We start from the raw sequence: 57,671 nt of genomic DNA, 5'->3' as shown, positions 1-57,671 counted from the left end.
GCGCATGCCGATGCGGAACGACCGAGTTCCGGCATCGATAGTTGAAAAGCGTCTAAGCGCGGCCCGCCGCGTACACCGGCTCGCCCAGGTTCAGCATCAGCCGGTTGGCCCAGGCAAAGATCGCCACCGCATGGATGGCGTCGAGGATCTCCAGGTCGCCGAGCCCCGCCGCGCGCGCCGCCTGGAGCTGCTGCGCGCCCAGGCTGGCCGGCTCGCGCGTGAGCGCGATCGACAGCTGCACGATGGCGCGCTCGCGCACCGTGGTGCCGGCGGTGTGCGGGTCGGTGAAGACCTGCGCGATCACGTCGTTGCGCCGCGCCAGCTGCTCGAAGCGCTGCGCGTGCACCGAGGCGCAGTACACGCAGCCGTTCACGCGCGAGACCACCGCGCTCGCCAGCTCGCGCTCGGCGCGCGACAGCCCGCCCGGCGCGTACATGATGGCGTTGAACACCGTGGCGCGCTCCTGCAGGATGCGCGGCTGGTGCACCAGCAGCAGGTAGTAGTCGGAGGTGCGCGCCTTCGGGTGGCTGGTGTCCAGCACGCGCACCTGTTCGGGCGTGGCCTGGGCCAGGTCGATCACCGGGAGCCAGGCCTTCCAGCCCAGCGTTTCGCTGGTGTAGCCGGCAATGCGCAGCGGCTCGCCCGGCGGCGGCAGGTTGGCCGGGTGCACGAAGGGCGCGGCCGGGTCTTGCACCGCCGGCGCCGCGCCGTCGCTGCCGAGCGCGGCCAGCGCCTGCAGGCCCGCGACCACGCGCACCTGGTAGGCCACGAAGGCGATCAGCTGCGCCAGCGCCACCACCTCGGGCGTCGACAGGCCGGCGGCGGGCAGCTTCAGCAGCGCCTCGCGGTCGCCCTCCACGGGCCGGTCGGTCAGCGTGCGCGTGAACGCGAGCACGGCCTGCAGGCGCGCATCGCCGGCCAGCGCTTCCACCGGCGCGCCGTCGGCGGCGGCCTGCTGCTCCATGCTCAGGGGGCTCAGGGGCGCCAGCGCGTCGAGCCGCGCGCGGTAGTGCGCCTGCAGCGCGGTGCTGCCGGCGCTGCGCGCAATGGCCAGCGCGGCCAGCAGGCGCTCGGCCAGCGGCGGGCCCGACAAGGCCGCGTCGAACAGCGCTTCGTAGCTGCCTTGCGTGGCGGCCACCACCTTGTCGCGCTGGTGGCGCACCGCATGGGCGGCGCTGCCGGCGGCCAGCGGCACGCTGGCATCGACGAGGTCGAAGGAAAGGGTGGAATCAGTCATTGGGGTGTGTCTCCGGAAGGTGCGTTGCGCGCGGCCACGGCCTGCTGCAGGAAGCGCAGCACGCCCTGCCACGAAGCCTCGTCGGCATGCGCGTTGTTCGCGGGCGTGCCGCCCGAGGTGCTGCGCCGGCCCGACACCGGGTGCGCATAGCCGAGCTGCGTGGTCGGCACGTAGGGGAACAGGATGGAATGGCCCGCGCCCTCGAAGTCGAGGTGCGCCACCGCATGCGGGTGCGCGAACTGCGCCAGGCGCTCGGTCACCATGCGGCTGTAGAGGCTGGACGGCCACGAGCCGTCGTCGGTGGCCGACAGCAGCATCACCGGGCCGCGGATGCGCTCGACCCGGATGCGCGCGCGCTCCACGGCCTCGGGGTCTTGCAGCGCCGTCAACAGCGCATCGGCATGGCGGCGCGGCTCGGGGCCTTCGTCCCACGGCGCCCAGGTGGCGGTGCGGTTGCGCTCCCACACATGGGGCAGCGGCTGCCCGCGAAAAAGCCAGGCCGGGCCTTCGCGCCCCAGCGCCGGGTCGCACGCGTTCTGCGCGCAATGCACCACCGCGCCGGGCACGTAGCCGACCACGGCCGACACCGATTCGGGAAACAGCGTGCCCAGCAGCAGCACCAGCTCGCCGCCGCGCGACTGGCCGCTGAGCGCGACGAAGCCCTGCGCCGGCTTCACCGTGCGGTGCAGCCAGGCGAGCGCGGTCTCGAAGTATTCGAGCGGCGTGTTCGAGATGTAGTCCGACAGGCCCGGCGCCTTGAAGTACGCGAGCGCGAAGGCCGCGTAGCCGTGCGAGGCATACAGCGCCGCGCGCGGCTCGTTGATGCCGCCGCCCGAGCCGTTGAGGATCAACACGGCCGGGTGCGGCCCCGGCCCCGCCGGCAGGTACAGCGTGCCGACCAGGCCTTCTTCGCGCACCTCGCGGCGCGTGACGCCTTCCGCGGCCAGGCGCTGCACGAAGCCGCCCTGCAGTTCGCCTGCTTCGCCCACTTTGCCGCCGCGGCGCACCGTGATGTCGGTGCGCAGCGCGGCGCCCGGCTCGGCGCCGAACTGCTCGCGGGCGCCTTGCGTGTCCGGCACCTGCGACCACACCAGCCCCATCGGCGACACGCCTTCGTAGCTGCCTACGTAACTGCCCTCGTAGCTACCCGAGAGCGGCGCGTCGCGTTGCAGGTCGACCGTGCCCTGCGCATCGGCCACGAAGCGCGCCGACGCGCGCCACGGCACGCCCGCGCCGCGCACGGTGCAACTGGCGATCTCGACCTGCTCGCCCGGCGCCAGCCCGTTCACCGCGATGCGGCGCGGCACGTCGATCAGCGCGTCCTGCGGCGTGATGCTCAGCATGCGCGCGCCCTCACTTGAGCCGGGTGACCTGCATGGCCGTCGTGCGGTCGCTCAGGAGCGGCTCGACCTTCAGGCCCTTCTTCGCGGCCCAGATGTTCTGGTAGTGGTACAGCGGGATCTGGCCGACGTCGTCGGTCACCAGCTTGGCGGCGTGGCGAAAGATGGTTTCGCGGCGCTTGGCGTCGAACTCGACCGTGGCGGCGTCCAGCGCCTTGTCGACCGACTCGTTGCTGTAGCGGCCCCAGTTGTTGGAGCCGCGGCCGCGCTTGGCGTCGGGCGTGGTCAGGGTCTGCAGCAGGCCGTAGCCGGCCTCGCCCGTGCCGTTGCCCCAGGCGATCACGCTGACGGCGAAGTCGTTCTTGTTGGCGCGGCTCGAGTACACGGCCCACGGCACCACCTCGACCTTGGTCTTCACGCCGATGCGGCTCCAGAACTGCGCCACGGCCTGCACCGTCTCGGGCGCCTGCGGGTAGCGGTCGCCCGGCACGTGGATCGCGATCTGGAAGCCCTGCGGAAAGCCGGCCTCGGCCAGCAGCTTCTTCGCCTGCTCGGGGTTGTAGGCGATGTCCTTGACGTCGGGGTTGTAGCCGAAGCTGCCCTTGGGCATCCACTGGTTGGCCTCGGTGACGGTGCCCTGCAGCACGCGGTCGACGATGGCCTTGCGGTTGATGGCGAGCGACAGCGCCTGGCGCACCTTCAGGTCGAGCAGCGGGTTCTTCTCCAGCGGCTTGCCGGCGTTGTCGGTAATGAACTCGTTGGCCCCGGGCTTGAAGCTGGGCTGCAGCAGCAGCACGCGCAGGCCGGGGTAGGTGTACACGCTGACCTTCGGGTCCTTGCGCAGCTTCTCGACATCGGTCACGGCCACCTTGTCGATCACGTCCACGTCGCCGGCCAGCAGCGCCGCGGTGCGCGCCGCGCCGTTGTTGATGAAGCGGTAGTTCACCTTCTCCCACGCGGGCTTGGGGCCGTAGTAGCCGGGGTTGCGCTCGAACACGGTGCGGTCGCCCGGCACGTACGAGACGAACTTGTACGGGCCGGTGCCGACCACCGCGCGGCCCGCGTTGTAGTCCTCGGTCTTCGACTTCTCGCCCACGTGCTTGCTCACGATGTAGATCGATGCGATCTCCAGCGGCAGCATCGGGTTGGGCGTGTTGGTCTTGATGATGACCGTGGCCGCGTCCTTGGCCGTGGCCGACTCGACCGTGCGCAGCGCGCCCGAGTACGAGGCCACGCTGCCCGGCACGTTGCGCGCGCGCTGGAAGGAATACACGATGTCCTCGGCCGTGAACGGCGTGCCGTCCTGCCACTTGATGTCGGTGCGCAGCTTGAATTCCCAGGTCTTGTCGTCCAGCGTCTTCCAGCTCGCGGCAAGCGCGGGCTCCAGCTTGCCGCCGTCGCGCGAGTTGACGATGGAGTCCCAGAAATGCAGCGCCAGCGAGCGGTCGCCCGCGTGGTTGTTGAGCTGCGGGTCGACCGAGGAGACCGGGTCGGCGAAGCCGATGGACAGGGTCTGGGCCGATGCGGCGACGCCCGTGGCGAGCAGCGCGGCGGCAACGATGGGGAGCAGGCGGTTCATGAAAAATCCTTGGGTGAAAGCAGTGATCGGGTCGGCAACGAGCGAAGAAAAACGGTGGGCGCGCGGCATCAGCCGGCGTCGTACAGGTGGCACGCGGTTTCGTGCCGGATCGCGATGCCGCGCAGCCGCGGCGCCTCGGTGCGGCAGCGTGGCATCGCCTGCGGGCATCGCGGATGAAAGTGGCAGCCCGAGGGCGGCGCGATGGGGCTCGGAATTTCGCCGCGAATGGCGCTGAAGGCGGTGCGCCGCGCGTCGATGCTCGGAATTTCGGCCAGCAGCGCCTGCGTGTACGGATGCGCCGGCCGCGCGAACAGCTCGGCCACCGGCGCGCTCTCGACCACGCGGCCCAGGTACATCACGACCACGCGGTCGCACAGGTGCTCGATCACGCCCAGGTCGTGGCTGATGAACAGGTAGGCCAGGCCGAGTTGCTCGCGCAGGTCCATGAAGAGGTTGAGGATCTGCGCCTGGATCGACACGTCCAGCGCGGCCACCGCCTCGTCGCACACCAGCATCGACGGCTGCACGGCCAGCGCGCGCGCGATGCCGATGCGCTGGCGCTGCCCGCCGCTGAACTGGTGCGGGTAGCGGTGGCGCAGCGCGGGGTCCAGCCCGGCGCGCTGCAGCTGGGCGCACACGTAGTCGTCCTGCCCCGCGGCATCGGTGAGCCCGTGCAGCAGCGCGGCCTCGCCCACGATGCGCGAGACGCGCAGGCGCGGGTTCAGGCTGGCGTACGGGTCCTGGAACACCATCTGGATGCGCAGGCGCGCCGCGAGCTGCTCCGGCGCCGACAGGCTCGCCACCGGCTTGCCGCCGACGCGCACCTCGCCCTCGGTCGGCGCGAGCAGGCCCGCCGCGATGCGGCCCAGCGTCGACTTGCCGCAGCCCGATTCGCCGACCAGCCCGACCACCTCGCCGGGGCGCACCGACAGGTCGACGCCGTCGACCGCGTGAGTGACCACAGGCGCTTTGCTCAGCCCGATGCTGCGCAGCGTGCGGCCCACCGCGCCGGGTGGTGGCGTGGCGCCGAAGCGCTGCGCGACCTGGCGCAGGTCGACCAGCGGCAGGTCGTGTTCCTGCGCCGGCGCGCGCGTTGCAGCGGGAACCACGGCGGGAATCGCGACGGACACCGCTGGCATCGCTGGCACCAGCTTGCCGCGCTGCGGATGAAAGCAGCGCACCTCGTGCCAGGGCGCATCGGCGCGCGGACGCGACACCTCGGGGCGCTGGCCGCAGGGCGCGTCCGCGTGCGGGCAGCGCGGCGCGAAGGCGCAGCCGGCGGGCATGTCGAGCAGGCTGGGCGTCATGCCCTGGATCTGCCGCAGCCGCGCGCCGCGTTCGTTGGCGCTCGGCAGGCTGTCGATCAGCCCGCGCGTGTACGGGTGCTGCGGGTGGTCGAGCACGTCGGCCACGGTGCCGTGCTCCACGATGCGGCCCGCGTACATCACCGCGATCTCGTCGGCCAGGCTCGCCACCACCGACAGGTCGTGGCTGATCCAGATGAGCGAGGTGCCCGTCTCGCGCACCAGCTTCTGCACTTCGGAAAGGATCTGCGCCTGGATCGTCACGTCCAGCGCCGTGGTCGGCTCGTCCGCGATGATCAGGTCGGGCCCGTGCAGCATCGCGATGGCGATGGCCACGCGCTGGCGCATGCCGCCCGACAGTTGGTGCGGGTAGGCGCGCAGCCGCTCCTCGGGGCTGGGGATGCCCATGCGCCCCAGCGTGTCGCGCGCATGGCGGCGCGCCTCTTCGGTGGACACGCGCTTGTGCGCCCGCACCGCCTCGATCATCTGCGTGTCCACGCGCAGCACCGGGTTCAGCGTGGCCATCGGGTCCTGGAAGATCATGGCGATGCGGTTGCCGCGCAGCTCGCGCCGCTCGGTGGCCGGTAGCTGCGTGAGCTCGCGGCCCTGGAACAGCACCTGCCCGCCCTCGACCCGCCCGGGCGCGTCGACCAGGCCCATGATGGAAAAGCCGGTCACCGACTTGCCCGAGCCCGATTCGCCCACCAGCCCCAGCACCTTGCCGCGCCCGAGCGTGAACGACACGCCGTCGACCACCGGCAGCACGCCGGCGCGCGTGTGGAAGCGCGTTTGCAGGTTGCGCACTTCGAGTGTCGGCACCTCGAGTGCCGGCATAGACAAGTCCTGCACGGGAACGGCGCTCATTTCTGCAACCTCGGGTTCAGCACGTCGCGCAGCTGGTCGCCCACCAGGTTGATCGCGACGATGGCGGCCAGCAAGGCGACGCCGGGAAAAAAGCTGATCCAGTACTCGTTGGACAGCAGGTACTGGTAGCCGTTGGAAATGAGCAGCCCCAGCGAGGGCTCGGTGATGGGCACGCCCAGCCCCAGGAACGACAGCGTGGCCTCCAGCGTGATGGCGCGCGCGATCTGCAGCGCGCCAATCACCAGCAGCGGCGGCAGGCAGTTCGGCAGGATGTGGCCTGTCACGATGCGCCAGCGCGCAATGCCCTGGCCTCGCGCCGCGTCCACGTACTCGCGCCGCGCCTCCACCAGCGCCTGGCCGCGCGCGGTGCGTGCGTAGTAGGCCCATTCGAGCAGCACCAGCGTGAGCATCACGTTGCCCACGCCCTTGCCCACGTAGGCCAGGATCATCAGCGCCATGAGGATGGTGGGGAACGACAGCAGCAGGTCGACCAGCCGCATCAGCAGCGCATCAACCTTGCCGCCCGCATAGGCGGCCACCAGGCCCACCAGCGTGCCCACCACCGCGGCGATGAGCGCCGAGCCCACGCCCACCGTCAGGCTGATGCGCAGCCCGTAGACGATGGCCGAGTACAGGTCGCGGCCCTGGCCGTCGGTGCCCAGCCAGTAGGTGTAGCCGCCCTCGCTGCTGTGCGAGCCCGGCGGCAGGCGCGCGTCGAGCACGTCGAGCTGCAGCAGGTCGTACGGGTTCTGCGGCGTGATCCACGGCGCGAGCAGCGCGGCCAGCACCACCAGCGCGAGCACCACCAGCCCGCCGATGGCGATGCGCGAGTGCAAAAAATCGGCGGCCACGCGCCACCAGATCGAGCGTTCGTCGTAGCTTTTTGCCGCGCTCATTTCGCAGCCTCCAGCCGCACGCGCGGGTCGAGCAATTTGTAGAGCAGGTCGACCACGAGGTTCAGCGTGACGAAGATCACCACCACCACCATCAGGTACGCGACCACCACCGGCCGGTCGAGCGAGTTGATGCTGTCCAGGATGAGCTTGCCCGCGCCCGGCCACGCGAAGATGCTCTCGGTGACCACCGCGTAAGCGATGGTCGCGCCCAGCTCCAGTCCCAGCACCGTGACCAGCGGGATCATGGTGTTGCGCAGCACGTGCACCAGCACCACGCGCGTGGGCGTGAGGCCCTTGGCGCGCGCGAACTTCACGTAGTCCTGCGGCAGCACCTCGCGCACGCCGGCCCGTGTGAGCCGCAGCACCAGCGATATCTTGAACAGCGCCAGGTTGAACGCCGGCAGCAGCAGGTGCTGCCAGCCGTCGAGCGTGAGCCACGACCACTGCACGCCGAACAGCTCGCGCGTGGCGCCGCGCCCGCTGGCGGGCAGCCAGCCGAGCTGCACGCTGAACACCATGATGAGCATCAGCGCCACCCAGAAGGCCGGCAGCGAGAAGCCCACGATGCTGGTCGCCATGAGCGTGCGCGACACCGGGTGCTCGGGCTTCATGCCCGCGAACAGCCCCAGCGGCACGCCCACCACGATGGCCATCAGCAGCGCCGCGAAGGCCAGCTCCATGGTCGCCGGCAGGCGCTGCAGGATGAGGCGCACCGCGTCTTCCTGGTAGACGAAGCTGCGCCCCAGGCTGCCGTGCAGGGCGCCATCGACGAAGGCCAGGTACTGGCGCCACAGCGGCTGGTCGAGCCCCAGGCGCGCAATGGCGGCCAGGCGCTCCTGCTGGTTCATGTCCTCGCCGATCAGGATGTCGATCGGGTTGCCGATGGCGTGCAGCCCGATGAAGACGATGACCGTCATCGCGATCACCACGCCCAGCGCCTGCAGCAGGCGGCGCAGCAGCCAGCCGGTCATGGGGCTGCCTCGCGGCCGGCCACTTCAATGGCTCCTGTGGCTCCTGTGGCTTCGGTGGCTCCGATGGCTTCAGCTTCGTCGGTGTAGGGCGGCAACACCGAAGGCGTCCACTCATCGCCGTCGAGCTCCGGCTCGGCATAGCGCTGCATCGCGGCGAAGTGCAGGTCGGCGTCTTCGCTCAGCAGGCTTGCCGCCAGGCCGCGCGCCAGGCGCTGGGCGCCGTCGGTGATCTGCGGAATGTCCCCCGCCGCGGCGCCGTGCGACAGCGAGGCCGCATAGTTGAAGCAGTGCACTCGCTCGAGCCCCGGGCAGGCGCCGGGCGTCTTCGGCTGGAACTCGAACAGCGGGCCGAGGTCCGGCGACTCGTCGAGCTCGCTGTCGGCCATGCCCTCGGGCGGCGTGAAGCGGTCGCGCCACACGCGCACCTGCGAGGAGAACGCGGCGAACTCGGGCCGCAGCGCCCAGTCGGTGCGAAAGCCGGTGCTGAAGACGACGAAGTCCACCGCCAGCGGGCCCTTGGCCGTGTCCAGCCGCAGCGCGCCGTCGGCCCGCCGGGCGGCGCCGAGCACGGGCGTGCCGAGCTGGAAGTGCGCGTTCGCGTGGCGCGACACGCGCAGCGTGCTGCCGTGCGGCGGCGGCACCTGCTGCACGTTGATGTAGTGGCGCACCCGCCATTTCCACTCGTCCGGCAGCTGCCAGAAACCATGGACCATGCCCGGGTTGCCCGCGCCCTTGCCCTTGTTGATGCGCGGCAGGTCGGCGCGGCGGATCAGCAGGTCGACGCGCGCGGCGCCGGCCTCGAGCGCGGTGGCGGCGGCGTCCATCGCCGAGGCGCCGCCGCCGACCACGGCCACGCGCTGGCCGCGCAGGCGCTCGGCGTTCCAGCGCTCCGACGAATGGGCCCAGCGCTCGCGCGGCAGCGACGCCGCCCACTCGGGCACCCAGGCGCCGCCCAGGCCGTCGCGGCCCGTCGCGAGCACCACGTGGCGCGCCTGCACGCTGTAGGGCGCTGCTTCCGAGGCCAGGTCGATCAGGTCGATCTGCACCACACCGTCGGCGCGCGGCAGCACCGCCCTCACCTCCTGTTCGTTGCGCACGTCGAGGGCCAGCACCTGGCGGTACCAGCGCAGGTAGTCGGCCCACTGCAGGCGCGGGATCTTGTCGAGCGCGTTCCAGGCCTGGAGGCCCCACTGCGCCTCGAACCAGGCGCGAAAGGTCAGCGCCGGCAGGCCCAGCGCGGGGCCGGTGAGCTCCTTGGGAGAGCGCAGCGTTTCCATGCGCGCGGTCGTGGCCCAGGGGCCTTCGAAGCCGGCGGGCGAGCGGTCGTAGATGCGCGCGCGCACGCCCAGGTGCGTGAGCGTGGCCAGCAGCGCCAGGCCGGCCATGCCGCCCCCGACGATGGCGACGTCGAGCAGCGCATCGCCTTGTGTCGCGCCCTGTGCAGTGTTCTGCGGAACCCATGGCCTGGCGGGCAGGCCGAGCCACGCCAGGTCTTGCCGCAGGCGCGCCTCGAGGGCGGCCAAACCGATGGGCGCGGGGGTAGAGGAGGTGTGGGCGTTCATCGCAAGGGGCTTTTTCAGGTGGGGCTTTCGTCGCCGTACAGCGTGCGCAGCAGCTCGGCATGCGCCGAGGGGTCGTGCTGCACGAAGTTCGGCAGCGCGCGGGCGGCGGCCAGCAGCGCGTCGATCAGCGCGCGCACCGGCGCCGTCACCGGCTTGGCCTGCGGCGTGACCACGCCGAAGACGAAAGGAATGTTCGTGTCGATGGGCCGCACGGCCAGCCCGTCGAGCGGCGCGCCGTAGGCGCTCAACGGCTCCAGCACCGCCACGCCGAGGCCGGCGCGCGCCAGCGCCTGCGCGTTGACCGACGAGTTGGTCTCTATCAGCGCCTCCCTGCTCGCCGGGCTGTGGCCGGCGCGCGCCAGCGTCGCGTCGATGCGATGGCGCAGGCGAAACGGATTGCTCATGGTGATGAGGCGGCGCTGCGCCAGCGCCTGCAGCGGCACCACCGCGTGCGCGGCCAGCGGGTCGTCGCTGCGCAGCACCGCCACGCAGGGCATCTCGCCGATCCAGTGCACGTCGAGCCCACGGTGCTCCAGCGGCAGGCTGCTCGCGCCGAGCTGCACCGCGCCGCTGAGCACGGCATGCACCACCTGCTCGGGCGAGGCGCTGCGCAGCTGGATGGGCGTGGCGCCGGTCTGCGCCTCCACCCGCTGCAGCGCCTGCGGCAGCAGCCCCAGCGCCAGCGCCGAGGTGGCGGCCAGCAACAGCGGCTGCGCGTTGCCGCGCGCGATTTCGGCCGCGCGCAGGTGAATCTGCTGCAGGCTGCCCAGCGCGCGGTCGACGTCTTCATAGAGCAGAAAGCCCTGCTCGGTGGGCGTCACGCGCGGGCCGTGGCGGGTGAACAGCGCATAGCCGATTTCGGCCTCCAGCTCCTGCACCAGGCGGGAAACCGCCGGCTGGGAGCGCTCGAGCAGGCGCGCAGCGCCGGTGACGCTGCCGGTCGACATGACCGCGGCGAAGGCCTCAAGCTGCCGGAGTTCCATCGGGTTCAGTATCCATTTTCATGATCATGAGGCCATGATCATGCAAACTACAAATACTTCCTGCTCATTAGCTTAGGCAAATAGGCTTCTAAAGCGCGCTCCCGGGCCTGTTTCGAGGGGAAAACTCGACTGGAAAGCGGATGTTTTCAGGCGCCCGGGGAAGGCGCCTTGCCTTCGCCCGTGACGGGCCTGGGCTCCACCGCTTCGGCCCCACCAGCGTTCGCGCCGCGCAGCCGCACGGCCACCAGCACGCCCACCGACAGCAGCACCGCCGCGCAGATGCCGGCCGTCAGGCGCAGGCCGTGCATCAGCGCCTCGCGTGCCGTGTCGAGCAACTGCGCGCCCGCGCCGCCCGTGAGTTGCCCGGCCAGCGCCACCGCGCCGCCCAGGGTGCTGCGCGCGGCCTCCACCTCCACAGCGGACAGGCCCGCACCGGATGGCGCGGCATCGGCCATGGTCGCGCGGTAGATCGCCGCGCCAACGCTCCCCAGGATCGCGATGCCCAGCGCGCCGCCGAACTCCGAACTGGTCTCCGAAATGGCCGAGGCCACGCCCGCGCGCTCGGGGGGCGCGCTGCCGACCACCAGGTCGGTCGCCAGCGTGAACACCGGCGCGAGGCCGAGCGAAGACACCACCGCGCTCGCCACCATCCAGGCCAGCCCGTCCTGCGCTGGCAGCACCACCAGCATGCCGAAGCCCAGCGCCGCCACCGCCAGCCCGCCGCCCATCACGAAGGCCGGCCGCATGCGCCGCACCAGCGCCGGCACCACCATCGAGCCGACGATGAAGGCGCCCGCGCTCGGCATGCTCCACAGGCCCGCGTGCAGCGGCGACAGGCCCAGCACCAGCTGCAGGTACTGGGCGTTGTACAGAAACATGCCGAACATCACGAAGCACGACAGCATGTAGGCGCCCAGCGAAACGCTGAAGGCGGGCAGCGCGAACAGGCGCAGGTCGATCATCGGGTCGGCCAGCCGCTTCTGGCGGCGCGCGAACACCCAGCCCAGCAGCGCGCCGAAGGCGATCGACAGCAGCGGGAGCGTGTGCACCCCGTGCTCCGCGATCTGCTTCACGCCGTAGATCACCGCCAGCACCGCGCCCAGCGACAGGGCCACGCTGGCCAGGTCGAGCCGGGCCGCGTCGGGGTCGCGGTACTCGGGCAGCAGCAGCGGCCCGAGCACCAGCAGCAGCGCCATCACCGGCACGCCGATGAGAAACACCGAGCCCCACGCGAAGTACTGCAGCAGCACGCCGCCCAGCACCGGGCCGATGACGGCGCCGGCCGAGAAGCTCGATATCCACACCCCGATGGCCACCGTGCGCTGCGCCGGGTCGAGGAACATGTTGCGAATGAGCGAGAGCGTCGACGGCGCCAGCGTGGCGCCCGCCACGCCCAGCAGCGCGCGCGTGGCGATGAGCATGTTGGCGCTGGTGGACAACGCCGCGAGCACCGAGGCCACGCCGAACGCGGCCGCGCCGATCAGCAGCAGCCGGCGCCGGCCGATGCGGTCGCCCAGCGTGCCCATGGTGACCAGCAGGCCGGCCACGAAGAAGCCGTAGATATCGACGATCCACAGCAGCTGCGAGGCGGTGGGCTTGAGGTCTTCGCTGATCGACGGGATCGCGAGGTTCAGGACCGTGAGGTCCATCGAATAGAGCATGCAGGGCAGCGCGATGACGGCCAGGCCGGTCCATTCGCGTGCGGTGGCGCGGGCGGGAGAAGCATCAGGGTGCGGGGTCGGTTGGATGTGCATGTCACGGGGCAGGAAGGACGCGTCGGCGCGCCGGTGCCACGGATCATGCAGAGGCGGGCCATACCGCTGTCCCGCAAAGGGTTTCCACGCGGCCGGAGCGTTCGCCGCCCCGGCCGCGCTGGATGGCCCCGCGCCTGCCTAGTTGCCCGAGAAGCTCATCGGCACGGTCTTCACCGAACCGTCGGCCTGCGGCACGCTGACGTTGACCTTCAGTTCGCCCTTGAAGTCCGCCGGCGGCTGGCCGCTGAACTTGCCGGTGGCGGGGTCCAGCTTCAGCCAGGCCGGCAGCGGCTTGCCGTCGGCGGTCTTTGCCGCCACGGTCTTGCCCGCGGGCAGCGTGGCCGGCATCGGCACGCTGGCGCTGATCTGCCGCGTCGCCGGGTTGGCGGTGCCCTGCGTCACGGTCACGCCCTGGCCGCCGGCCAGCGTGGTCTTCTGGCTGGTGTTGCTCGACTCGGTCTCCACGCCGACCGAAGCCACGCCGCTGCCCTTTTTCTGCGTCAGTTGCGCGGGTGTCTTCGGCGGGGCCGAGGTGGGCGGCGCGCTCGGGGCGCCGGCCGGGGCAGGCGCCGTTGCCGGAGCGGGGGCAGGGGTCGGCGTCGTGGTCGGCGTCGATGTTGTCGTCGAAGGCGACGGCGCCGTCGCCGGCGTCTTCGCGCCCGTCTTCTTCTCGGGCGTCAGGCTCGAACCCGAGCCCGATGCCGACACCGCCACGCCCAGCGAGCTGGAGCTGCTCCGGGCTTCGGTCTGCGTCACCGTGCCGCCCGCCGTCACGCCGATGGCGCCGGTCGCCGCAACCTGCGTGCCTTCGAGCGAGGTGTTCCTGCCCGAGGACAGCGAGATGTTGCCGCCGTTGCTCTGGATGCTGGCACCGGTCGCGATGTCGCTGTTCGCCTTGCCGTAGCCCACGCCCACCGATGCCTCGCCGCTGCGCTCGTCCATGGTCTGGCCGCCGGTCTTCTTGCCGGTGGCGGCGTTGGTGGTACCGCCCACGTTGTCCTTCTTGCCGCCCGAGGCGGCCGCGCTCACGTCGACGCTGAGCGATTCGCTGCTCGACGTGCTGCGCGCGGCATTGAACGCGAGGTTGCCGCCGGCCTGCACCGCGATGTCGCTGTTGCTCGCGATCTGCGTGCCGGTGAAGGTGGCGTCGCCGCCGCTCTTCAGCGTCAGGGGGCCGCTGCCGCTGCGCACGCTGCCGGCCACGTCGTCGCTGCCGCTGCTGGTCGACTTGGCGTAGTTCACCGCGGCGCTGCCGCTGCCGCCCTTCAGGCCGGCCGACACGGCCACGTCGACGCCCACGTCCTGGCTGCTGGCGCTGGCCGTGTTCTTCGCGGCGGCGAAGTCGAGCTTGCCGCCGGCGCTCACGCTGGCCGCGCCGCCGGCCGCGAGGTTGGTGCCCTCGAAGCGCGTGTCGCCGGTGGTGGCCACCGCGAGGTTGCCGCCGGCCGAGATGCCACCGACCACCGCCGTGCTGCTGCTGCCGCTGCTGGTACCGCCGGCGTAGTTGACGCCCACCGCCGCGCTCTTGTTCACCAGGTCCACGCTGACGCTGCCGCCCGCGCTGGTGCTGTTGCTGCTGCCGCTGGCGGTGTTCCTGGCCGCCGTGTAGTCCAGCGAACTGGCGCCGATCGTCACGTCCTTTCCGGCCGCGATGTTGCTGCCTTCCAGGGTGGTCGCGCCGCTCGACTGGCTGTTCACGCTGCCGCCCACCTTGATGTTGGACACCACCGCGTTGCTGCTGGCCGACTTGCTTGCGCTGTCGTCGTGCTGATAGCTGGCGCGAATGCCGGCGCCCGCGTCGCTCGAGGTGCCGCCCGGCTTGCCGGCGCCCGGGCCGGCGCTGGCGCTCGCGCTGGCTTCGGCCGAGGCCTCGGCGTACACGCCGACCTTGGCGGTGTCCGTCGCGCTCTTCGCCGAGCTGTAGGTCGTGTTGGCCGCGGCCAGGCTGGTGATGGTCTTGGCCGACTGGTCGAGGTTGCCGCCGGCCTCGATCTGCGTGCCCACGTCCGTGATGTTGTTCGTCGCGGTGCGCGTGAGGTTGCCGCCGGCCGAGATGCTGGAGGTCTGCGCCGTGGTGGAGCCGTCGACCGTGCTGCCGCGCGTGTTCGAGCCGTAGAGCCCGATTTCGCCCGAGGCCTGCGCCTTGGCCGACACGCCCGCCTTCGCGCCGAGGCCGGCCGAGGCGCCGCCCTCCACGCCGGCCTCGGCCTTGCCGCTGGCATAGAGGCCGGCGCTGGTGACGCTGCTTTGGGTGGTGGTCTCGTGGCGGTCGTCGACCGCCTTGAACGTCATGTTGCCGGCGTCGAGCTTCATGTCGCCGCCCGACGCGAGCTTGGAGCCTTCGACGTTCAGCGTGTCGCTCGCCTTCACGGCAAGGTTGCCGCCCGCGCTGATGGACGAGCCCTGGTTGCGCGTGTCCAGCGTGGTGGCGGTGGTGTCGCTCTTCTGCACCAGGTCGAGACGGTTGTCGCTCGACGCGGACACGCCCGCCGATGCGCTCGCATTGGCGTTCGGAATTCCCTTGCCGGCGGCCGCGCTGGCGCTGGCCTCGGCCTGCGCCTTGACGGTGTTGTCGGTGCTGGCCATGAGGCCGACGCGGGTCGTGCTGACGTTGGTGCTGGAGGTCGACTTGTCCTCGGCCGCGAGCAGGTTCACGTTCTTCGCGTTCACGCTCGCGTTGCCGCCCGCGCTCACGCTCGAGCCTTGCAGCGTCACGTCCTTGCTCGCGTTGACGGCAAGGTCGCCGCCGAAGTTCAGTGCGGAGCCGACGTACTGGAGGTCGGTGGTCTGCGTCTTGGTGGTGGTTGCGGAGCTGAAGGCCAGCCCCGCCGCGCCACGGCCCGAGGCCTGGGCGCTAGCCTGCGCCGAGGCGGAGGCCGAGGCACCGTTGTGGTCGCTCTTCGAGGTCGCCGCCGCGCTCGCGCCCGCGCTGGTCGCGCTGCTGCTCGACGCGCCCACCTGCATGAAGCCGCTCTGCTTGGTGGTGGTATTGGTCTCGTCGTAATTGCGCCCGGCCAGCACGTTCACGTTGGTGGCGTTCAGCGTGCCGCTGCCCTTCACGTCCACGCTGGAGCCCTGCACCGTGATGTCCTTGCCGGCTGTCATCGATGCATTGCCGCCCACCTGCAGCGTGCTGCCCACGTTGCGCACCGAGTTCGAGTCGGTGGTGACGGTGGTGGAGCCGTACAGCGAGTTGTTCATGCCGAAGCCACTGGCCTGGCTCTCGGTGTGCGTGGCGGTGCTGTTCTCGCGCGCCAGGATGTTCAGGTCGCCGCCGGCCTTCAGGTCGGCATTGCCGGCGGCCTTGGTGTCGGTGCCGGCCAGCGTGATGTCCTTGCCCGCGTCGATGGACAGGTTGCCCCCGCTGCTCAGGCCCGACTTCACCTGCGTGACGGTGGTCGTGGTGGTGGTCGTGGTGCCGGTGCCGCCGTCCTGCTTGAAGACGCCGCGGGTGGTGTCCGCTCGCTTGTCCTGAATGGTGTCGAAGCTCACGTTGCCGCCTGCTTTCAGGCTCGCATCGCCGCCCGCCGCCACGTTGGCGCCGGTGTTGGCGATGTCTTTCGCCGCGGCTAGCGACAGCGTGCCCGTCGACTGGATCGAGGCGGTCTTGCCGATGTCGGTCACATAGCGCAGGTCGCCGCCGGAGCCGCTCGCGGTCGTCTGGTTGACGATGCTGCCCTGCGTGGACGAAATGGCCACGTTGCCGCCCTTGATGGTGCCCGAGGTGTTGGTCACGTCGCCGACCGACACCACGTTGAGCGCCTGGTTGCCGGCAAGGGTGCCACCGGTGTTGGTCAGCGAGCTCAGGCTGAGGTTGGCCGTGTCCGCGGTAATGACGGCGCCCTGCGTGAGGCCGGAGCGCGTCTGCGGCGACAGGTAGACCACGGGCGCAAGCACCACCTGGCCGTTGATCTCGGTCTGCACCATCCACACGATATCGTGCTTGAGGCCGGCTTGCTGCTCGGGCGTGAGCGCCTGGCCGTAGACCAGGCCCAGCGCCTTGCTTTCGCCGGCGGCCGAGTCCATGAGGTTCTTTACCTGCGTGGCGGCATCCCTGGCACCGGCGAGCAGCGAATTGCCGGTCTGCGCCACCAGCTGCTGCTTGATCAGGTAAGCCTCGTAGCTGGCATCGCCGAGCCGGCGCACCAGCGTGTCGGCGTCGTAGCCCAGCAGCTTGGACAGGTAGTCGGAGCCCACGGTCGACGAACCGATCTGGTAGCGCGGGTTGCTTTCCACCAGGTAGTTGGCGCCCGGCTCGCGGGCCAGCACGTACAGGCCGTTCGGGTTGGTGGGCAGGGGAATGTCGATGCCGCCGAAAGCCGTGCCCTTCACGCCGTTGGCCGCGTTCACCGCGACGAAGGAGATGGCCGGGCGGCCGTTCAGCGTGGTGACGGGGGTCACGGTGCCGGTGGTGGCGCCGGTGGTGCCGGTGGTCGCGCCTTCGACATTGCCCTTGGTGGCGTCCGCGCCGTCCCGCGGCTTGACGGTGGCGTTCTTGGCGGGTCCTTTGACGATGTCCTGCGTGGCCGCCGTGGAGCCGTTGTTGGTCAGCGCGAAGTTGGTGCCGCTCAGCGCGCGCGCGAACACGCCCGCGCCGATGTTGCTGATCTCGGAGAGCTTGTCGGTGGTGGTGTCGTCCTCGACGCGGCGCTTGTAGTAAGTGTCGCCGCCCGCGGCGACGTACTTGGTGTGCTCGGTCCAGGTGCGCGTGTAGGTGGTTCGCTGCAGCGCCAGGTCGTCGTTGTCAAACTTGGCGCCGGTGCCCGTGCCGGTCAGCGTGACCGTGTCGCCGGAGATCACGCCGCCCAGGTTCTTGCCCACATTGAAATTCAGCTTGACCGCGCCCGCGCCGGTGATCTGCGGCTTCACCTTCGGGGTGCCCCCAAAGTAGAACTGGTCCGTGTACCAGGTCTGCGAGTAGTACCAGTACTCGTGCTGGTCGTAGCAGTCGCCGTCGAAGGGGTTGTGGCAGAGGTAGTGCTTGCCGTCGTGGCCGGTTTCGGTCTTGACGGGGGTCGAGGCCGGACCGTCCCTGCGCGTGTCGCCGCCCGGCACCTCGTTGCGCAGGGTCTGCGCGGAGATCGTGATGGAGCCGTTGCTGTCGATGGTGCTGTTGTTCACCAGCGTGTTGGCGCGCAGCTCGACCGACGTGCCCGCGCTGATGGTGCCCTGGTAGGCGTCGAGCGACGCGGCGTTGGTCAGCGTGCCCGATTCGGCCGATGCCGTGAGCGCACGGCCCGCGTACAGCGCGCCCTTGTTCATCAGGTCGCCCGTGGTGGCGGTCACGCTCAGGTCGTGCAATGCGGAGATGCCGCCCGTGAGGCCGTTGGTGACGGACGGCGCACTCACCGTCAGGTCGTTGCCCGAGAACAGCAGCCCATTGTTGGTCAGCGCGTTGGTCGTGGAGATGCGGGTCTGCCAGGGCGCGTCGACCGGCGCGTTCGTGTCGGTGGAGCCCAGCACGGCCGCGTTGGCGCCGGCCAGCGTGAGCGTGCCCAGCGTGAGCGTCATGTCGCGGTCGGACGACAACGTGGCCCTGTCGGCCAGCGCGATGGTGCCCAGCGCGGCCGTGAGCCGCTGCCCGACCACCGTACCGGCGGCGCCGATGTTCAGCGTGCTGCCCGCGCCGCCGTTCACGGCGAGCGTGCCGCTGCGGCTTTGCATGAGGCCGTCGACGGTGGCGGTGTAGTTCTTGCCGTTGCGGCCTTGCAGCGTGAGGTCGCGTTCCGCGATGACACTGCCCTTGCCCGCCAGCCCGCCGGTGCCCACGCCGAGCGTGAGCGCGCCCGCCGATTGCAGCTTGCCGTCGTTCGCCACGGTGGTGGCCGCGACCGTGCCGGCGCCGCCCGCGGCGCTTGCCACGCTCAGCACGCCGGTGGCGGTGTTGGTGAGCGTGCCGGCGACCGACACCGTGCTGTCGGCGCGCGTGCCGCCCTGGACGGTGCCGCTGTTGTCGATGCTGCCGACATCCACGGCCAGCCCGTCCCCGAGCATCTTGCCGCCCTTGGCGTTGGTGAGCGTCGTGCCCGTGCCCTGCACCACGAGCTGCTGGCCGGCCTGCACCACGCCGGAGGCGCCGTTGTCCAGCCCGGTGCCGACGTCGGCGGTGAGCGTGCCGGCGGCGATCAGCTTGCCGGTGTTGGTGAGCTGGTCGGCGGTGAACGTGCCGCTGCCCGCGCTTTGCAGCGTGCCGCTGTTGGTCAGCGTACCCGTGACGCTGACGGTGTCTGCCGCCGAGCCCTGCTGCGACAGCAGCCAGGTGCCCGCGTTGTCGAGGCTGCCCGCGGCAATGGTGCTGCCGGTGTTGGCCTGCACGCGGCCGGCGGCGGTGTTGGTCATGCGCGCGGCCTTGAGCGCGAAGGCACGGTCAGCCAGCAATGTGCCGCTGTTGTTCACGGTCTGCGTCGCCGCGGCGTTGCGGTCCGCGATGTCGATGTCGGTCGCCGCGTGCACCGTGCCGCTGTTGGTCAGCGTGCCGCTCACGCGCAGCGTGGCGGCACCCGCGCCGGCTTCGATGGCGCCGGCGTTGGTCAGGCCGTTGACCGCATTCAGCGCCACGGCCCGGCCCTTGATCGACGCCGTGGCGGCGTTGCCCAGCGCGTTGCCGCTCGTGAGCGTGAGCACGCTGCCGGACTGCAGGGCGCCGCCCGCATCGTTGTTCAGGTCGCCGGTGGTGGACGCATCGATCTTGCCGGCAGCGAGCACGTTGCCGCTGTTGACGAGGCTTGCAGCCGTCACGCCGAGGTCGCCCGCGCTTTGCAGCGTGCCGCTGTTGGCGGCGGCGCCCGCCACGGCCACCTGGTCCTTCGCGCCCGCGCCCTGCGAGAGCAGCCACGTGCCGGCGTTGTCCAGCGAACTCAGCGTGGCCGCGCTGCCGCTGGCGGCCTGCGCCCAGCCGGTGGCCGTGTTGCTGAACGACGCGGCTTTCAGCGCAAGCGCCTGCTCGGCCAGCAGCTTGCCGCTGTTGACGACGGCCTGCGTCGCGCCGCCCGTGCGGTCGGCGATGTCGATGTTGCCCTTTGCGTGCAGTTGGCCGCTGTTGGCCAGCGTGCCGTCCACGCGCAGCGTGGCGTTGCCGCTGTCTGCCGTGGCGATGCCCGCGTTGGTCAGGCCCTTGGCAGCCGTGACATTCAGCGCCGCGGCCTTCAGCACGCCGGTACCGGTGTTGGAGACGGCACCGCCGCTGGCCACGCCCAACGTGCCGCCGGCCTGCGCGGTGCCGCTGTTGGCGAAGCCGTCGGCCGTCGTCGCCGTGAGGTCGGTGGCGGCGAGCAGGGTGCCGCTGTTGTTCACGCTGCCCGCGCCCACCGCCACGGCGCCCGCGCCTTGCAGCGTGCCGCTGTTGGCGAGCGTGCCCGTCACGCCGAGCTTGTCGCTCGCGCCGCCCGCTTGCGACAGCAGCCATGCGCCCGCGTTGTCGATGCTGGCTGCGTCGACCGTGCTGCCGGTCTGCGCCTGGATGCGCCCGGCGGCCGTGTTGCTCACGGCGGCGGCCTTCAGTGCCAGCGCCTGTTCGGTCAGCAGCGCGCCGCTGTTCGTGACGCTGGCCGTGGCGCCGCCCTTGCTGTCGGCGATGTCGAGGTTCAGCGCCGCGTGGATCTGGCCGCTGTTGGCAATGGCACCGTCGGCGCGCACCGTCACCGCGCCCTTGTCCGCCGTCATCGTGCCCGCGTTCGAGATGCCGTTGCCCGCCGTCAGCGCGAGGTTGCCGCCTAGCGATTGCAGCGCACCGCCCGTGGCCGTGCCGATCTTGCCGCTTGAAGTGAGCGCCATGTTGCCGGCCGACTGCAGCACCGCCAGGCCCAGCGCCAGGTCGCCCTTGTCGGCGCTGGCGATCAGGGTGCCGCCGCTGCTGTACAGCTTGGTCGCCCCGGTGGTCACCAGGTTGCCGAAGGTGCCGTTCCAGGCCGCCGCCGCGCTCCACTCGGTGGCGCCCAGCGACGCGGCGTTGCCCACGGACAGCGTCAGCGCGCCGCCGGCGCGGCGCAGGTTGTTGTTGGCCAACCCGGAGGCACTGGCCGTGTCGAGCAGGCTCGCGGCGCTCACGGCAAGGTCGGTGCCCGCCACCAGCGCGCTGCCCGACAGGGTGGCGCCGCCGGCCGCGGCGAGCGTGGTCCTGCCGGTGGAAGTGAGGCTGGCGTCGGCCAGCGCGAGCGCATTGGCGTCGGTGGCGGTGGTGGCGATGCCCACGTCGCCCGAGGCCGAGATGCGGTTCTGCAGCTCGACCTTGCCAGCCGCTGTCAGCGTGAAATCGCCGGCGCTGGCGGCGGCGTCTCCCAGCATGCGCACGCCCACGCCCGCCTCGGTCGAGGTCATGCGGATGCGGTTGGCATACATGCCGCCGAGCGCGGCCGTGTCGATGGCGTACACCGGCGCGCTGCCGGTGGGCGTGGCCGCGCCGGTGACGGCGCGGGTGTCGTAGCTCCAGCGGTTGGTGCCGGCGACCACGTTCACGTCCTGCCCGTTGACCGGGGCCTCGATGCGCACCGAGCGCGTCACCAGGTCGAGCACCTGTTGCGCCGTGGCGTTCAGCCCGGTGCCGGTGATCAGGATGTCGCCCTGCCCCACGCTGAAGCCGCCCAGCTCGCCGTTCGATGCCAGGAACGGGTTGCCGGTGGTGAGCGTCACGCGGTCGGTGTTGATGAAGCCGCAGCCCGAGCAGGTGATGCCGTAGGGGTTGGCCAGCACCACGTCGGCCCTGCCGCCCAGCACCTCGGTGAAGCCGGCCAGCTTGCTGCGGTTGTTCGACACCACCTCGTTCAGGATCACGCGCGCCGCGTTGGCCTGGTTGAAGTTGGCCGTGACCTGCCCCGCCAGCTGCGACTGCCAGGCGATCTGCGCGCTGGTGGTGTTGTTGAGCACCAGGCCGGTCGCGTTGACGTTGAAGCTCTGGTACTGGTTGTGCGACAGGCCGGCCGAGTTGGCCTGGTTGATGTTGACCACCGTCACGCCGTTGGGCGCCACGTAGGCATTGAGGTTGCTGCCGGGCGCCACCACCACGGAGGCGACCTGCGCGAACGCGAAGGGCGGGGCTGCCAGCGCCAGCGCGCCCCAGGCCACGACGGCGGCACGGCGCGCGGCCAACTTGCTGCTCTTGCCCTTTCCGTGCCCGCGCGCGGTTTCCGCAACGGCCATCCAGGTGGCGGACGCGGCGTTCCAGAGGACTCGATAGATGTGGTTCATGGTGCGGATCTCAGAGGGAAGCGGACAGGCGGAAGCCGTACAGGGTGCCTTCGCGCTTCAGCGCGGCGGGCACGTGGACGGCGCGCGAAGCGAAGACGTCGAGGCTCAGGGTCTTCCACTGCACGGCGGCGCCCAGGGTGGCGCCCGACAGCGAACCCGAAGGCACGCCGCTGGCGCGGTTGCTCACGCGGCCCACGTCGAAGCCGGTGTAGACGCGGCCCGACAGCGCAGCGCCGCCGTTCAGCGCCACCTGCCACGGCATCGACAGCTCGTTGCGCACATAGAAGCCGCTGTCGCCGCTGAGCACGGTGTTGAGGAAGCCGCGCACCGACGAGCCGCCGCCGATCAGCATCTGCTGCGTGCCGTAGAGGGTGTCGTACGCATGCTGCCCGCTGAACTGGCTGGACCACACGAACGCGCGCTCGGCAACGCTGAAGCGCCGCGAAAAGCCCAGGTCGAGCGTCAGCTTGCGGAACTGCGCATGCGGCAGGTCGTCGGGCAGGGTGTCGGCGTCGCGCAGTGCGCCGAAGGCCGACAGCCCTTTCACATAGCCGAGCCGCGCGTTGAAGATGCCGCCGCCGATCTGCGTGAAGGCGCTGGCCGCCAGGTCGAGCGTGCTCAGGTCGCGGCTGCTGACCTGCAGGAACTCACCGCCGAGCCAGTTGCGAGTCGACTGCGTGCCCACCCGGGCCGACAGCGAGACGCGGCTGGCCTGGTCGCGGTACACCACGCGGTCGGCCGAGAAGCTCTTGCTGATCGTGCGGCCCTGCGACGTGAGGCTCTGCCCGCTCGGCAGGCGCAGCACGTTGGTGTAGTCGCTCTGGCTGGCGTCGATGCTGAATGTGTTGTAGCCCAGGGGCAGCACGGCGCGCAGGCCGGTCGAGTCCGACTTGTGGTCCCAGCGCTCGGGCAGCACCGACTGGCGCTTGGTGACCGACAGCAGCTCGTTCAGGCCGAGCAGGCTGTCGAAGGTGACGGTGGCCGAGGCGTTGTCGGTGCCGGTGGCGCGCGTGCCCGAGTTGTCGAGCGAGGTGTACAGGTGCACCGGGAACGTGGCGGGGTTCTCCACCACCACCACGGTCTGCCCGGGCTGGCTGCCGGGGCGCAGGTCGAGCCGCGCGTTGTTGGAGGCCAGGCTGTTGACCTGGTCGATGCCTTGCTCCAGGTCGCGCAGGTTCAGCAGGTCGCCGGGGCTTGCCGGAAACGCGCCACGGACCCACTGGGCGCGTTCGCTGCCGCCAGTGACTTCGAAGCGCTCGATCCGGCCTTCGACCACGGTCACTTCAAGCACGCCGCTGCGCAGGTCTTGCGCGGGCAGGTAGGCGCGGGTGGTGATGTAACCCCGGTCGATGTAGCTCTTGGTCAGCGTGGCCAGGATGGCTTCGAGGTCCGCCACGCCCAGGCAGCGGCCGGCGTTGGCATTCTGGACACTGCGTTGGAGGTCGTCGGGCAGGTGCTGGGTGTCGCCACTGAAACGAATCTCGCGAATGTCGCGGCACGGCGCGCCCAGCTCGGGCACGGACACCTGCGGCTTGACCTGTTGCAGGTTGGTGCCGCCGGGCGGGGGCAGCGCGCGCATGGCGCGGTCCTGCTCCTCGCGCAGGCGGTCTTGCTGCTGGCGCTCGATGATCTGGTTCTGGCGGTCGACCGCCGCGGGGTTGACCTGCGCATGGGCCGCCATGCCGAGCAGCGCGCCGCCCAGCAAGGCCACCGGATGACGTAGGAGCGGGCGAATGCCGCGTGCGAAAAGGCCGTCAGACGACGGTCGCGAAACAAAAAGACGCATGAAATCGGCTCGGTTGCGGAGCCGGGCTGCCGGATTCGGGATGAATCGCTGCAGAAACTCACGGGTCCATAAAATGCAACCGGAATATCACAGATACCAACAGAAACTTACATACCCAGTTTCAAGTATTTGCAGCCGCTTCCCTGCTGGCTACAACCACTTCCCGAGCTTGGCCAGCGCCCCCGACCAGCCATGCGTGTGCCCCTCGCGCGCCGCCTCGTCGAAGAACTGCTCGTGCAGCAGCACCAGCTCGCAGCCCTGGTCGTCGGGTTTGATGCGCACGGTGACGCGCGACTCGCGCTCGGGCGTGCTGCGCCAGGCCCAGCTGAACACCAGCTTGCGCTGCGGCTCCACCTCCAGGTAGGTGCCGCTCACGTCGTGGGTTTCGCCGTCGGCCGCCAGCATCGCCACTCGAAAGCGCCCGCCCACGCGCAGGTCGATCTCGGCGATGGGCACCGCGACGATCTCGTCCGGCCCGAACCAGTGCTTCAGCGCTTGCGGGTCGGTCCACGCGCGCCAGACCTTGTCGGCGGTGGCGCGGTAGTGCCTGCGGAGGGTGAGCGAGGGGCGCTCGGCTGCGGCTGCGGCTGCGCCTGCGCCTGTACCTGTGGAAGGGGGTTGGGCCATTCGGTTTGCTCCTGCGGGTCGAGAAAGCGCGCCAGCGCGTCGAGGCGTCCGCTCCAGAACTTCTCGTAGCGCGACAGCCACACCGCCGCCTCCTGCATGGGCCGGGGCGAGAGCTCGCAGCGCACGACGCGGCCCTCCTTGGTGCGGGAGATGAGGCCGGCGTCTTCCAGCACGCGCAGATGCTTCATGAAGCCGGTGAGCGACATGCCGTGCGGCTCGGCCAGCTCGGTCACGCTCAGGCTGCGCCGGCCCAGGGTCTCGAGCACGGTGCGGCGGGTGGTGTCGGAGAGCGCGGCGAAGATGGCGTCGAGCTGGGCGGTGAGGGGCTCGGCAACACCGGGGCCGTCGTCGTCGGTCGGCGTGCCTTGGGAGGCGTCTGGAGAAGAAGAAGAAGAAGACGACGACGACGAAGAAGAAGAGGCTGGGTGAACCATGTGGTTGAGTATCTGGCGCACCCCGCAACGCGTCAAGGGCGTGGCCGCCCCGGTGCGTGCATTCCTTCGCTCAGCCTTTGGCGAAGGCCAGCAGGTCCGCGCTCACCTCGTCCTTGCGCGTGGTGCACATGCCGTGCGGCGCACCCTGGTAGACCTTCAGCACCGCGCCCTTCACCAGCTCGGCCGACAGCAGCGCCGAATCGGCGATGGGCACGATCTGGTCGTCGTCGCCGTGCAGGATGAGCGTGGGCACGTCGAACTTCTTCAGGTCGTCGGTGAGGTCGGTTTCCGAGAAGGCCTTCACGCAGAAGTACGAGGCGGGCATGCCCGCCGCCATGCCCTGCTGCCAGAACGATTCGCGCACCCCTTCGGACACCTTGGCGCCCGCGCGGTTGTAGCCGTAGAAGGGCATGCTCAGGTCTTTCCAGAACTGCGAGCGGTCGGCCAGCACGCCCGCGCGGATCTGGTCGAAGGCCGCGAGCGGCGTGCCGCCGGGGTTGACCGGCGTCTTCACCATCAGCGGCGGCACCGCGCCGATGAGCACCGCCTTGGCCACGCGCGCGGTGCCGTGGCGGCCAATGTAGCGCGCCACCTCGCCGCCGCCGGTCGAGTGGCCGACGTGAATGGCGTCCTTCAGGTCGAGCTTCTGCACCAGCGCGGCCAGGTCGTCGGCGTAGGTGTCCATGTCGTTGCCCTGCCAGGGCTGGCTCGACCGGCCGTGGCCGCGGCGGTCGTGCGCGATGCAGCGAAAGCCCTGCGAGGCCAGCGCGAACATCTGGTCCTCGAAGGCGTCGGAAGACAGGGGCCAGCCGTGGCTGAACACGACGGGCTGGCCGCTGCCCCAGTCCTTGTAGTAGATCTCGGTGCCGTCGGCGGTGGTGATGCTGCTCATGAAGAACTCCTCTGGATGAATGGAGCCTTCACTGTGGGTGCCGCGCGTTGCGTGGGCGTTGCAGCGGGGGGTGCGCGTGTTTCAGGTGCAATGCAGGTGCCGGGTTGCGCCCTCGCGCCTGGCGCCTATCGCCTATCGCGAGCCATGCAAGACGAAGGTCTGCCATCCCCGCATGTGGTCGATGAAACGCTCGCTCAGCCCGCCCTTGCGCAGGTACTCGGCCGGCACCGGCAGCGACGGGCTGTCGTACGCCGCATCGGCCATGACCTGCAGGGGAAAGTCCCGCTGCAGGATGCCGGCCCTGGCAATCAACACGAAGTCGCACCCCTCGTCCAGCAACTCGCCGGCGCGTCGGGCGCTCATGATCTTGCCGGCGGTTCCGAGGCGAACGCCCTTGCGAGGCAACCCGGTGAACAGGCTCAGCATGGTCTTGCCGCGAAAAGGCCCCTCTGTCACGACCTGGGCAGAGTCCCACAAGGCAAGGTCGAGGTAGTCGATCAGTTCGCGATCGAAGATGTACGCGGTGACCTCGCGCAGCTCCTCCAGACGCAGCCCGTAGCGCTCGATCGACAGCCGCCAGCCGATCTGGAAGCCGGCACCGCATTCCCGGCGGATGCCTTCGATCACTTCCAGGGTCAGGCGCGCCCGGTTCTCCAGGCTGCCGCCGTACCTGTCCCTGCGGTCGTTCAGGTGAGGCGACATGAACTCCGAGAGGATCCAGCCGAACGCGCCATGCACCGCGACGCCATCGAAGCCGGCCCGCTGCGCGCGTTTCGCGGCGGCGATGAAGCTGTCGCGAATTCGCTCCACTGCTTCCGTCGAGATCGCGCGGATGCCCGGTAAGGTGCCGCCGGAGGCAGGCGCCGGGATTCCTCCCAGCAGCGGGTTGGCACGGTGGCCTGCGTGGTGCAACTGCACCGCGGAGAGGCCCCCGCCGTCCCGCAGGGTCGTGGCCATGCGGGCCAGGCCTGGCAGATGGTCATCGCTGTGGATGCCCAGCTGCCGCGCGAACGCGATGCCACCTGCTTCCACGGTCGTGGCACAGGTCTGGACCAGCGCATAGCCGCTCTGCGACAGCTGTTCCATCCAGAAGTGGTCGTGCACGGACGCCGTGCCGTCGAGTTCGCTCTGCTGGTTGGTCAGCGGCGCCAGCATGAAGCGGTTTCGCATTGCCGGGCCATGCAGCAGCGTGAGCGGCTTGAACAGATCAGAAACAGACACGAAAAAACTCCAGAAAAATTAAGAGGGCTCGCGCCCGCGAGTGGATGGGCGGCCTTGTGGCCGCCTCCTGCGCACTTTCGGATCAGCCGTTGGCACCGGACTGGTTGTCCGTGGAAAGCTCCCAGCCACCGCCGAGCGCCTTGACCAAGTCGACGGTCGCGCGCGCGCGCTCGCCTTCGAACTGGATGCGCGACTGCCGGCTGCGCAAGCGGGTGCGCTCGGCGTCCACCACGACGAGGTAGTCGACATCCCCTTCATCGAATCTCGCCCTGGCCGATTGCGCTACGCCGGACGACGCGTCTTCCGCTCCCCGCAACTGGAGAATTCGCGCGTCGAGGGTCCGTATCGAAACCAGGGAGTCCTCTACCTCGCGGAAGGCCTGGAGCACCGTCTTGCGGTACTCGGCGACCCGCTCCTCGTACACACCGCGCACGCGGGCCACCTCGGCGCTTCGCCTGCCGCCATCGAAGATGGGCATGCCCAGGGCAGTTCCCACCAGCGGCCCCAGCAGGAATGTCCGCTGCGACCAGTTGGCCAGGTTTCCCAGCTCGGCCGACTCGTAGCCCAACGACCCCGTCAGCGAAAGCGACGGAAAGAACGCGGCCTTCGCAACGCCGATGCGGGCGTTCTCCGCCGTCATGGCGCGCTCGGCGGCGGCAATGTCCGGCCGGCGCTCCAGCAACGTCGATGGCATGCCCGGCGGCAGCCGAACCGTGACGTTCTCCAACGGCTGCGCCTCGACGGACAACGCCGCCGGCGGCTTGCCCAGCAAGATGGCCAGGGCATGCGACGCCAGCGCCTGTTGCTGCTCCACCGCCAATTGCGCCGAACGGGCCGAGAACAACTCCGTCTTCGCCTGGTCGACAACGTAAGGGGCCGCGGCGCCCGCACCGAGCTTTCGCTCCAGCAGCGACAGGGCGTCTTCCCTCAGCTTCACGGTGTCCCGCAGCAGGCGAAGTTCGCCTTCCAGTTGGCGCACGCTGAAGTACGCCTTGGCGACGTCGGCCTGGACGAGCAGCAGCATCTGGTGTGCCAATGCCTGCTGCCGATCTGCATCGGCCCGTGCGGCCGCGACGCCCGATGAAACCCTCCCGAACAGGTCGACCTCGTAGGCCACGGAGGCCTGCGCGCGCCACAGGGTTTGCGCAGATCCCGGCGCGCCGTCTCCGCGCCCCGCGGCTGCACCGCTGGTGCGCTGTCGCGTGGGGCCGAACCCCGCGCCCAATTCGGGCAGTTGCGCCGCTTCGCTTTGCGTGACCATCGCGCGCGACTGCTTGAGCCGCGCCATGGCGATGGACACATCGGGGTTGGCCTTGAGCGCCTCTTCTTCGAGCTGCACGAGCACCGGGTCGCCGAAGACGCCCCACCACGGTGAAGGCGCCTGCTGGTCGGCGGGTTCGGCCGGCCGCCAGCGGCCTGGGCTTTCCGCCGGCTGCAACGCGAGCGGCTGGTTGTCGTACGCCGCGAAGTTCGCGGGAACGTCGATGGCCGGGCGATGCTCGACGGGCACGAGAGAGCACGCGGACAGCAGGAACAAAGTGGCGGCCATGGCAAGCGCGCTTCCGGGCACTCGGGCTGCTCGGGCTGCTCGGCCCACTGGCAGCATCGCGTGGGTGGGGTAGCTCATGCCTGGGCCTCCGGCTGCTGCAGCTCGAGGTGACGAGGGACGACCGCGGGTGCCTCGTGGTGCGCTGCGGACCGCAGCGGCTTTCCTCCCCCGAGCGCCCGGGCGAGCACATAGAAGAGCGGCGTCAGGAACAGGCCGAACAGCGTGACGCCGATCATTCCGAAGAACACGGAGATGCCCATGGCCCGCCGCATTTCCGCACCCGCTCCGGTCGACAGCGCGAGCGGGATCACGCCCATGATGAACGCCAGCGAGGTCATCAGGATGGGGCGCAGCCGCAGGCGGCACGCCTCGACCACGGCCTTCAGCGTCGGCATTCCCGCCATTTCCAGTTCGCGTGCGAACTCGACGATCAGGATGGCGTTCTTCGACGCCAGGCCGACGAGCACGATCAGCCCGATCTGCGTGAAGATGTTGTTGTCACCCTTCGTCAGCCAGACGCCGAGCAGCGCGGAGAAGATGCTCATCGGAATGATCAGGATGATGGCCAGCGGCAGCGTCAGGCTCTCGTACTGGGCAGCCAGCACGAAGAACACCAGCAGCACGCAGAGCGGAAGAATCCAGACGGCGCTGTTGCCGGCAATGATCTGCTGGTAGGTCAGGTCGGTCCATTCGAACGTCATGCCCGGCGGCAAGGTCGCGGCCGCGACCCGCTCGATGGCGGCCATCGCCTGGTCCGACGAATAGCCCGGCGCGGGGCTGCCACCGACGTCGGCGGAGGTGAACCCGTTGTAGCGGGTGACCTGGTCGGGGCCGTAGGTCTGGCTGACCTTCGCGAACGACGCGAGCGGAACCATCTGGCCCGAGTCGCTGCGCACATGCAGCTGCCCGATGTCGTCCGGCTTGGAACGGAACTGGCTGTCGGCCTGCATGCGCACCTGGTACACCCGGCCCAGGAAGTTGAAGTCGTTGACGTAGTAGGAACCGAGGAACGCCTGCAAGGCGCCGAAAGCGGCCGGCGTGTCCACGCCCAGCTGCTGCGCCTTGGCGCGGTCGATGTCCACCTTCAGCTGCGGCGCGTTCACGGTGTAGGTCGAGAAAAGCGCGCCGAGCTCCGGCGCCTCGGACGCCTTCTTGATGAAGGCCTGCGTGGCTTTGTAGAGCGCGTCGTAGCCCAGGTCCGCCCGGTCTTCGATCTGCAGCTTGAACCCGCCCAGCGTTCCCAGGCCATAGACCGGCGGTGGCGGAAAGATGCCGGTGAAGGCGTGGCCGATGCTGCCGAACTCACGGCCCAGGTCGGCCGCGACCTGGTCGGCGCTGATGCCCTTGCGGTCCTTGAACGGCTTGAGCAGCACGAACGACAGCGCGGTGCTCGAGCTCTTCGTCACGCCATTGATCGAAAGGCCGCTGTAGCTCGACGTGCCCATGACGGCGGGGTGCTTGAGCGCCGCGGCGTTCATCTTGTTCATGGTCGCTTCGGTGCGGTCCAGCGTGGAGCCCTCGGGCAACTGCGCCAGGCTCACGAGGTACTCCTTGTCCTGCGCGGGAACGAAGCCGCCCGGAACATGGCCGGTGAGCCACCAGGTTCCGCCCAGCAACACCACGTAGACGGCGAGCAAGGCGCCCTTGTGCCGCAGCAGACGGCCCACGCTTCCTCCGTAGGCCTGCGAGCCGCGATCGAACGTGCGGTTGAAGCGACCGAAGAAGCGGCCGAACACCTTCTGCGTGACCCGGGTCACGGCGTCGGGCGCGTCTGCATGCCCCTTCAGCAGCAGCGCCGACAGCGCCGGGGACAGCGTCAGTGAATTCACCGCCGAGATGAGCGTGGAAATGGCGATCGTGACCGCGAACTGCTTGTAGAACTCCCCGGTCAGGCCGCTGAGGAACGCCAGCGGAAGAAACACGGCGGACAGCGTCAGCGCGATGGCGACGATGGGCCCGCTCACCTCGCGCATCGCCTGGTAGGTCGCCTCTCGCGGGCTGAGGCCCCGCGCGATGTTGCGCTCCACGTTCTCCACCACCACGATGGCGTCGTCGACCACGATGCCGATGGCCACCACCAGGCCGAACAGCGACAGCGTGTTGATGGAGTAGCCCGCCAGCAGAAGAAAGGTGAAGGTACCGACGATCGAGATGGGAACCGCGACCAGTGGAATGAGGGACGCGCGCCAGGTCTGCAGGAAGAGGAACACGACCAGCACCACCAGCGCCACGGATTCGAGCAGCGTCTCGATGACCGCGTCGATGCCGGACTGGACCGCGCGGCTGGGCTCATAGACGATGCGGTAGACCACGTCTTCCGGAAAATCCTTCTCGAGCTCCTTCATGGCCTTGTGCACGTCGCGCGAGATCTGCAGCGAGTTCGCGCCGGGTGCTTCCTGCACGGTCACGGCGACGGCGGGCGCGTTGTCCAGCGTGGCGCGAATGCCATAGTCTTCCGCGCCGAGTTCCACGCGCGCCACGTCGCCCAGCCGCGTGATCGCGCCCCGCGCGTCGGACTTGATGACGATGCCCTTGAACTCCTCGGGCGACTTGAGGCGGCCGTCGGCATTCACGTTGAGCTGGAAGGCGGTGTCCGCCGAAGTGGGTGCGCTGCCGATGGTTCCGACCGCGGCCTGGATGTTCTGGCGCCGGATGGCGCTGGCGACATCGTTCGCGCTCAGTCCGCGCTCGGCCAGGGCGGCCGGGTCCAGCCACACACGCATGGCGTAGCCGCCGGGCCCCCAGATCGCCACGTCGCCGACGCCCGTGATGCGGGCCAGCCGGTCCTTCACGTGCAGGATGGCGTAGTTGCTGATGTAGTTGTTGTCATAGGTGCCCTTCGGCGACACCATGTGCACGGCGATGGTGATCATCGGCAGGTTCTTGACCGCGGTGACCCCCAGGCGCTGCACGTCCTCGGGCAGTCGCGCCTGGGCCTGGGACACGCGGGTCTGCACCAGCTGCTGGGCCCTGTCCGGATCGGTTCCGAGCTTGAAGGTCACGGTCAGGTACAGGTGGCCGTCGCCGCTGGCCTTCGAGTCCATGTAGAGCATGCCCTCGACGCCGTTGACCGACTGCTCCAGCGGCGCCGCGACGGTTTCCGCGATGGTCTTGGCGTTGGCGCCGGGATACTGCGCGTGCACCACGACCGATGGCGGAATGACCTGCGGGTATTCCGAGACCGGCATGTTGAACGACGCCACGATGCCCGCGAGAAGAATCAGCGCCGACAGCACGCCCGCGAAGATCGGCCGGTCGATGAAGAATTTCGAGATGTTCACGAGCGGCCTCCCTGGGCGGCGTCGATGGACGCCTCTGGGACCGCGGAGCCCGCGGGCGCCTCTGCCGCGACGGCGGACACCGACGCGCCCGGGGGGGCGCGAAACGCGCCATCCACGATGACCCTGGCACCCGGCGCGAGCCCGCTGCGCACGACCCGCTGCGTTCCCTGCAGCACGCCAAGGTCGATAACTCGGCGCTCGACCTTGTTCTGTGCATTGACGACCAGCACGTACTTCCGGTCCTGGTCGGTGCCGACGACAGCCTCGTCCACCAGCACGGCGTCGTAGGGCGCGCCGCCCTGCAGCCGAATGCGCGCCCGAAGACCGGGAAGCATCTCGGGGTTCACCTTGTCGATGCGCGCGCGAACGCGCACGGTTCCCGAACGCGTGTCCATCTGGTTGTCGATCGCTTCGATGGACGCCGCGTAGGGAAAGCCGGCGTCGTTCGCAAGGCCGACCTTCACCACCGGCTGCGTGCCGGCCCTGAGCGAGGGCGCGACGATCTGCAGGTAGCTCTGCTCGTCCACGTTGAAGGACGCATAGAGCTTGGCGTCGGAAACGATCCGCGTGAGCGGGGTCGCTTCGCCGCCCGCTGTCACCACATTGCCCGCGGTGACTTCGGCGCGGGAGATGCGCCCCGCGATGGGCGCGCGAACCTGGGTGTAGCCGAGCTGCAACCGGGCCTGCGCGAGCGCGGCCTGTGCCCCCTTCAGCGACGCGGCGGCCTCGCTTGCGGCGTTGTCCAGCGTGTCGAACTCCCTGCGCGCGATCGAGTTCGATTCGAGCAGCCGCTGTCCGCGTGCGCGCTCGGTGTCGGCGAGCCGCTGCCGTGCTTCGACGCCTGCCAGCGTGGCCTGGGCTTGCTGCACCTGGGTCTCGAACGGCGCCGGGTCGATGGTGAAGAGAACCTCGCCCTGGCGAACATGCTGGCCGGGCTTGAAATGCACCGCCAGCAGCGTTCCCGGTGCCCTGGCGCGAACGTCGACGAGATCCACGGCTTCGAGCCGGCCCGTGTAGTCCTGCGAGTCGGACACCGAACGCTGCAGCGCCGGCCGGTACTTCACGGTGGGGAGTGCGGCGGCGGCTTGGGCGTGCGCTTCGGAACCATGCTTCCAAAACGCGCTGCCGGCAACGACCACCGCAACGGCAGTCGTGACGACCGCCAGGTGATGCTTCTTGAGGGGATTCATGCGACGTGCTCTGCGAAATAAAACGGTTTGCAGTCTGTGCGCGCGGTGCATGAAGATCGAGCCTGGAACCTGGGTTACTTTGTTGCCTCACTTGGAACAATCGCTTGCTCACCAGCGGCAGGCCCTGAGGTAAAACGGAAACCCGACGCGATGCTCCCCCCGCATCCCATTCCGCCCCAAGCAACAATTGCCCTGCCAGGAGAGAACCAGTGGACCGCCTCCAGTCGATGCAGATCTTTGCCCGCGTCGTCGAAATGCACAGCTTCACGCGCGCCGCGGACAGCCTCTTTCTTCCCAAGTCGCGGGTCACGCGCGCCGTGAAGGACCTGGAGAAATTCCTGGGCGCGCGGCTGCTGCAGCGAACCACGCGCCACATCAGCCTCACGCCGGAAGGCACGCTCTACTTCGCGCATTGCAAGCGCCTGCTGGCGGACATCGAAGGCGTGGAATCCAGCTTTCCCGGACGGGCCGGACAGCCGCGGGGGTGCCTTCGCGTCGACATGACGCTTTCGCTCGCGCGCCTGGTGGTGCTGCCCTGCCTCAAGGACTTCCAGTCCCGCTTCCCGGAGGTGGAACTCACGCTGACGGCGTCCGACCGCACGGTCGAGCTGGTGCAGGAGGGCATCGACTGCGTCATTCGCGCAGGAACGCCCGAAGACTCCGCCACGCTCGTCGCAAAGCGCATCGGCTCATTCGAATGGGTGACCTGCGCCTCGCCGGACTACCTGGCCCGCCATGGCACGCCCACGTCGCTGGAAGACCTGGCGAACCACGATGCCGTCGGCTACCTGTCCAGCCGCACCGCGCGCACCCTGGAGTGGAATTTCGAGTCGAACGGCGAGCACCGCAGCGTCAGGATGCGAGAGCGGCTCATCGTCAACGACACGGATGCGTACGTGGCCTGCGGCCTCGAAGGCCTGGGCCTGATTCGCGCAGGCAGCTACATGGTGCGTCCCTACCTGCACAGCGGCCGCCTTCGGCAGGTGCTCGCCGACCATGCGTCGCCGACGGTTCCGCTTTCCGTGCTGTATCCGCAGAACCGCCAGCTGTCCCCGACCGTGCGCGCGTTCGTGGACTGGGTCGGCGAAGTCGTGCGCCAGGCGGAGGCCGGCTGGCGAGTCGATTCCTACGAATCTTCCTGAACGGCTTCAAGCCGCGCCGCGAGGCGCTGATGCGGGGCTGCCAACCGACGGACGCTGCAGGTCGTCGAAATCCTTCGCGTCGTGGCGCTCGCGAAGGAAGGTGCCCGGGTCTCCGGAGACCCGGTTGACCACCCTGCCGCGCGCCACGGCGGGACGCGCCGCGATCGCTTTGTACCAGCGCAGCAGATGCACGTACGCGTCGACCGCCAGGAACTCGTGCGTGTTGTACACGCCGTAGAGGCTGCCGGGGTACCAAGGCCAGATGGCCATGTCCGCGATGGTGTACTGATCGCCCGCGATGAACTCGTGCGTGGCCAGGTGCGTGTCCAGCACATGCAGTTGCCGCTTGGTCTCCATCGCGTAGCGGTCGATCGCGTACTCGATCTTCAACGGCGCATAGGCGTAGAAGTGGCCCAGGCCTCCGCCGACGAAAGGCGCCGAGCCCACCTGCCACATCAGCCAGTTGAAGGTTTCCGTTCGCGCACGGCCTCCAGCAGGCAGGAACGCGCCGAAGCGTTCGGCAAGGTGGACCAGGATGGAGCCGCTTTCGAAAACGCAGCTGACCGGATCGGTGGAGTGATCGACGAGCGCCGGGATCTTGGCATTCGGGTTGAGGCCCACGAAGCCGCTTCCGAACTGGTCGCCCTTGAAGATGTCGACCAGCCAGGCGTCGTACTCCGCGCCCGAATGCCCTGCCGCCAGAAGCTCCTCCAGCAGGATCGTGACCTTCTGCCCGTTCGGCGTTCCCTGCGAATACAGCTGCAAGGGATGCTTGCCTACTGGCAGTTCCTTTTCGAACCTGGCGCCGGACACCGGCCGGTTGATGCTGCCGAACGCGCCGCCCTGGTTGTTCTTCGGGCGCCAGACTTTGGGTGGCACATAGCCGGCGGGTTGGTTTTGAAGCGGGTCATCGGTCATCGGTTGTTCCTTGCAGCCAAGAAGTTTGAAATTTCCAGATACGGTCGAAGCGAATGCCCCGCTCGAAGCGGCGGCACTTCGCCGCTACAGGTTGAGCACCAGCTCCGGCCCCCGGGCCCAGGACACGCAGGTGCACATGGCGCCCATGCGCACGTCGGGTGCAAGGGTGTCGCGGTGCACAGGCTCCCCACGCACGACCTCGGTGAGGCACGCGCCGCAGACACCACGGCGGCATTCGTAGCTCGTCCAGACGCCCGCGGCGAGCAGTGCGTCGAGCAGCGACGTGCCCGGGGCGACATGCAATGTCGAACCCGACTGCGTGAGCGTCACGCGCAACGGTGCGTCGCTGGCATCGACGACCGCGCCGAAGCTCTCGGCGTGGATGCGATGCGCCGGCCAACCCGCTTCGGACGAAGCCGAGCGCACCGCGTCGATGAAGCCCGCAGGGCCGCAGACGTAGACATGCGTGCCCGGCGGTTGTTCGCCGAGCAGCTTCCGCAGGTCCAGGCTGGCGCGGCCGATGTGAACGGAGGCCAGCGACCCTCGCGACTCCAGCGGCCCCGACGGCAACGGCCACTGCCGCGCCGCGTCGCGCACGACGTGGCGCAGCGCGAAGCTGCGTCCCTTGGTGCCGAGATGCGAGGCCATGCTCAGCAGCGGCGTGATGCCGATACCGCCGCCGAGCAACAGCACATGGGGTGAGTCGGTGTCCAAGATGAATTCGTTGGCCACGTCCAGCAGGCTCAGGCGGCTGCCCACCACAAGCTGCTCGTGAATGAAGCGCGAGCCGCCTCGGCTGTTCGCCGCGCGCAGCACGCCGATCTCGTAGCGGGTGGGCGCTGCGTCGGCGCGAAGGAGCGAGTAACGCCGCACGAGGCCTTCCAGGTCCAGCACGATGTGCGCGCCAGGCTGCGCGGCGGGCAGCGGGCCGCCGTCGAGGCGCTGCAATGTCAATTTGACGGTGTCTGCGGCGACCGTCTCCTTGCCGACGACGATCAGTTCAAGCGGTTCCACGGGGGTCCTCAAGGGTTGAAGGGCGAGGCTTCGATGAAGCGCCAACGCAAGGGCAGGTTGAGCGGCGAAACGCGCCAGGACTCGACGGTGAACTCGATCCAGCGGCCCGTGCCTCCGGTCGATTCGGCACCGTCGAGCACATCGAAGCAGGCCTTCGCACGGCCGTTCAATTGCAGTTGCCGCACACCGTCGCCGCCTGGCAAGACCAGACCGCAGCGCGCGTCCATGGCGAGGTTGCCCAAGGTGTTGAACATGCTGTTGCCGTTGTAGTCCGGAATGCGCAGCACGTTGCCGACCACCTGCACGAAGCCGGGCCGGCCACCGCGATGCGACACATCGGCTGCGCCGCCGGGCCCGAGGCTCGCGATGAACAGGGTGTCCGCGGTGGTGACCCACTGCGCGACCGTGTCGTCGAATGCAGAGCCACCTGCCAGCAATGCCGGCGATGTGTCGGTGCCCGGCTCTGTGGCTGGCTCAGCGATCTCCGGCTCACGCTTCTGGATGTAGCGCGGGCAGACCGGAAAGGCCTGCCCCACCGTCACGTCGAGCAGGCCACCTGACGCTGAAGCCACATGCCCGTTGACGCGCAAGCGCCTTCGCGTCTGCAGTTCGATGAGCAGCACCGCGACCGACTGGCCTGCCTCCAAGGCGCCGATCGGCGCGATCGTCCGCAAACGGTCGTGCGGATCGACCAGCGCCATGCGCAAGCTGGCAAGGTCTTCCGCGGCCTGCAGGAAGCCGGGCTCACCGATCAACAGGCTGGCGCTGACACCGCCCTCGGCATCGGCCGCGCCGACGACGCACCAACGCTGCTGCGCGACGAAATTGCGCGCCGCCGCCGGGATGTGCGCAGAGATGTTGCGCGCATTGAGCAGCGCGATGGCGCGCTCGCCGGTTCGCTCCTGCACCATCCGCTCGCCGGGGTGGAAGACGGTGTCGTCCATGTCGTCGTGCTTTTGCGCGAACGCGGGGCGTCAGAACGTCACGAGGCAATGGCCGGCGTCCAGGTGCCGCGACAGGTCAAGCACGCCGGTCGTGCCGGGAATCGACTTGTCGCGCACGAGGTCGATGCCCGTCGGTGCCAGGCCACCGGCCGCGCCGAAGACATCGGCGCAACCGCCGCAGGCCACGATACGGTCCAGCACGGCCTCGTAGAGCGCATGGGCGGGATGCGCGGGCTGCGCGAGTTCGGCGGGCCAGCGAACGCCGGCGCCTTGAAAGACGAGGTCGAAGTCGCGTTGCTTTTCCTTCAGCTCGTAAGCGAGAAACAGCGCGTTGAACACGCGGCCCAGGGCTTCCTCGCTGCCGGACTTGGGATCGGAGAAGACGACGATGACGGTTTTCACAAGCTTTTTCCTTTCGATGGCGGCGATGACCGGAAGTGGATGAGGTGCCGCCTCGAAAGCAAATCTATTGCTCCAGATGGAATAGATAAATGCCGGGAAAGCCATTTAAGTACTGCGCTGGTTGCAGTAATTTCGGGGCCATGGACCTTCTCAATGCCATCGACGTCTTTCTCGAAATCGCCGAGCGCGGCAACCTGACCCGTGCGGCCGACGCGCTGTCGCAGTCACTGCCCAGCGTGGTCCGCACGCTGGCCGCGCTGGAGAATCACCTCGGCGTGCGCTTGTTCAACCGCACGACGCGGCGGGTGATCATCACGGAGGAGGGGCTTGCGTACCGCGACCACGCGACGGCCATTCGCATGGCCATCGCCGAGTCGGAGCAGGCAATGAGCCGGGCCCAGGCCGAGCCGACCGGCAGCCTCACGCTGACGGCCTCCGTCAACTTCGGCGAGCTGCATGTCGCACCGCTCGTTGCGAGCTACCTGCAACTTCATTCGCGCGTGAACATGCAGTTGCTGCTGCTGGACCGTGTCGTCAATCTCGTCGAGGAAGGCATCGACCTGGCGGTGCGCATTGCGCCGTTGACAGACTCGTCACTCGTCGCGCGCCATGTCGCCGATGTGCGTCAGGTGGTTGCCGCGAGCCCGGCGCTGCTCGCCGCCCAGGGCGAGCCAGACACGCCGAAAGACCTGGCCAGCCGGTGCTGCATTCTTTTCGGCGGCTTCGGCGATGCCTCAGTCTGGGACTTCATGGCGAACGGGCGGCCCCTGCGGGTCAAGGTCGAGGGCCGAATCGCATGCAACACCATCGGCGCGAGCCTGGCGGCCTGCATCGCGGGCCAGGGCTTCGGGCGCTTTCTTCACTACCAGGTGCAAGACGCGTTCAAGCGCGGCGAACTGGTGCCGGTTCTGCACGACTACGAGCCGGCGACGCGGCCGCTTTCGCTGGTGTATCCGCGCAACCGCCACGGCTTGCCACGGCTGTCGACGATGGTGGACCATCTTCATTCGGGGCTTCGCGAGCGCCTTGCCTAGCTGACGTCAGCGCCCATCCAGCGTGCGCGCCAGGCTCTCCGCCAGCTCCTGCAACCCCAGCGGCTTGCGCAGCAGCGCCACCACGCCGGCATCGCGCGCGCGCTGCTCCAGCGCCGCGCCCACGTTGCCGCTCACCAGAATCACCGGCAGCCCGGGCCGCACCGCGAGCACCCTGGCCGCCAGTTCGCTGCCGGCCAGGCCGGGCAGCATCTCGTCGGTGAGCACCGCGTCGAAACGCTGCGGGTCGGCCATGAAGACTTCCAGCGCGCGTTCGCTCGAATCGAAACCCACCGGCTCGTAGCCCAGCTCGGCCAGCAGTTCTTCGGCCAGCTCGACCAGCGCCCGTTCGTCGTCCACCACCATCACGACCTGCCCGTTGCCGCGCGGCCAGGCCGGGTCGGCGCGCAGCGGCGGCGCTTCGGCCTCGCCGCACACCGGCAGCCACACGGTCACGCGCGTTCCGTGGCCGGGCCTGGGTTCGGGCTCGGTCGCGATGTCGATGGCGCCGCCCAGGTCGGTGACGATGCCGTGCACCATCGACAGCCCGAGCCCCGTGCCCTCGCCCAGCTTCTTGGTGGTGAAGAAGGGATCGAAGGCGCGCTGCAGCACCTCGGGCGACATGCCCGCGCCGGTGTCCGCCACCACCAGCCGCACGTAGCTGCCGGGGGCCAGCTCGCCGTGCAGCAGCGGCCTGGGGGCGGCGGTGGTCTCGCGCTCGAGCAGCACCTCGATGGCGCCCGCGTCGCCCAGCGCCTGGGCGGCGTTGGTGCACAGGTTCATCACCACCTGGTGCAGCTGCGTGCCGTCGCCCAGCACGGCCGCGGTGCCGGCGCCCAGCCGGGTGTCGATGCGGATGGCCTCGGGCAGCGTGGGCCGCAGCATGGCCAGCGCCTCTTCCACCACGGCCTGGATGTGCACCGGCACGCGCTCGGCCACGCCGGCGCGGCTGAAATCGAGAATGCGCCGCACCAGCACGCGCGCGCGGGCGCCGGCCTGCATCACGCGGTCGATGTAGCGGCGCATGTCGCTGCCCGGCACCGCATGCTGCTGCGCCATTTCGCCGAAACCCAGGATCGCGCCCAGGATGTTGTTGAAGTCGTGTGCGATGCCACCAGCCAAGGTGCCCAGCGACTCCAGCCGCTGGGCTTTCTGCAGGCGCGCCTGCAGTGCCGCCTTCTCGGCCTCGCCGGCCTCCAGCTTGCGCAGCTGGCGCAACAGCCCGGCGATGGTGAGCACCACCAGCGCGGCCAGCAGCAGCGTGCGCACGATGGCGCTGTGCAGCTCGTCGTACCAGGGGCGCAGCGCGTGGTCTTCGTCGCGGGTGATGGTCAGCGTGAGCGGCCGCTTGCCCACGCCCACGGCCGCGACCAGCTTGGCGCGGCCGTCGACCGGGCTCACCGAGCGGTCGATCAAAGGCGCGCCCTTGAAGGCCGTCAGCTCCGGAAAGCGCTGGCCGCTGGGCATGCCGGGTTCGTCGGGCTGCCGCACGACCAGCGTGCCGTCGTCCAGCGTGAGCAGCAGCGCGCTGCCCTCGCCCAGTTCCAGCGCCGAATAGGCCGCCTGCAGCTCCTGCAGGGTGACGATGGCGGTCACCACGCCGTCGAAGCGGCCGTCGGGCGTGGCGAGCCGGCGCGACACCACCAGCGCGGGGCGCCGGTCGGTGCGCGTGACCACGGGCTCGTTGATGTACAGGCCGAGCGCGGCGCCTTCGCGCTGGCTCTGGAAATAGGGCCGGTCCGACACATCGGCCAGCGGCTCGCCCGTGACGCGCGAGCGGTGCCGCTGCATGCCCTGGGCGTCGACCAGCGTCAGCACGCTGACCTGCGACACGCCCACCACGCGCGACGCCATCGCGGCCGCGATGGCGTCGGGCGGCAGCGCGTGGCCGGTGCTTTCCCACCACTCGCTGGTGTCGCGCAGCAGCAGGTCCACGGCCTGCAGGTTGCGCGCGCCCTGCTCGGCCAGGGCCTTGGCCAGGTTGCCGAGCTCGCGTTCGGTCGCGAACATGATCTGCTGGTGCAGCCGCCAGCCGTCGTACACGGCCGAGCCGGCAAACGCAGCCACCAGCACGACGCCCGCCGCGATGATGCGTTGGCGCAGCCGCTGGCTCGACGTCATGCCGCGAGCGTGGCCGCCACGGCGCCGAGCAGTTCTTCGCGGGTGCAGGGCTTGGCCAGCAGCCGGCTCGCGCCGAGCGCGCGGCTCACTTCAGAGTCGCCGCCCAGGCTGCGCGCGAGCTGCGCCGAAATGCCGATGACCGCCGCATGCGGCCAGGCGGCGTGCACGGCCTGTACCGTGCGCAGGTTGTCGGCGGCGCGCGCGCGCGGGTGCGGCAGGTCGAGAACCACCAGGTCGACGCTGGTGTCGGTCGGCGCGTTCGTGGCCCCGCCATGCCGCGGCAGCGAGCGGACTTCGTGCCCCTCGCCGGCCAGCCATTCGCAAATGAGCACGCGCATCGCGCTATCTTCCTCGATAACCATGATCTTCGACATGACATCAGTCCCTGTTCTTGCGGGTGCGTGGTGCACCCCATGGACCGATTGGCGCCGACGCAGGTGCCGGCGCGATGTCAGGCGGGCGGCGGTTCGTTTCATTTGTAATGCGCCGGTAGGCCTGCGTAGGATCATTTGAATTACGCTTCGATCGCCATGAACACCGCTGCACCCCACATCCTGGTGGTCGACGACGACCCTGCACTGCGCGAGCTGATGACCGCGTACCTGACGGAAAACGAATTCCAGGTGACCGCCGTGGCCACCGGGGCCGAGATGACCGCGGTGCTGCAGGACAGCGTGATCGACCTGGTGCTGCTCGACCTGCGCCTGGGCGGCGAAGACGGCATGCAGCTGGCGCGCGGCCTGCGCGACACCAGCGAGCTGCCGGTCATCATCGTTACCGGCAAGCAGGACGAGGCCGACCGCGTCATGGGCCTGGAGATTGCCGCGGACGACTACGTCACCAAGCCCTTCAGCAACCGCGAGATGCTGGCGCGCATTCGCGCGGTGCTGCGCCGCTACCAGGCGCGCACCGACGCCGCGCCGGCGGGCCGCAACACCAAGCGCCGCGCCTACCGCTTCGCGGGCTGGGAGCTGAACCTGCTGGCGCGCCGCCTGACCTCGCCCGAGGGCCAGCGCGTGGAGCTGAGCAACGGCGAGTTCAACCTGCTGCTGGCGCTGTGCGAGCAGCCGCAGCGCGTGCTCTCGCGCGACCAGCTGCTGGAGCTGTCGCGCCTGCACGGCGCCGAGGTGTACGACCGCTCCATCGACGTGCAGATCCTGCGGCTGCGCCGCAAGATCGAGATCGACGCGGCCGCGCCGAAGATGATCCGCACCGAGCGCGGCGCGGGCTACGTGTTCGAGCCGCAGGTGCAGGTGCTGCACTGAACTTGCACTGAACCTGCGCTGAACGCGCAACGCACCCGGAGGCACCGGGCCCTGGCGGCCGCGGTGCGCCCCATGGCCGCTCAGGCTTCGCGGCCGCTCTCGAACAGGAACCACGCGCGGCGCTCGGCCTCGTCGATCCACACCTCCAGCAGGCTGGCCGTGGCCACGTCGCCGTAGCCGTCGCACATGCCGTGCGTGGCGCGCATGAAGTCGACCAGGCGCAGGTTGTCTTCGCGCAGCTCGGCCAGCATGTCCTGCGGCGTGACGAACGGCGCATCGTTGTCCGACAGGCGCTGGTGGCGCGTGATGTCGCCGATGGAGCGCAGCGTGGTGCCGCCGAGCTTGCGCGCGCGCTCGGCAATGGGGTCGGTCATGGCGAAGATCTGGTCCGACTGCTCGTCCAGCATCAGGTGGTAGTCGCGAAAGTGCGGCCCCGACATGTGCCAGTGGAAGTTCTTGGTCTTCAGGTACAGCGCGAAGGTGTCGGCCAGCAGGGCCGACAGGCCGCCGCCGATGTCGCGGCGCGCTTCGGCGCCGAGCGAGGTGGGCGTGTGCAGGGGCGCCTGGCGGCGCGCGGTGGTGGATTCGAGCGTGATGGTCATGGGAGCGCCTTTCGATCTGGAACAGGGTTGGAACGAAGCTGCATCGGGTCTGCATCGGATGGACAGATGAACCGCCGGCCGATGCGCAACCGGTGGTCCATGAGTGCACTGTGCCGCGCGACGGTTGCCGTGTCATTTCATTGCGGCTGACCATGTTGCAGATGAAATTCCCAGGGGCGCGAGCGCAGGGAAGATGTGGACCGAACGCGCCGCGCTACAAATGAAACACAGCGTTGCGCGCCTGAAACCATGCTGCAAGCAGCGCGCCGCAACATCGACGCATCAACGCCCCGATCCATCCACCGAGGACCGTTCATGCATGCCACTCCAGCCCGCACCGCACCCACCGCCCCCGTCGCCAACTGGCACGGCGCCGCCTTGGCATTGCGGGTCGACGACGACCGCTTCCTGGGCTTGCTCGCGGCCTACCGGACCTCCGGCGGACTGGCCACGGGGCACGAGATTGCAGCGCGGCGCCCGCGCACCGGCCTGTCGGAGCTTGCGCGCGCCATCGCGGCCCGCGAGGTGATCGGCATGGCATGGGGCGGCCAGCGCTGGCTGCCCTTCTTCCAGTTCGAACGCGGCGACGTGGCGGTGCGCGCGCCGGTGCGGCTGCTGGTCGGCGAGCTGGCCGGCCTGCTCGACGACGGCGACCTGGCGCAATGGTTCGTGCAGCCCAACGGCTGGCTCGACGGCGCGCAGCCGCTGCACCTGCTCGACAGCGACTTCGCACGCGTGCACGACGCGGCCCGCGCGCTGCGCTTCGCCTGCAGCAACTGACCCCGACACAGGAGCCGCACATGGCCGACGATTCAGGCATCCGCAAGTACGAACACCCCGCCGGCGGCTGGGACGCATTGGGAGCGGTGGCCAAGGCCATCCACGGGCAGATGAACGCCGTGTCGGGCACGCGCATCATGCTGCGCAACAACCAGCCCTACGGCTTCGACTGCCCCGGCTGCGCCTGGCCCGACCCGCAGCACACCTCGGCCTTCGAGTTCTGCGAGAACGGCGCCAAGGCCGTCACCTGGGAGGCCACGCGCAAACGCGCCACGCCCGAGGTGTTCCAGCGCCACACCGTGAGCGAGCTGCTGGCCTGGAACGACCACGACATCGAAGACCTGGGCCGCCTCACGCACCCCATGGCCTACGACGCGGCAACCGACCGCTACGTGCAGATCGAATGGGACGACGCCTTCGCGCGCATCGCATCGGTGCTGCAGGCGCTGCCCTCGCCGGACATGGCGGAGTTCTACACCTCGGGCCGCGCGTCGAACGAGGCCGCCTTCGTGTACCAGCTGTTCGCACGCGCCTACGGCACCAACAATTTTCCCGACTGCTCCAACATGTGCCACGAGGCCACGAGCGTGGGCCTGCCGAAGTCCATCGGCATCGGCAAGGGCACGGTGTCGCTCGAAGACTTCGACCACGCCGACCTCATCATCTCCATGGGCCACAACCCCGGCACCAACCACCCGCGCATGATGACCACGCTGCATGCGGCCTCGCGGCGCGGCGCGCCCATCGTGGTGTTCAACCCGCTGCGCGAGCGCGCGCTGGAGCGCTTCGCGGCACCGCAGGACCCGCGGGAGATGGCCACCTTCAGCGCCACCGACATCGCCAGCGACTACCTGCAGGTGAAGGTCGGCGGCGACGCCGCGGCGCTCAAGGGCGTCATGAAGGCGGTGCTGTCCCTCGACGCCGACGACCTTGCCGCGGGCGGGCCGGGCCTGCTCGACCGCGCCTTCATCGCCGAGCACACGCAAGGTTTCGAGGCGCTGGCCGAAGACCTGTACGCCACCGAATGGGCCGACGTGGAGCGCGCCTCGGGCCTGCCGCGCGCTTCACTGGAACACGTGGCGCGCCTGTACTGCAAGGCGCGGCGCACCATCGTCGCCTTCGGCATGGGCATCACGCAGCACCGGCTGGGCACCGACAACGTGCAGCAGATTTCCAACCTGCTGATGCTGCGCGGCAACTACGGCCGGCCCGGCGCGGGCATCTGCCCGGTGCGCGGCCACTCGAACGTGCAGGGCAACCGCACCGTGGGCATCGACGAGAAGGCGCCGCTGGCGCTGCGCCAGGGCATCGAGCGGGTGTACGGCTTCGTGCCGCCGACGCAGCGCGGCCACGACGCGGGCGAAGCCGTCGAGGCCATCGAGGCGGGTCGCTCGAAGTTTCTGATGTGCCTGGGCGGCAACCTGGCGGTGGCCATGGCCGACCCGCTGCGCACCTTCGCGGCCATGCGCGGCCTGGAGATGGCCGTGCACATCGCGACCAAGCCCAACCGCTCGCACCTGCTGGTGGGCAGGCAGAGCCTGCTGCTGCCCTGCCTGGGGCGCACCGAGCTCGACGTGCAGGCGGGCGGCGTGCAGTCGATCACCGTCGAAGACTCGATGTCGATGGTGCACGCCTCCACCGGCCGGCTGCCGCCGCCTTCGGCGCAGGTGCGCTCGGAGCCGGCCATCGTCGCGGGCATCGCGCAGGCGGTGCTCGCGGGGCGGCACGGCATCGACTGGACCGGCATGGCCGCCGACTACGGCCGCATCCGCGACGGCATCGAGGGCGTGCTCGGGGGCTTCGACGGCTACAACCTGCGCATCAAGACGCCCGGCGGTTTCAGACTGCCCATCGGCCCGGCCGAGCGGGTGTGGCACACGCCATCGGGCAAGGCGCAGTTCATCGTGATGCCGGGCATCAAGGAAGACCCGCGCGCCGCCGGTGCGCAGGTGCTCACGCTGGCCACGCTGCGCAGCCATGACCAGTACAACACCACCATCTACGGCTTCGACGACCGCTACCGGGGCATCTTCGGGCGCAGGGACGTGGTGTTCCTGAACGCCGACGACCTGGCCGCGCAGGGCCTGGCGGCGGGCGACCGGGTGGACCTGGAGGCGGTGCCGTTCGAAGGTGAAAGCGAAGGGGAAATCGAAGGGGAAGGGCCTGCGCCGCGCGCGGTGCTGCGCAACCTGACCGCGGTGGCGTACGACATTCCGCGTGGGTCTGCAGGGGCCTACTACCCCGAGGCCAATGTGCTCATCGGCCTGGCGCACCGCGATCCGCAGAGCGGCACGCCGTCTTACAAGTCGGTGCCGGTCAGGGTGCGGGCTGCGGCCTGAAGGCGGGGCGAATCAGGCGCGGGGCCGCGACGCGTCAGACGAACCTGGGAATCGGCCCGACCTGCGGCGTGGTGTCTTCGCCCAGGTCGAGCGCCACGCGGTCCACGAAGCACCAGCCCCAGCCTTCGGGCGGGTCGTAGCCTTCGATGATCGGATGCGCGGTTTCATGGAAGTGCGCTCGCGCGTGACGGTTCGGCGAATCGTCGCAGCAGCCCACGTGGCCGCAGGTGCGGCACAGCCGCAGATGCACCCAGGGGCTGTCGGTCTTCAGGCACTCCTCGCAACCCTTGGCGCTGGGCGTCACGTGGTGGATGCTGTCGGTGTGCGTGCATGGCTTGGGCTTGCTCATTCGGTGGTCCTCATGAAAGTGATGCGAGCTCGGTGGGCCAAGGCTAACGCCAACACGCGGCCGTCGTCCCGGGAACGCTTTATGCGTGCTGCGGCGCAACACCCACCACCTGCGAAGGAGCGCCCCATGCTGGACCGTACTGCCACCCAGTTCTCCCATGTGAAACCCGGCGACACGGAGTTCGTGCCGGGCGGGTTGCGCGACTTCTTTCTCTACCGCGACCTGGGCGTTGCGGAGGCCACCAACGGCAAGGTCATCGCCCACCTCGTCAAGGCCAACATGGCACCGGAAACGGGCACCGGCTGGCACCGGCACGAGGCGGACTTTCAGATCGTGATCATGGTCAAGGGCTGGGCCCGCTTCATGTACGAAGACAAGGAAACGCTGGTCGAGGCCGGCGACGTGGTGCACCAGCGCCCGGGCATCCGCCACTACCTGTTCGACTACTCGCCCGACATGGAGTACCTGGAGATCGTGTCGCCGGCGGACTTCAAGAGCATCGACGTGGAGCCGGTGTGCGAGATTCCGGCGGCCACGCCCTGGGAGTGAGCTGGGGCATGGCGCGTTGCGGCTCTCTACGCGCACGAACCTGCCTTCGACCTGACTTGTCAGGTAAAGAAACGTGTTTCGTCTCGTAGCTCAGACAACGACAGGTAAAAGATCCAAATAAGAGTCATTCGCGGACAGAATTTCCACCCGTGCTGCTTTTGTTTGCACGGCACGGCCCGGGCCCCTTGCCCGCGTCCCCTTCGGAAAGCCCGCTCCCATGACCCAACCTTCACGCCCGACACGCCACCTCACGCCGGTTGCGCTCGCCCTGCTCGGCCTTTGCGCCTCGCTGCCCACCGCGTTCGCCCAGCAGGCGCCGGCCGCCGCCACGCCGGCGGCATCCACCACATCGGCCGCGCCCGCAGCCCCGGCCCCCGGCACCTCCGTGCCCGCCACGCTGCGCGAAGTGCAGGTGCAAGGCGCGCAGGACAAGACCGGCTTCGGCGCCAACCCCGCCTCGTTGAGCCGCCTGCCGGCCGACCTGCGCGACGCGCCGCAGTCGATCACCGTCATCAACCAGGCCGTGATGCAGTCGCAAGGCGCGACCTCGCTGGCGAGCGCGCTGCGCAACGTGCCGGGCCTGACCATCGGCGGCGCCGAGGGCGGGCAGATCGGCACCAACATCAACCTCAACGGGTTCTCGGCGCGCACCGACATCTACCTGGACGGCGCACGCGACCGCGCGCAGTACTACCGCGACACCTTCGCACTCGAATCGGTCGAGGTGCTGATGGGCCCGTCGTCGATGCTCTTCGGGCGCGGCTCCACCGGCGGCGTGATCAACCAGGTCACCAAGAAGCCGTCGCTCGTGCCGGCGGCGGAGGTGTCGCTGTCGGCCAGCACCACGGGCCTGGTGCGTTCCACCATCGACATCAACCGGCCGCTGTCGGACACCTCGGCCTTTCGCATCGCCGCGATGGGCCAGCAGGGCGACGCGAGCACGCGCGAGCAGACAAAGCTGAAGGACTTCGGGCTGGACGCCTCGCTGAAGTTCGGCATCAACACGCCCACGCAGGTCACGCTGTCGGCGCTGGTGCAGCACAACCGCGACCAGCCCGACTACGGCGTGTCGCCGCTCAACGGCCGTCCGGTGAAGGTCGACCGCGACCTGGCCTACGGCTTCAGCGACGACCGCACCATCTCCGACATCCAGGCCTTCAGCGCGGTGGTGCAGCACAAGCTCACGCCCACCACGTCGATCCGCAACCAGACGCAGTACAACGACGTGACCACCGACGCGCGCGAGACCGCGCCGCAGAGCATCGGCACGATCTCGTCCAAGGGCGTGTTCACGCCGTTTTCCACAGGCACCACCGCCGTGCCCACCGCCGCCTTTTCCAGCCTGCCGCTGGACACGCTGTGGGTGCGCCAGCAAAGCCACGACCGCACCATCCACGACAAGTCGCTGTTCAACCTGACAGAGCTGAACACAAAGTTCGAAACCGGCTCCGTGAAGCACACGCTGCTCGCCGGCCTGGAGCTGGGCCACGACACCTACGACAACCAGGCCTACTACCGCAACGGCACCTGCGCCGGCACCGCGCTGAACGCCGCGGGCGCCACCACCGGCTACGCCACCTGCTCGCCGCTGCTCGCGCCCTACCAGGGCAACACCCCCGCCACCGCGCCCACGCTGCCCGGCAACCTGGCCACCGCCAGTGCCACCACGGTGGCCGGCTACGTGAACGACACGCTCGAGCTGACCCCGCAATGGAAGCTGGTGGCCGGCGTGCGACAGGACCACTACCGCGCGAACATCACCAACAGCATCACCAGCGCGACCACGCTGGGGGCCGAGAACCAGACGGTCGACTTCACCAGCGTGCGCGCCGGCGCCATCTGGCAGCCGACGCCCGCGCAGTCGTACTACGTGTCGTACAGCACGTCGTTCAACCCCTCGCTCGAGCAGCTGGTGGCCACCACCGGCGGCACGCAGCCGCTGCCGCCGCAGAAGAACAAGGCGTATGAACTCGGCGGCAAGTGGGACATGAACGACGGCAACCTGTCGTTCACGGCCGCCGCCTTCCAGATCACGCAGACCAACGCGCGCTCGCAGAACAGCGACGGCACCTACAGCGCCACCGGCACGGTGCGCGTGAACGGCGCGCGCGCCGGCGTGGCGGGCCGCGTGACCGACAAGCTGCAGCTGTTCGGTGCCTACACGCACCTGGACGCGACCATCATCGACGGCATCGCGCCCGGCACGCTCGGCAAGACGCCGGCCAACACGCCGAAGGACGCGGCCAGCCTGTGGGCCACCTACGCGATCACGCCCGAATGGGAAATCGGCGGCGGCACCACCTACAGCGCCAGGCGTTACGCGAACAACACCGACGTCGTGCAGGTCGGCGGCTACGCGCGGCTCGATGCCATGCTGGCCTACCATCAGCCCAAGTACGACATTCGCCTGAACCTGTTCAACCTGGCGAACCGCCACTACTACGACGCGCTGATTCCCTCGGACGGCGGCCGCGCGGTGCCGGGTTCGGGCCGCGCCGCCACGCTGTCGCTCACCTACCGCCTTTGAGGAGCCCTTGCCATGCTGGTCTGCATTCCCGGTGTCCTGGACCGCGAGGCGCTCGCCGCGGTGCGCGCACGCCTGGACGCGGCCGGCGACGCCTGGGTAGACGGGCGCGTCACCGCGGGCCACCAGGGCGCGCCGGTCAAGTTCAACCAGCAGATCGACGAAGGCTCGGCGGTCGCGCATGAATGCCAGGCCATCGTGGCCGGTGCGCTGGAACGGCACCCGACCTTCATCAGCGCGGCGCTGCCCAACCTGCTGTACCCGCCGATGTTCAACCGCTACAGCGAAGGCATGCGCTTCGGCCTGCACGTGGACGGCGGCGTGCGCATCGACCCGCGCACGGGCCGCAAGCTGCGCACCGACCTGTCGGCCACGCTCTTCCTGTCGGACGCCGACAGCTACGACGGCGGCGAGCTGCAGATGGAAGACACGCACGGCATGCAGACCGTGAAGCTCGCGGCCGGCGACATGGTGCTGTACCCCGCCACCAGCCTGCACCAGGTGACGCCCATCACGCGCGGCGTGCGCGTGGCGTGCTTTTTCTGGGTGCAGAGCCTGGTGCGCGACGCGGGCGACCGCGCCCTGCTGTTCGACATGGACAACGCGATCCAGCGGCTGAACCAGAGCGGCGCCGACGAGTCGGCGCGCCGCACGCTGGTGGGCACTTATCACAACCTGCTTCGCAAGTGGAGCGACACCTAGGCAGATATTTACACTCTCTCCGCTCGCCAAATTCATAACAACCGAGGAGAGAGAACTTGCGTATTCAAACCGCCCGCCTGACGGCTGGCCTGCTGCTGGCGTGCGCCGCTTTCGTGGCGCAAACCAGCACTGCAGCGTCGTCGTCCAACGCTTCCGGCACATCCGCCAACGCCGCATCGGCCTCGAGCGCCAGCTCGCTCGAAGCCGAGCAGGAGGCCGCATTCAAGGCCGCCAAGGCGGTGCAGAAGGTAGGCCCCGCCGACATCGCGCTGCGCGACCAGGCCCACCTGAAGCTGCCCGAAGGCTACGTGTGGGTGCCCACGCCCGCGGCCGCGCAGATCATGCGGGCGATGGGCAACCGCACCGACGACACCTTCCTGGGCGCCATCTTTCCCGCTGACGACGCCGACTGGATGGCGGTGGTCAAGTTCGTGAAAGAGGGCTACATCAAGGACGACGACGCGAAGGACTGGAACGCCGACGACCTGCTCAAGAGCCTGAAGGAAGGGACCGAGGCCGCGAACGAAGAGCGCGCCAAGCGCGGCATTCCGGCCATCGAGGTGATGGGCTGGGCGCAGAAGCCCGAGTACGAGTCGGGCACGCACCGGCTGGTGTGGTCGGCGCTGTCGAAGCGCAAGGGCGGCGCCGACGACAACCAGGGCGTGAACTACAACACCTACGCGCTGGGCCGCGACGGCTACCTGAGCCTGAACCTCATCACCAACGCGCGCGACCTCGACAAGTACAAGCCCGACGCGGCCAAGCTGCTGACCGCGCTGCAGTACGACGACGGCAAGAAGTACGCGGACTTCAACTCCTCCACCGACAAGGTCGCGGCCTACGGCCTGGCCGCGCTGGTGGCCGGCGTGGCGGTGAAGAAGCTGGGGCTGTTCGCGATCATCCTGGCCTTCGCGGCCAAGTTCGCGAAGCTGGCGATCGTGGCGGTGGGCGCCGCGCTGTGGGGCATCGCGAAGATCTTCAAGAAGAAGGAGCCCGCCAACGTTCCAATGGCAATGCCTGTGGAAGCAGCCCCGTTCGCGGCCACGCCCACGAACGACACGCCCGCCGTTAACGAGCCGCCGAAGCCTCCCGCGGCTTGATCCGTCGAAGCCGAAGGGCGCACGGGGAAGGCGCCCGGCTGTGACGTAGGCGACAAGCGCGGCCGCCGAGCTTTGGCACTATCGTGGAATCGCCCGCAGGGGCTCCACGCCAGGCTCAACCCTCGATGACTTCGCCCTTCCCCGCCACCACGTTCCAGCTTAGCGGCCCGCTGCGCCAACCGCGCCAGATGCTGGCCGACCAGAAGTACGACGGCCACAAGTCCATCCACGACGACGCCATGGCCGAGGGCCTCGGCCTGCGGGCCGGGCCCATCGAAGGCCCGACGCATTTCAGCCAGTTCGACCCCCTGCTGTTCGAGCTGTTCGGCCAGGCCTGGTTCGAGACCGGCTGCATCAGCGCCCACTACCAGAACATGGTGGTCGAGGGCGAATCGGTGCGGGCCTTCGTCGAGCGGCCCGCGCCCGGCGCCACCTTCGTGCGCCTGCGCGCGGAGAAGGCCGACGGCACGCCCGTGCTGCAGGGCACGGCCTCGGTGGGCGATGCCTCGGCGCACCCGCACGAGCTTCGCCAGCGCATCGCCAAGCTGCGCCCGCCCACCGGGCTGGTGATCAACCGCGACCTGAAGGTGGGCCAGCGCGGCGCGGTCGCAGAGAAGATCCGCATGGGCTTCGACCAGCACATGGGCGACCACTACCCGTTCACGCTGAACGACAAGCTCAAGGTCATCACCGAGCCCTGCGACTGGTACACGCCCGAAGGCGGCAAGCGGTCGCCCTGGGGCCGCGCCATCATCCCGACCGAGATGATCAGCGTGCTGCTCGGCTCCACCATCGCCGAGGCACAGCTCGGCGGGCGCAAGCCGGCCGTGGGCCTTTTCGCGGGGCAGGAAATCAGCCTGGTGAAGGGACCGCTGTTCGTCGACACCGACTACGAGCTGGAGCGCGAGATCGTCGCGCTGAGCGAAAGCGCGCGCACCGAGTCCGTGTGGGTGCGCACCAAGGTCTATGAGCTGCCTTCGCGCACGCTGGTGGCCGAGATGATTTTGAACGGGGCCACCATGAAGGCCTCGTACCCGCACTACGAAGCCGAGGCGAAGGCACTGGAGGGGAACCTGTGATGAGCCAACCCTCGAGCATCGATACCGGCACTCCCCACCTCCTGGCCACGCTCGACGAGGGCGTGCTCACGCTGACCCTGAACCGGCCCGAGGCGCGCAACGCGATGTCGCTCGCCATGAACCAGGCGCTCGAGGCGCAGCTGGCCGCCGCCGAGCTCGACACCCGGGTGCGCTGCATCGTGCTCACCGGCGCGGGCAAGGGATTCTGCGCGGGCGGCGACGTCAAGGGCATGGCCGCGTCCGGCGACGGCACCGTGGGCGCGCTGACCATCGACCAGGCCATTCACCGCCAGCGCGCCAACCAGCGCGGCACCGCGGGCCGGCTGTTCAAGATGCCCAAGCCGACCCTCGCCGCCCTGCCCGGGCCCGCTGCCGGCGCCGGGCTGTCGCTGGCGCTGGCGTGCGACCTGCGCGTGATGGCCAGCACCGCGATCATGACCACGGCCTTCGCGCGCGTCGGCTTTTCGGGCGACTACGGCGGCACCTATTTCATGACGCAGCTGGTCGGCGCCGCCAAGGCCCGCGAGCTCTACTTGCTGTCGCCCCGCGTGAGCGCGGAAGAGGCGCTGAAGCTGGGCCTGGCCAACTGGGTGTGCGCGCCCGACGAGCTGGCCGAGCGCGCCGCGCAGATCGCGCGCACCCTGGCCGCCGGCCCGACCGTGGCCTACCGCTACATGAAGGAAAACCTGAACCGCGCCATGGCCGGCGACGTGGACGACTGCCTCGACCTCGAGGCGACACACCACGTGCACTGCGGCCAGACCGAAGACCACCGCGAAGCCAGCCGCGCCTTCGTCGAGAAGCGCGAGCCCGTGTTCCAGGGGCGCTGAAGCAGCGCTGTTCACGGCGGCCCCGCGCGCATCTTTTTTCTCCACCCATTCCTAATCCATCGAGGCAGACCTTCATGAAGACCCGCATCACCGAGCTGTTCGGCATCGAGCATCCCATCATCCAGGGTGGCATGCACTACGTCGGCTTCGCCGAAATGGCGGCCGCCGTGTCCAACGCCGGCGGCCTGGGCATCATCACGGGCCTCACGCAGCGCACGCCCGAGCTGCTCGCGCAGGAAATCGCGCGCTGCCGCGAAATGACCGACAAGCCCTTCGGCGTGAACCTCACCTTCTTGCCGACCGTGAGTTCTCCCGACTATCCGGGTTACATCCGCGCCATCCTCGACGGCGGCATCAAGGCGGTGGAAACCGCGGGAAACAACCCGCAGAAGTGGCTGCCCGCGCTGCACGAGGCCGGTGTGAAGGTGATCCACAAGTGCACCTCGGTGCGCCACGCGCTGAAGGCCGAGTCCATCGGCTGCGACGCCGTGAGCGTCGACGGCTTCGAGTGCGGCGGCCACCCGGGCGAAGACGACGTGCCCAACTTCATCCTGCTGCCGCGCGCGGCCGACGAGCTGAAGATTCCGTTCGTCGCCTCCGGCGGCATGGCCGATGGCCGCTCGTTGGTGGCCGCGCTCGCGCTCGGCGCCGAAGGCATGAACATGGGCACGCGCTTCATCGCGACCCAGGAGGCACCGGTGCACGAGAACGTCAAGCAGGCCATCGTGGCCGCGAGCGAGCTCGACACGCGCCTGGTGATGCGCCCGCTGCGCAACACCGAGCGGGTGCTGAAGAACGCGGCGGTGGAGCGCCTGATCGAGAAGGAGCGCACGCTGGGCGCGGCGCTGAAGTTCGAGGACATCCTCGACGAGGTGGCGGGCGTGTACCCGAAGATCATGCGCGAGGGCGCGATGGACGCCGGTGCGTGGTCGTGCGGCATGGTGGCCGGGCTGATCCACGACGTGCCGACGGTGAAGCAGCTGATCGACCGGATCATGCGCGAGGCCGAGGAAATCATCGGGCAGCGGCTGGCGCGCTTCGCCGCGCGCTGAACCCTGGCGGCTGCCCGTGCATCCAGGGGGATGCACGCAACGGATAAGGCATTCTGATGAATCGGCCTTGAAGAATTGATTTTCCTTCGGCCGGCGCTTTCACTGTAATCAGGGGTGTTCCACCTCTTTTCACAGAAACAGCGCATGACCCAGAACATCGAGACGCAGGCCCTGATCGTCGGCGCTGGACCGGTCGGCCTGGCGCTGGCCATCGACCTCGCGCAGCGGGGCATCGGCGTGCTCGTGGCCGAGACGCGCCACCGCGGCGAAGCGCCGAGCGTCAAGTGCAACCACGTGTCGGCCCGCACCATGGAAATCTTCAGGCGCCTGGGCGTCTCGAAGGCGCTGCGCGAGACGGGCCTGCCGGCCGACCACGCCAACGACGTGTCGTACCGCACCAGCTTCACCGGCGAAGAACTCTCGCGCATCCACATTCCCTCGCGCGCCACGCGCTACACCGACAAGAGCGGGCCCGACGGCTGGTGGCCCACCCCCGAGCCGCCGCACCGCATCAACCAGATCTACCTGGAGCCGGTGCTCTTCGCACATGCCGAGGCGACGCCGGGCGTCACCATTCTCAGCCGCACGCGCATCGACGAGTTCACGCAGGACGCGCAGGGCGTGCGCGCACGGGGCATCGACCTCGACACGGGCGAGGAGATCCACGTCCGCTGCCAGTACCTGGTGGGGTGCGACGGCGGCCGCTCGGCCGTGCGCAAGGCCATCGGCGCGAAGCTTTCCGGCACCGACGTGGTGGGGCGCGTGCAGTCGACCTACTTCCGCGCGCCCGACCTGCTCGCGCGCACCGGCCATGCGCCGGCGTGGGCCACCTTTTCGCTCAACCCGCGGCGCAGCGGCAACGTGTACGCCATCGACGGGCGCGAGACCTTCCTGCTGCACAACTACCTGCGCTCGGACGAGCTGGCGTTCGATTCGGTCGACCGCGACTGGGCCATTCGCACCATCCTCGGCGTGGGCGACGACTTCAGCTACGAGATCATCTCGAAGGAAGACTGGGTCGGCCGCCGGCTGGTGGCCGACAGGTTTCGCGACCGCCGCGTGTTCATCTGCGGCGACGCGTCGCACCTGTGGGTGCCGATGGCGGGCTACGGCATGAACGCCGGCATCGCCGACGCGATGAACCTGTCGTGGCAACTGGCCGCGCGGCTGAACGGCTGGGCCGGGGAAGGCGTGCTGGCCGCCTACGAAGCCGAGCGCCAGCCGATCACCGAGCAGGTGTCCAGCTTTGCGATGAACCACGCCATCGCCCTGCAGAAGGAGCGCGAGGGCGTGCCCGCCGGCATCGAGGCGCCCGGCCCCGCGGGCGAGCAGGCCCGCCGGGCGGCCGGGCAGGCGCTGTACGACCTCAACGTCAAGCAGTACTGCTGCGCGGGGCTGAACTTCGGCTACTACTACGACGCCTCTCCACTGATCGCCTACGACGAAGAGCAGGCCCCCGCGTACTCGATGGACGGGTTCACGCCCTCCACCGTGCCCGGCTGCCGCACGCCGCACTTCTGGCTGGACGACGGGCGCTCCCTGTACGACGCGATGGGCCCCGAGTACACGCTGCTGCGCTTCGATCCGCAGGTCGATGCCGGCGCGCTGCTGGAGGCGGCCGCGCGCCGGGGAATGCCGCTCGCGGTGCTCGACGTGCAGGCCCGGGCCGTGCCCGATGCCTACCGCCACGCGCTGCTGCTTTCGCGGCCGGACCAGCATGTCGCATGGCGCGGCGACCGCGTGCCCGGCGATGCGTTGGCCCTGGTCGACAGGCTGACCGGCAACCTGGACAACGTGAACAACGTGGATAACTTGGGCACGCCCGCCTAGTCACATGGAAAGACCCCGATGGACACAGAAGCCAAGCTCCGCAAAGACCTCGCCGCCTGCTACCGGTTGTTCGACTGGCTCGGCTGGACGGAACTCATCTTCAACCACATCACGGTGCGGGTGCCGGGCGCCGAGGGCGGCAAGCCCGCATACCTGATCAACCCCTTCGGCCTGCACTACGCGGAGGTCACGCCCGAGAACCTGGTGTGCATCGACGTCGACGGCAGCCCCCGCATCGACAGCCCCGGCAACCCAGGCAACACAGGCAACACAGGCCAGGTGAACCGCGCGGGCTTCGTGATCCACAGCGCGATCCATTCGGCGAGGGCCGATGCCCACTGCATCATGCATGTGCACACCACCGCGGGCTGCGCGGTGGCGTCGAAGGAATCGGGCCTGCGCCACGACAACTTCTACAGCGCCATGCTGTACGACGACCTGGCGTACCACGACTACGAAGGCGTGACGACCAACCTCGACGAGCAGCCGCGGCTCGTGAAGTCGCTGGGCAGCCGCAACCACCTCATCCTGCGCAACCATGGGCTGCTGGCGGTCGGCCCCGACATTCCGACCGCCTTCAACCGGTTGTGGGTGATGCAGCGCGCCTGCGAGATCCAGCTCGCGTCGGATGCGGGCAGCGGGCCGAACCGGGCCATTCCCGAATCCATCCTGCGCACAGTGCCGCAGACGCGTGTCGCGGGCAAGGGCGAGGTGCATCGGGTCATCTTCGACACCATGCTGCGGCGTGCCGGCATCGGCACCTGAGCGCCGCCCGCACGACAACGACGAGCGACGAGCGACGACAGCAACAACAAGAACCAACGGAGACAACCGTGCGCCACCTACCCGTTCGAAAACTCCTGTGCGTCGTCGCGCTCGCCGGCGCGGCCCTGGGTGCGCAGGCCCAGGCCTTTCCCTCGAGGCCGGTCACGGTCATCGCGCCCTTCGCGGCCGGCGGATCGGCCGACGGCGTCGCGCGCGTCGTGGCACGCGAACTGGGACAGGTGCTGGGCCAGCCCGTGATCGTGGACAACAAGCCCGGCGCCGGCGGCGCGACCGGCCTGATGCTGGTGGCCAAGGCCAACCCCGACGGCTACACCCTCGGCATGGGTGCCGCGGGCGCGATCGTCATCGGCCCCCACCTGCCCGACGCGCCCGCGCTCAACCCGCAAGAGCAGCTGCAGCCGCTGGCGAAGGTGGCCGACATTCCGCTGGTGCTGGTGGCAGGTTCCGGTTCGGCCTCTGGGTCTGGCTCGGGTGCTGGCTACGCCACGCTGCAGGCGCTGCTCGACGCCGCCAAGACCACCGAGGTGCCCACGGGCAATTCCGGCCAGTACACCGCCCACCACCTGGCAGCCGAACTGCTGGCCAGCACCACCAAGACCCGGCTGCCCGCCGTGCCCTACCGCGGCAGCGCGCCGGCCGTGAGCGACGTCATCGGCGGCCAGGTGCCCGTCGCGTTCGTGGACCTCACCTCGGTGGCGGGCCACCTGAAGGCCGGCACGGTGAAGGCGCTGGGCGTGACCAGCGCGAGCCGCTCGAAGCTGGCGCCGGACATCCCGAGCATCGGCGAAACCGTGCCCGGCTACGCGGCACCGGCATGGCTGGGCATGTTCGCGCCGAAGGGCCTGCCGCCGGAGGTGAGCGACAAGCTCGCAACGGGCCTGCGCACCGTGCTGGAAAAGCCCGAGGTGCAGGCGCAGATCCTCACGCTGTCGGCCGAGCCCGCCTACCTCGGGCCGAAGCCCTTCGCGGGCTTCATCGACGCGGAGTCGCGGCGCTGGGCCGCCGTGATTTCGCGGCTGCCTGGGCAGCCGCAGAAGTGACCGGCCGCCGCAGCCGCCCCAAGCCCTCACCGCCCCTGACGCCATCCATGGCCGCAGCTCGCTCGCCGAGCGCCATCGAGAACACCCCCACCCAGTGCCACCTCACGCACTTCACGCACTTCACGCACTTCACGGAGACCACCATGTCCCATTTCACCCGGCGCCTGCTGATGGCCTGCGGCCTGTCCATGGTTGCCCTGGCGGCCGCCTCGCATGCCCAGGCCCAGCCGATCCCGCCCCTGGTCAAGCTCGTGGTGCCCTACCCGCCCGGCGGCAGCGTCGACCAGCTGGCGCGGTTGATCACGCAGCCGCTGCAGGAACTGCTCAAGACCTCGGTGGTGGTCGACAACAAGCCCGGCGCGGGCGGGCGCATCGCGGCCTCGCAGCTCAAGCGCGCGCCCGCGGACGGCCAGCGTGATCCTCATCGCGCCCAATGCGCTGACCACCATCCAGTCGCTCGTGTACGCGGGGCAGACCGACTACAAGGTGATGGAAGACTTCATTCCCCTGGCGCGGCTCGCCAGCTATCCGATGGGGCTCGCGGTGCCGGGCACCAGCAGCATCAGGACCGCGCCCGAACTGGTCGCCGCGATAAAGGCCTCGCCGAACCCGAACTTCG

At 69.5% G+C, this 57,671-nt stretch carries 41 protein-coding genes and 2 pseudogenes (1 of these 43 cut by a window edge); 16 read left to right on the top strand and 27 right to left on the bottom strand.

Features of this window, described 5'->3' with window-relative positions:
- Positions 1 to 52 precede the first annotated feature (52 nt).
- The 19 genes and pseudogenes from AB6807_RS19330 to AB6807_RS19240 form a co-directional block, all read right to left on the bottom strand.
- A complete protein-coding gene (locus tag AB6807_RS19330) occupies positions 53 to 1,237 on the bottom strand; it encodes a CMD domain-containing protein (RefSeq protein ID WP_371085808.1) in 1,185 nt (394 codons plus the stop codon).
- Positions 1,234 to 2,580: an acyl-CoA thioester hydrolase/BAAT C-terminal domain-containing protein gene (locus AB6807_RS19325; protein ID WP_371085807.1), complete on the bottom strand. Its 1,347-nt coding sequence runs from the start codon at positions 2,578 to 2,580 to the stop codon at positions 1,234 to 1,236. The genes AB6807_RS19330 and AB6807_RS19325 overlap by 4 nt, the downstream gene beginning before the upstream one ends.
- A 10-nt stretch (positions 2,581 to 2,590) precedes the next feature.
- Entirely contained in the window at positions 2,591 to 4,156 is a 1,566-nt protein-coding gene (locus AB6807_RS19320; protein WP_371085806.1) for an ABC transporter substrate-binding protein, read from the bottom strand.
- A gap of 68 nt (positions 4,157 to 4,224) precedes the next feature.
- Entirely contained in the window at positions 4,225 to 5,295 is a 1,071-nt protein-coding gene (locus tag AB6807_RS19315; RefSeq protein WP_371085904.1) for an ABC transporter ATP-binding protein, read from the bottom strand.
- Between the two features lie 24 nt (positions 5,296 to 5,319).
- Positions 5,320 to 6,294: pseudogene (locus AB6807_RS19310) on the bottom strand (ABC transporter ATP-binding protein); the annotation flags it as partial.
- A 26-nt stretch (positions 6,295 to 6,320) separates the two neighbouring features.
- Entirely contained in the window at positions 6,321 to 7,220 is a 900-nt protein-coding gene (locus AB6807_RS19305) for an ABC transporter permease (RefSeq protein ID WP_116909753.1), read from the bottom strand.
- Positions 7,217 to 8,191, bottom strand: coding sequence for an ABC transporter permease (locus AB6807_RS19300; RefSeq protein WP_371085805.1), 975 nt, complete (start codon positions 8,189 to 8,191; stop codon positions 7,217 to 7,219). Before AB6807_RS19300 ends, AB6807_RS19305 begins: the two co-directional genes overlap by 4 nt.
- A complete protein-coding gene (locus tag AB6807_RS19295) occupies positions 8,188 to 9,753 on the bottom strand; it encodes a SidA/IucD/PvdA family monooxygenase (protein WP_371085804.1) in 1,566 nt (521 codons plus the stop codon). Before AB6807_RS19295 ends, AB6807_RS19300 begins: the two co-directional genes overlap by 4 nt.
- 14 nt (positions 9,754 to 9,767) lie before the next feature.
- Positions 9,768 to 10,736 (bottom strand): LysR family transcriptional regulator, encoded by a 969-nt coding sequence (locus AB6807_RS19290; protein ID WP_286514700.1) that lies wholly within the window; start codon positions 10,734 to 10,736, stop codon positions 9,768 to 9,770.
- A 146-nt stretch (positions 10,737 to 10,882) separates the two neighbouring features.
- On the bottom strand, positions 10,883 to 12,484 hold the full coding sequence (locus AB6807_RS19285; RefSeq protein WP_371085903.1) for an MFS transporter: 1,602 nt from the start codon (positions 12,482 to 12,484) through the stop codon (positions 10,883 to 10,885).
- Between the two features lie 144 nt (positions 12,485 to 12,628).
- Positions 12,629 to 21,673, bottom strand: coding sequence for a hemagglutinin repeat-containing protein (locus tag AB6807_RS19280; protein WP_371085803.1), 9,045 nt, complete (start codon positions 21,671 to 21,673; stop codon positions 12,629 to 12,631).
- Positions 21,674 to 21,683: 10 nt separating this feature from the next.
- Complete coding sequence (locus tag AB6807_RS19275; protein WP_371085802.1) at positions 21,684 to 23,459, bottom strand: ShlB/FhaC/HecB family hemolysin secretion/activation protein; 1,776 nt, start codon at positions 23,457 to 23,459, stop codon at positions 21,684 to 21,686.
- Between the two features lie 150 nt (positions 23,460 to 23,609).
- Positions 23,610 to 24,050 (bottom strand): annotated as a pseudogene (locus AB6807_RS19270) (SRPBCC domain-containing protein); the annotation flags it as partial.
- Positions 23,948 to 24,520 carry an ArsR/SmtB family transcription factor gene (locus tag AB6807_RS19265; RefSeq protein WP_371085801.1) on the bottom strand — a complete coding sequence of 191 codons (573 nt, stop codon included), beginning with the start codon at positions 24,518 to 24,520 and terminating at the stop codon, positions 23,948 to 23,950. The gene AB6807_RS19265 and the pseudogene AB6807_RS19270, both read right to left, overlap by 103 nt.
- 70 nt (positions 24,521 to 24,590) lie before the next feature.
- The gene (locus AB6807_RS19260; protein ID WP_371085799.1) at positions 24,591 to 25,412 is read right to left on the bottom strand and encodes an alpha/beta fold hydrolase; all 822 of its coding nucleotides are present in this window, start codon (positions 25,410 to 25,412) and stop codon (positions 24,591 to 24,593) included.
- A 132-nt stretch (positions 25,413 to 25,544) separates the two neighbouring features.
- A complete protein-coding gene (locus AB6807_RS19255) occupies positions 25,545 to 26,633 on the bottom strand; it encodes an NADH:flavin oxidoreductase (protein ID WP_371085798.1) in 1,089 nt (362 codons plus the stop codon).
- A gap of 82 nt (positions 26,634 to 26,715) precedes the next feature.
- Positions 26,716 to 28,260, bottom strand: a complete 1,545-nt coding sequence (locus AB6807_RS19250) for an efflux transporter outer membrane subunit (protein ID WP_371085797.1) — start codon at positions 28,258 to 28,260, stop codon at positions 26,716 to 26,718.
- The gene (locus AB6807_RS19245; RefSeq protein ID WP_371085796.1) at positions 28,257 to 31,463 is read right to left on the bottom strand and encodes an efflux RND transporter permease subunit; all 3,207 of its coding nucleotides are present in this window, start codon (positions 31,461 to 31,463) and stop codon (positions 28,257 to 28,259) included. Before AB6807_RS19245 ends, AB6807_RS19250 begins: the two co-directional genes overlap by 4 nt.
- Entirely contained in the window at positions 31,460 to 32,653 is a 1,194-nt protein-coding gene (locus AB6807_RS19240) for an efflux RND transporter periplasmic adaptor subunit (RefSeq protein ID WP_371085795.1), read from the bottom strand. The genes AB6807_RS19245 and AB6807_RS19240 overlap by 4 nt, the downstream gene beginning before the upstream one ends.
- A gap of 209 nt (positions 32,654 to 32,862) precedes the next feature.
- Here AB6807_RS19240 and AB6807_RS19235 point away from each other — a divergent pair, with 209 nt between their 5' ends.
- The gene (locus AB6807_RS19235) at positions 32,863 to 33,795 is read left to right on the top strand and encodes a LysR family transcriptional regulator (protein ID WP_286514676.1); all 933 of its coding nucleotides are present in this window, start codon (positions 32,863 to 32,865) and stop codon (positions 33,793 to 33,795) included.
- 6 nt (positions 33,796 to 33,801) lie between these two features.
- Here the strand turns inward: AB6807_RS19235 and yghU are convergent, their stop codons facing one another.
- The 4 genes from yghU to AB6807_RS19215 all read right to left on the bottom strand — a co-directional run bounded on the left by yghU (position 33,802) and on the right by AB6807_RS19215 (position 37,178).
- The gene (gene yghU / locus AB6807_RS19230; RefSeq protein WP_371085794.1) at positions 33,802 to 34,713 is read right to left on the bottom strand and encodes a glutathione-dependent disulfide-bond oxidoreductase; all 912 of its coding nucleotides are present in this window, start codon (positions 34,711 to 34,713) and stop codon (positions 33,802 to 33,804) included.
- Between the two features lie 84 nt (positions 34,714 to 34,797).
- Entirely contained in the window at positions 34,798 to 35,727 is a 930-nt protein-coding gene (locus AB6807_RS19225; protein WP_371085793.1) for a 2Fe-2S iron-sulfur cluster-binding protein, read from the bottom strand.
- 8 nt (positions 35,728 to 35,735) lie between these two features.
- On the bottom strand, positions 35,736 to 36,671 hold the full coding sequence (locus tag AB6807_RS19220; protein ID WP_371085792.1) for a pyridoxamine 5'-phosphate oxidase family protein: 936 nt from the start codon (positions 36,669 to 36,671) through the stop codon (positions 35,736 to 35,738).
- Between the two features lie 30 nt (positions 36,672 to 36,701).
- Positions 36,702 to 37,178: a DsrE family protein gene (locus tag AB6807_RS19215; RefSeq protein ID WP_286514667.1), complete on the bottom strand. Its 477-nt coding sequence runs from the start codon at positions 37,176 to 37,178 to the stop codon at positions 36,702 to 36,704.
- Between AB6807_RS19215 and AB6807_RS19210 the strand changes: the two genes are divergently transcribed.
- The gene (locus AB6807_RS19210) at positions 37,163 to 38,107 is read left to right on the top strand and encodes a LysR family transcriptional regulator (RefSeq protein WP_371085791.1); all 945 of its coding nucleotides are present in this window, start codon (positions 37,163 to 37,165) and stop codon (positions 38,105 to 38,107) included. The two genes, AB6807_RS19215 and AB6807_RS19210, sit on opposite strands and share 16 nt — an antisense overlap.
- A gap of 6 nt (positions 38,108 to 38,113) precedes the next feature.
- Here the strand turns inward: AB6807_RS19210 and AB6807_RS19205 are convergent, their stop codons facing one another.
- Together AB6807_RS19205 and AB6807_RS19200 are read right to left on the bottom strand one after the other, a co-directional pair.
- Positions 38,114 to 40,225, bottom strand: a complete 2,112-nt coding sequence (locus AB6807_RS19205) for an ATP-binding protein (protein ID WP_371085790.1) — start codon at positions 40,223 to 40,225, stop codon at positions 38,114 to 38,116.
- Entirely contained in the window at positions 40,222 to 40,599 is a 378-nt protein-coding gene (locus tag AB6807_RS19200; protein WP_371085789.1) for a response regulator, read from the bottom strand. The genes AB6807_RS19205 and AB6807_RS19200 overlap by 4 nt, the downstream gene beginning before the upstream one ends.
- Before the next feature lie 156 nt (positions 40,600 to 40,755).
- Here AB6807_RS19200 and AB6807_RS19195 point away from each other — a divergent pair, with 156 nt between their 5' ends.
- Positions 40,756 to 41,490 (top strand): response regulator, encoded by a 735-nt coding sequence (locus AB6807_RS19195; RefSeq protein ID WP_116910101.1) that lies wholly within the window; start codon positions 40,756 to 40,758, stop codon positions 41,488 to 41,490.
- Positions 41,491 to 41,570: 80 nt separating this feature from the next.
- Here the strand turns inward: AB6807_RS19195 and AB6807_RS19190 are convergent, their stop codons facing one another.
- Entirely contained in the window at positions 41,571 to 42,092 is a 522-nt protein-coding gene (locus AB6807_RS19190; protein WP_371085788.1) for a Dps family protein, read from the bottom strand.
- Positions 42,093 to 42,407: 315 nt separating this feature from the next.
- On the opposite strand from AB6807_RS19190, the gene AB6807_RS19185 reads away from it, so the two are divergent.
- Together AB6807_RS19185 and AB6807_RS19180 are read left to right on the top strand one after the other, a co-directional pair.
- On the top strand, positions 42,408 to 42,872 hold the full coding sequence (locus AB6807_RS19185; RefSeq protein ID WP_371085787.1) for a hypothetical protein: 465 nt from the start codon (positions 42,408 to 42,410) through the stop codon (positions 42,870 to 42,872).
- 20 nt (positions 42,873 to 42,892) lie between these two features.
- The gene (locus AB6807_RS19180) at positions 42,893 to 45,211 is read left to right on the top strand and encodes an FdhF/YdeP family oxidoreductase (protein ID WP_371085786.1); all 2,319 of its coding nucleotides are present in this window, start codon (positions 42,893 to 42,895) and stop codon (positions 45,209 to 45,211) included.
- A 34-nt stretch (positions 45,212 to 45,245) separates the two neighbouring features.
- Here the strand turns inward: AB6807_RS19180 and AB6807_RS19175 are convergent, their stop codons facing one another.
- Positions 45,246 to 45,560: a UBP-type zinc finger domain-containing protein gene (locus tag AB6807_RS19175; RefSeq protein WP_371085785.1), complete on the bottom strand. Its 315-nt coding sequence runs from the start codon at positions 45,558 to 45,560 to the stop codon at positions 45,246 to 45,248.
- Between the two features lie 126 nt (positions 45,561 to 45,686).
- Here AB6807_RS19175 and AB6807_RS19170 point away from each other — a divergent pair, with 126 nt between their 5' ends.
- The 11 genes from AB6807_RS19170 to AB6807_RS19120 form a co-directional block, all read left to right on the top strand.
- On the top strand, positions 45,687 to 46,109 hold the full coding sequence (locus AB6807_RS19170) for a cupin domain-containing protein (protein WP_286514649.1): 423 nt from the start codon (positions 45,687 to 45,689) through the stop codon (positions 46,107 to 46,109).
- 217 nt (positions 46,110 to 46,326) lie between these two features.
- Entirely contained in the window at positions 46,327 to 48,636 is a 2,310-nt protein-coding gene (locus AB6807_RS19165; RefSeq protein WP_371085784.1) for a TonB-dependent receptor, read from the top strand.
- Between the two features lie 12 nt (positions 48,637 to 48,648).
- Entirely contained in the window at positions 48,649 to 49,335 is a 687-nt protein-coding gene (locus AB6807_RS19160; protein ID WP_116909769.1) for a Fe2+-dependent dioxygenase, read from the top strand.
- A gap of 56 nt (positions 49,336 to 49,391) precedes the next feature.
- Positions 49,392 to 50,435, top strand: a complete 1,044-nt coding sequence (locus AB6807_RS19155) for a DUF2167 domain-containing protein (protein WP_371085783.1) — start codon at positions 49,392 to 49,394, stop codon at positions 50,433 to 50,435.
- A 125-nt stretch (positions 50,436 to 50,560) separates the two neighbouring features.
- Positions 50,561 to 51,514: a hypothetical protein gene (locus tag AB6807_RS19150; RefSeq protein ID WP_371085782.1), complete on the top strand. Its 954-nt coding sequence runs from the start codon at positions 50,561 to 50,563 to the stop codon at positions 51,512 to 51,514.
- Positions 51,514 to 52,344 (top strand): enoyl-CoA hydratase, encoded by an 831-nt coding sequence (locus AB6807_RS19145; protein WP_371085781.1) that lies wholly within the window; start codon positions 51,514 to 51,516, stop codon positions 52,342 to 52,344. Before AB6807_RS19150 ends, AB6807_RS19145 begins: the two co-directional genes overlap by 1 nt.
- 74 nt (positions 52,345 to 52,418) lie before the next feature.
- A complete protein-coding gene (locus AB6807_RS19140; RefSeq protein WP_286514634.1) occupies positions 52,419 to 53,396 on the top strand; it encodes a nitronate monooxygenase family protein in 978 nt (325 codons plus the stop codon).
- Between the two features lie 144 nt (positions 53,397 to 53,540).
- Positions 53,541 to 55,226: an FAD-dependent oxidoreductase gene (locus AB6807_RS19135; protein ID WP_371085780.1), complete on the top strand. Its 1,686-nt coding sequence runs from the start codon at positions 53,541 to 53,543 to the stop codon at positions 55,224 to 55,226.
- A gap of 18 nt (positions 55,227 to 55,244) precedes the next feature.
- Positions 55,245 to 55,991, top strand: coding sequence for a class II aldolase/adducin family protein (locus AB6807_RS19130; protein ID WP_371085779.1), 747 nt, complete (start codon positions 55,245 to 55,247; stop codon positions 55,989 to 55,991).
- Between the two features lie 68 nt (positions 55,992 to 56,059).
- Positions 56,060 to 57,052 carry a Bug family tripartite tricarboxylate transporter substrate binding protein gene (locus AB6807_RS19125; protein ID WP_371085778.1) on the top strand — a complete coding sequence of 331 codons (993 nt, stop codon included), beginning with the start codon at positions 56,060 to 56,062 and terminating at the stop codon, positions 57,050 to 57,052.
- A 414-nt stretch (positions 57,053 to 57,466) separates the two neighbouring features.
- Positions 57,467 to 57,671, top strand: the beginning of a protein-coding gene (locus AB6807_RS19120; RefSeq protein WP_371085777.1) for a Bug family tripartite tricarboxylate transporter substrate binding protein. The gene runs 506 nt beyond the window's last position; only the first 205 of its 711 coding nucleotides appear in the window; its start codon is at positions 57,467 to 57,469; the stop codon falls past the right edge of the window.

Source organism: Variovorax sp. RCC_210 (genome assembly GCF_041355175.1).
Classification (GTDB): domain Bacteria; phylum Pseudomonadota; class Gammaproteobacteria; order Burkholderiales; family Burkholderiaceae_C; genus Variovorax.
The sequence above is the reverse complement of the archived record's forward strand: the minus strand, read 5'-3'. Positions and strand labels throughout refer to the sequence as shown.

Coding starts and splice junctions, on each gene's coding strand:
- AB6807_RS19280 (WP_371085803.1), bottom strand. CDS start 21,673: ATGAACCACATCTATCGAGTCCTCTGGAACGCCGCGTCCGCCACCTGG.
- AB6807_RS19200 (WP_371085789.1), bottom strand. CDS start 40,599: ATGTCGAAGATCATGGTTATCGAGGAAGATAGCGCGATGCGCGTGCTC.
- AB6807_RS19265 (WP_371085801.1), bottom strand. CDS start 24,520: ATGGTTCACCCAGCCTCTTCTTCTTCGTCGTCGTCGTCTTCTTCTTCT.
- AB6807_RS19290 (WP_286514700.1), bottom strand. CDS start 10,736: ATGGAACTCCGGCAGCTTGAGGCCTTCGCCGCGGTCATGTCGACCGGC.
- AB6807_RS19165 (WP_371085784.1), top strand. CDS start 46,327: ATGACCCAACCTTCACGCCCGACACGCCACCTCACGCCGGTTGCGCTC.
- AB6807_RS19170 (WP_286514649.1), top strand. CDS start 45,687: ATGCTGGACCGTACTGCCACCCAGTTCTCCCATGTGAAACCCGGCGAC.
- AB6807_RS19275 (WP_371085802.1), bottom strand. CDS start 23,459: ATGCGTCTTTTTGTTTCGCGACCGTCGTCTGACGGCCTTTTCGCACGC.
- AB6807_RS19215 (WP_286514667.1), bottom strand. CDS start 37,178: ATGGCTTTCCCGGCATTTATCTATTCCATCTGGAGCAATAGATTTGCT.
- AB6807_RS19240 (WP_371085795.1), bottom strand. CDS start 32,653: ATGAATCCCCTCAAGAAGCATCACCTGGCGGTCGTCACGACTGCCGTT.
- AB6807_RS19150 (WP_371085782.1), top strand. CDS start 50,561: ATGACTTCGCCCTTCCCCGCCACCACGTTCCAGCTTAGCGGCCCGCTG.
- AB6807_RS19260 (WP_371085799.1), bottom strand. CDS start 25,412: ATGAGCAGCATCACCACCGCCGACGGCACCGAGATCTACTACAAGGAC.
- yghU (WP_371085794.1), bottom strand. CDS start 34,713: ATGACCGATGACCCGCTTCAAAACCAACCCGCCGGCTATGTGCCACCC.
- AB6807_RS19220 (WP_371085792.1), bottom strand. CDS start 36,671: ATGGACGACACCGTCTTCCACCCCGGCGAGCGGATGGTGCAGGAGCGA.
- AB6807_RS19145 (WP_371085781.1), top strand. CDS start 51,514: ATGAGCCAACCCTCGAGCATCGATACCGGCACTCCCCACCTCCTGGCC.
- AB6807_RS19185 (WP_371085787.1), top strand. CDS start 42,408: ATGCATGCCACTCCAGCCCGCACCGCACCCACCGCCCCCGTCGCCAAC.
- AB6807_RS19190 (WP_371085788.1), bottom strand. CDS start 42,092: ATGACCATCACGCTCGAATCCACCACCGCGCGCCGCCAGGCGCCCCTG.
- AB6807_RS19140 (WP_286514634.1), top strand. CDS start 52,419: ATGAAGACCCGCATCACCGAGCTGTTCGGCATCGAGCATCCCATCATC.
- AB6807_RS19330 (WP_371085808.1), bottom strand. CDS start 1,237: ATGACTGATTCCACCCTTTCCTTCGACCTCGTCGATGCCAGCGTGCCG.
- AB6807_RS19295 (WP_371085804.1), bottom strand. CDS start 9,753: ATGAACGCCCACACCTCCTCTACCCCCGCGCCCATCGGTTTGGCCGCC.
- AB6807_RS19130 (WP_371085779.1), top strand. CDS start 55,245: ATGGACACAGAAGCCAAGCTCCGCAAAGACCTCGCCGCCTGCTACCGG.
- AB6807_RS19175 (WP_371085785.1), bottom strand. CDS start 45,560: ATGAGCAAGCCCAAGCCATGCACGCACACCGACAGCATCCACCACGTG.
- AB6807_RS19160 (WP_116909769.1), top strand. CDS start 48,649: ATGCTGGTCTGCATTCCCGGTGTCCTGGACCGCGAGGCGCTCGCCGCG.
- AB6807_RS19205 (WP_371085790.1), bottom strand. CDS start 40,225: ATGACGTCGAGCCAGCGGCTGCGCCAACGCATCATCGCGGCGGGCGTC.
- AB6807_RS19135 (WP_371085780.1), top strand. CDS start 53,541: ATGACCCAGAACATCGAGACGCAGGCCCTGATCGTCGGCGCTGGACCG.
- AB6807_RS19300 (WP_371085805.1), bottom strand. CDS start 8,191: ATGACCGGCTGGCTGCTGCGCCGCCTGCTGCAGGCGCTGGGCGTGGTG.
- AB6807_RS19325 (WP_371085807.1), bottom strand. CDS start 2,580: ATGCTGAGCATCACGCCGCAGGACGCGCTGATCGACGTGCCGCGCCGC.
- AB6807_RS19305 (WP_116909753.1), bottom strand. CDS start 7,220: ATGAGCGCGGCAAAAAGCTACGACGAACGCTCGATCTGGTGGCGCGTG.
- AB6807_RS19250 (WP_371085797.1), bottom strand. CDS start 28,260: ATGAGCTACCCCACCCACGCGATGCTGCCAGTGGGCCGAGCAGCCCGA.
- AB6807_RS19315 (WP_371085904.1), bottom strand. CDS start 5,295: ATGCCAGCGGTGTCCGTCGCGATTCCCGCCGTGGTTCCCGCTGCAACG.
- AB6807_RS19210 (WP_371085791.1), top strand. CDS start 37,163: ATGCCGGGAAAGCCATTTAAGTACTGCGCTGGTTGCAGTAATTTCGGG.
- AB6807_RS19180 (WP_371085786.1), top strand. CDS start 42,893: ATGGCCGACGATTCAGGCATCCGCAAGTACGAACACCCCGCCGGCGGC.
- AB6807_RS19320 (WP_371085806.1), bottom strand. CDS start 4,156: ATGAACCGCCTGCTCCCCATCGTTGCCGCCGCGCTGCTCGCCACGGGC.
- AB6807_RS19195 (WP_116910101.1), top strand. CDS start 40,756: ATGAACACCGCTGCACCCCACATCCTGGTGGTCGACGACGACCCTGCA.